The organism is Allobosea sp. TWI1241 (assembly GCF_039673065.1).
Lineage (GTDB): Bacteria > Pseudomonadota > Alphaproteobacteria > Rhizobiales > Beijerinckiaceae > Allobosea.
Window position 1 is genome coordinate 557,824 of sequence record NZ_JBDJKW010000001.1, and the last position, 47,958, is coordinate 605,781.

At 70.4% G+C, this 47,958-nt stretch carries 46 protein-coding genes and 1 tRNA gene (1 of these 47 only partly in view); 26 read left to right on the forward strand and 21 right to left on the reverse strand.

Annotated elements, in window-relative coordinates:
• From ABE438_RS02700 to ABE438_RS02725, 6 genes are all read left to right on the forward strand, one after another.
• Positions 1-561, forward strand: the 3' portion of a protein-coding gene (locus ABE438_RS02700; RefSeq protein WP_346500931.1) for a hypothetical protein. Its footprint begins 420 nt before the window's first position; 561 of the gene's 981 nt are visible here — the last part of the coding sequence; its start codon lies beyond the left edge, outside the window; the stop codon is at positions 559-561.
• Positions 562-690: 129 nt separating this feature from the next.
• Entirely contained in the window at positions 691-1,479 is a 789-nt protein-coding gene (otnI, locus tag ABE438_RS02705; protein ID WP_346500933.1) for a 2-oxo-tetronate isomerase, read from the forward strand.
• Positions 1,480-1,490: 11 nt separating this feature from the next.
• The gene (locus tag ABE438_RS02710; protein WP_346500935.1) at positions 1,491-2,498 is read left to right on the forward strand and encodes a glucokinase; all 1,008 of its coding nucleotides are present in this window, start codon (positions 1,491-1,493) and stop codon (positions 2,496-2,498) included.
• 58 nt (positions 2,499-2,556) lie between these two features.
• Entirely contained in the window at positions 2,557-3,603 is a 1,047-nt protein-coding gene (locus tag ABE438_RS02715) for an acyltransferase family protein (protein WP_346500937.1), read from the forward strand.
• A 49-nt stretch (positions 3,604-3,652) separates the two neighbouring features.
• The gene (locus ABE438_RS02720) at positions 3,653-5,461 is read left to right on the forward strand and encodes an ABC-F family ATP-binding cassette domain-containing protein (RefSeq protein WP_346500939.1); all 1,809 of its coding nucleotides are present in this window, start codon (positions 3,653-3,655) and stop codon (positions 5,459-5,461) included.
• Positions 5,462-5,590: 129 nt separating this feature from the next.
• Positions 5,591-6,337 carry a glucose 1-dehydrogenase gene (locus tag ABE438_RS02725; protein WP_346500941.1) on the forward strand — a complete coding sequence of 249 codons (747 nt, stop codon included), beginning with the start codon at positions 5,591-5,593 and terminating at the stop codon, positions 6,335-6,337.
• A 50-nt stretch (positions 6,338-6,387) separates the two neighbouring features.
• Here the strand turns inward: ABE438_RS02725 and ABE438_RS02730 are convergent, their stop codons facing one another.
• Complete coding sequence (locus ABE438_RS02730; protein WP_346500943.1) at positions 6,388-7,287, reverse strand: metallophosphoesterase family protein; 900 nt, start codon at positions 7,285-7,287, stop codon at positions 6,388-6,390.
• 437 nt (positions 7,288-7,724) lie between these two features.
• On the opposite strand from ABE438_RS02730, the gene ABE438_RS02735 reads away from it, so the two are divergent.
• From ABE438_RS02735 to ABE438_RS02745, 3 genes are all read left to right on the forward strand, one after another.
• Positions 7,725-8,243, forward strand: coding sequence for an NUDIX domain-containing protein (locus tag ABE438_RS02735; RefSeq protein WP_465248536.1), 519 nt, complete (start codon positions 7,725-7,727; stop codon positions 8,241-8,243).
• Positions 8,244-8,538: 295 nt separating this feature from the next.
• The gene (gene ribA / locus ABE438_RS02740; protein WP_346501038.1) at positions 8,539-9,651 is read left to right on the forward strand and encodes a GTP cyclohydrolase II RibA; all 1,113 of its coding nucleotides are present in this window, start codon (positions 8,539-8,541) and stop codon (positions 9,649-9,651) included.
• A gap of 45 nt (positions 9,652-9,696) precedes the next feature.
• Entirely contained in the window at positions 9,697-12,060 is a 2,364-nt protein-coding gene (locus ABE438_RS02745) for a glycosyltransferase family 39 protein (protein WP_346500945.1), read from the forward strand.
• A 6-nt stretch (positions 12,061-12,066) separates the two neighbouring features.
• Here the strand turns inward: ABE438_RS02745 and ABE438_RS02750 are convergent, their stop codons facing one another.
• From ABE438_RS02750 to ABE438_RS02765, 4 genes are all read right to left on the reverse strand, one after another.
• On the reverse strand, positions 12,067-12,927 hold the full coding sequence (locus ABE438_RS02750; protein ID WP_346500946.1) for a TIGR01459 family HAD-type hydrolase: 861 nt from the start codon (positions 12,925-12,927) through the stop codon (positions 12,067-12,069).
• Positions 12,924-13,856, reverse strand: a complete 933-nt coding sequence (locus ABE438_RS02755) for a sugar kinase (protein ID WP_346500948.1) — start codon at positions 13,854-13,856, stop codon at positions 12,924-12,926. The genes ABE438_RS02750 and ABE438_RS02755 overlap by 4 nt, the downstream gene beginning before the upstream one ends.
• A gap of 127 nt (positions 13,857-13,983) precedes the next feature.
• The gene (locus ABE438_RS02760; RefSeq protein WP_346500951.1) at positions 13,984-15,108 is read right to left on the reverse strand and encodes a coiled-coil domain-containing protein; all 1,125 of its coding nucleotides are present in this window, start codon (positions 15,106-15,108) and stop codon (positions 13,984-13,986) included.
• A gap of 85 nt (positions 15,109-15,193) precedes the next feature.
• The gene (locus tag ABE438_RS02765) at positions 15,194-15,775 is read right to left on the reverse strand and encodes a DUF1134 domain-containing protein (RefSeq protein WP_346500953.1); all 582 of its coding nucleotides are present in this window, start codon (positions 15,773-15,775) and stop codon (positions 15,194-15,196) included.
• Between the two features lie 183 nt (positions 15,776-15,958).
• Here ABE438_RS02765 and ABE438_RS02770 point away from each other — a divergent pair, with 183 nt between their 5' ends.
• Positions 15,959-16,480, forward strand: a complete 522-nt coding sequence (locus tag ABE438_RS02770; protein WP_346500954.1) for a YHS domain-containing (seleno)protein — start codon at positions 15,959-15,961, stop codon at positions 16,478-16,480.
• 3 nt (positions 16,481-16,483) lie between these two features.
• On the opposite strand, the gene ABE438_RS02775 is transcribed toward ABE438_RS02770, so the two are convergent.
• On the reverse strand, positions 16,484-17,326 hold the full coding sequence (locus tag ABE438_RS02775) for a 3'(2'),5'-bisphosphate nucleotidase CysQ family protein (RefSeq protein ID WP_346500956.1): 843 nt from the start codon (positions 17,324-17,326) through the stop codon (positions 16,484-16,486).
• A 218-nt stretch (positions 17,327-17,544) separates the two neighbouring features.
• On the opposite strand from ABE438_RS02775, the gene chpT reads away from it, so the two are divergent.
• From chpT to ABE438_RS02805, 6 genes are all read left to right on the forward strand, one after another.
• Positions 17,545-18,183, forward strand: coding sequence for a histidine phosphotransferase ChpT (chpT, locus tag ABE438_RS02780; RefSeq protein WP_346500958.1), 639 nt, complete (start codon positions 17,545-17,547; stop codon positions 18,181-18,183).
• A gap of 81 nt (positions 18,184-18,264) precedes the next feature.
• On the forward strand, positions 18,265-20,850 hold the full coding sequence (locus ABE438_RS02785) for a hybrid sensor histidine kinase/response regulator (protein WP_346500960.1): 2,586 nt from the start codon (positions 18,265-18,267) through the stop codon (positions 20,848-20,850).
• Positions 20,847-21,359 (forward strand): chemotaxis protein CheW, encoded by a 513-nt coding sequence (locus ABE438_RS02790; protein ID WP_346500962.1) that lies wholly within the window; start codon positions 20,847-20,849, stop codon positions 21,357-21,359. Before ABE438_RS02785 ends, ABE438_RS02790 begins: the two co-directional genes overlap by 4 nt.
• Before the next feature lie 17 nt (positions 21,360-21,376).
• Entirely contained in the window at positions 21,377-21,742 is a 366-nt protein-coding gene (locus tag ABE438_RS02795) for a response regulator (protein WP_346500964.1), read from the forward strand.
• Between the two features lie 41 nt (positions 21,743-21,783).
• Positions 21,784-22,893, forward strand: coding sequence for a chemotaxis-specific protein-glutamate methyltransferase CheB (gene cheB, locus ABE438_RS02800; protein ID WP_346500966.1), 1,110 nt, complete (start codon positions 21,784-21,786; stop codon positions 22,891-22,893).
• Positions 22,893-23,774, forward strand: coding sequence for a CheR family methyltransferase (locus ABE438_RS02805; protein WP_346500968.1), 882 nt, complete (start codon positions 22,893-22,895; stop codon positions 23,772-23,774). The genes cheB and ABE438_RS02805 overlap by 1 nt, the downstream gene beginning before the upstream one ends.
• A 173-nt stretch (positions 23,775-23,947) precedes the next feature.
• On the opposite strand, the gene ctrA is transcribed toward ABE438_RS02805, so the two are convergent.
• On the reverse strand, positions 23,948-24,649 hold the full coding sequence (gene ctrA, locus ABE438_RS02810) for a response regulator transcription factor CtrA (RefSeq protein ID WP_346500970.1): 702 nt from the start codon (positions 24,647-24,649) through the stop codon (positions 23,948-23,950).
• A 525-nt stretch (positions 24,650-25,174) separates the two neighbouring features.
• Here ctrA and fliI point away from each other — a divergent pair.
• The gene (fliI, locus tag ABE438_RS02815) at positions 25,175-26,467 is read left to right on the forward strand and encodes a flagellar protein export ATPase FliI (RefSeq protein ID WP_346501039.1); all 1,293 of its coding nucleotides are present in this window, start codon (positions 25,175-25,177) and stop codon (positions 26,465-26,467) included.
• Between the two features lie 12 nt (positions 26,468-26,479).
• On the opposite strand, the gene ABE438_RS02820 is transcribed toward fliI, so the two are convergent.
• Positions 26,480-27,682, reverse strand: coding sequence for an MFS transporter (locus ABE438_RS02820; RefSeq protein WP_346500972.1), 1,203 nt, complete (start codon positions 27,680-27,682; stop codon positions 26,480-26,482).
• A gap of 342 nt (positions 27,683-28,024) precedes the next feature.
• Here ABE438_RS02820 and fliJ point away from each other — a divergent pair, with 342 nt between their 5' ends.
• A complete protein-coding gene (gene fliJ / locus ABE438_RS02825) occupies positions 28,025-28,438 on the forward strand; it encodes a flagellar export protein FliJ (protein ID WP_346500974.1) in 414 nt (137 codons plus the stop codon).
• A 6-nt stretch (positions 28,439-28,444) separates the two neighbouring features.
• Here fliJ and ABE438_RS02830 read toward each other — a convergent pair whose 3' ends face one another.
• Positions 28,445-29,068, reverse strand: a complete 624-nt coding sequence (locus tag ABE438_RS02830; RefSeq protein ID WP_346500976.1) for a GNAT family N-acetyltransferase — start codon at positions 29,066-29,068, stop codon at positions 28,445-28,447.
• 61 nt (positions 29,069-29,129) lie between these two features.
• Between ABE438_RS02830 and ABE438_RS02835 the strand changes: the two genes are divergently transcribed.
• The 3 genes from ABE438_RS02835 to ABE438_RS02845 all read left to right on the forward strand — a co-directional run bounded on the left by ABE438_RS02835 (position 29,130) and on the right by ABE438_RS02845 (position 31,233).
• Positions 29,130-29,507, forward strand: coding sequence for a hypothetical protein (locus tag ABE438_RS02835; protein WP_346500977.1), 378 nt, complete (start codon positions 29,130-29,132; stop codon positions 29,505-29,507).
• Positions 29,508-29,575: 68 nt separating this feature from the next.
• Complete coding sequence (gene copM, locus ABE438_RS02840) at positions 29,576-29,959, forward strand: CopM family metallochaperone (RefSeq protein ID WP_346500979.1); 384 nt, start codon at positions 29,576-29,578, stop codon at positions 29,957-29,959.
• A 179-nt stretch (positions 29,960-30,138) separates the two neighbouring features.
• The gene (locus tag ABE438_RS02845; RefSeq protein ID WP_346500981.1) at positions 30,139-31,233 is read left to right on the forward strand and encodes a lysylphosphatidylglycerol synthase transmembrane domain-containing protein; all 1,095 of its coding nucleotides are present in this window, start codon (positions 30,139-30,141) and stop codon (positions 31,231-31,233) included.
• A 20-nt stretch (positions 31,234-31,253) separates the two neighbouring features.
• Here the strand turns inward: ABE438_RS02845 and ABE438_RS02850 are convergent, their stop codons facing one another.
• A complete protein-coding gene (locus ABE438_RS02850; protein ID WP_346500983.1) occupies positions 31,254-32,138 on the reverse strand; it encodes a DMT family transporter in 885 nt (294 codons plus the stop codon).
• A 141-nt stretch (positions 32,139-32,279) separates the two neighbouring features.
• Between ABE438_RS02850 and ABE438_RS02855 the strand changes: the two genes are divergently transcribed.
• Positions 32,280-32,840, forward strand: a complete 561-nt coding sequence (locus ABE438_RS02855) for a helix-turn-helix domain-containing protein (RefSeq protein ID WP_465248537.1) — start codon at positions 32,280-32,282, stop codon at positions 32,838-32,840.
• Between the two features lie 33 nt (positions 32,841-32,873).
• Here the strand turns inward: ABE438_RS02855 and flhA are convergent, their stop codons facing one another.
• Positions 32,874-35,000, reverse strand: a complete 2,127-nt coding sequence (flhA, locus tag ABE438_RS02860) for a flagellar biosynthesis protein FlhA (protein WP_346500986.1) — start codon at positions 34,998-35,000, stop codon at positions 32,874-32,876.
• A 462-nt stretch (positions 35,001-35,462) separates the two neighbouring features.
• Here flhA and ABE438_RS02865 point away from each other — a divergent pair, with 462 nt between their 5' ends.
• Positions 35,463-35,774 (forward strand): hypothetical protein, encoded by a 312-nt coding sequence (locus tag ABE438_RS02865; RefSeq protein ID WP_346500988.1) that lies wholly within the window; start codon positions 35,463-35,465, stop codon positions 35,772-35,774.
• A gap of 67 nt (positions 35,775-35,841) precedes the next feature.
• Here the strand turns inward: ABE438_RS02865 and flbD are convergent, their stop codons facing one another.
• From flbD to ABE438_RS02905, 8 genes are all read right to left on the reverse strand, one after another.
• Positions 35,842-37,206, reverse strand: a complete 1,365-nt coding sequence (gene flbD, locus ABE438_RS02870) for a sigma-54-dependent transcriptional regulator FlbD (protein WP_346500990.1) — start codon at positions 37,204-37,206, stop codon at positions 35,842-35,844.
• Positions 37,207-37,247: 41 nt separating this feature from the next.
• On the reverse strand, positions 37,248-37,598 hold the full coding sequence (gene fliN, locus ABE438_RS02875) for a flagellar motor switch protein FliN (protein WP_346500992.1): 351 nt from the start codon (positions 37,596-37,598) through the stop codon (positions 37,248-37,250).
• Positions 37,599-37,602: 4 nt separating this feature from the next.
• A complete protein-coding gene (locus ABE438_RS02880; RefSeq protein WP_346500993.1) occupies positions 37,603-38,205 on the reverse strand; it encodes a FliH/SctL family protein in 603 nt (200 codons plus the stop codon).
• Positions 38,206-38,208: 3 nt separating this feature from the next.
• Positions 38,209-39,213, reverse strand: coding sequence for a flagellar motor switch protein FliG (gene fliG / locus ABE438_RS02885; protein ID WP_346501040.1), 1,005 nt, complete (start codon positions 39,211-39,213; stop codon positions 38,209-38,211).
• Positions 39,214-39,289: 76 nt separating this feature from the next.
• Complete coding sequence (fliF, locus tag ABE438_RS02890) at positions 39,290-40,969, reverse strand: flagellar basal-body MS-ring/collar protein FliF (protein WP_346500995.1); 1,680 nt, start codon at positions 40,967-40,969, stop codon at positions 39,290-39,292.
• A gap of 211 nt (positions 40,970-41,180) precedes the next feature.
• Entirely contained in the window at positions 41,181-41,456 is a 276-nt protein-coding gene (gene sciP, locus ABE438_RS02895; protein ID WP_038359348.1) for a CtrA inhibitor SciP, read from the reverse strand.
• A 118-nt stretch (positions 41,457-41,574) separates the two neighbouring features.
• Positions 41,575-42,255 (reverse strand): flagellar hook assembly protein FlgD, encoded by a 681-nt coding sequence (locus ABE438_RS02900; RefSeq protein WP_346500998.1) that lies wholly within the window; start codon positions 42,253-42,255, stop codon positions 41,575-41,577.
• 14 nt (positions 42,256-42,269) lie between these two features.
• The gene (locus ABE438_RS02905; protein WP_346501000.1) at positions 42,270-43,763 is read right to left on the reverse strand and encodes a flagellar hook-length control protein FliK; all 1,494 of its coding nucleotides are present in this window, start codon (positions 43,761-43,763) and stop codon (positions 42,270-42,272) included.
• Between the two features lie 261 nt (positions 43,764-44,024).
• Here ABE438_RS02905 and mnmA point away from each other — a divergent pair, with 261 nt between their 5' ends.
• The 3 genes from mnmA (at position 44,025) to ABE438_RS02920 (ending at position 46,043) form a co-directional block, all read left to right on the forward strand.
• The gene (gene mnmA, locus ABE438_RS02910; RefSeq protein WP_346501041.1) at positions 44,025-45,191 is read left to right on the forward strand and encodes a tRNA 2-thiouridine(34) synthase MnmA; all 1,167 of its coding nucleotides are present in this window, start codon (positions 44,025-44,027) and stop codon (positions 45,189-45,191) included.
• Positions 45,188-45,817, forward strand: coding sequence for a class I SAM-dependent methyltransferase (locus ABE438_RS02915; RefSeq protein WP_346501002.1), 630 nt, complete (start codon positions 45,188-45,190; stop codon positions 45,815-45,817). The genes mnmA and ABE438_RS02915 overlap by 4 nt, the downstream gene beginning before the upstream one ends.
• 149 nt (positions 45,818-45,966) lie before the next feature.
• Positions 45,967-46,043 (forward strand) — tRNA-Met (locus ABE438_RS02920).
• 100 nt (positions 46,044-46,143) lie between these two features.
• On the opposite strand, the gene ABE438_RS02925 is transcribed toward ABE438_RS02920, so the two are convergent.
• Positions 46,144-46,785 (reverse strand): hypothetical protein, encoded by a 642-nt coding sequence (locus ABE438_RS02925; RefSeq protein WP_346501004.1) that lies wholly within the window; start codon positions 46,783-46,785, stop codon positions 46,144-46,146.
• 21 nt (positions 46,786-46,806) lie between these two features.
• Complete coding sequence (locus ABE438_RS02930; RefSeq protein WP_346501006.1) at positions 46,807-47,844, reverse strand: zinc-dependent alcohol dehydrogenase family protein; 1,038 nt, start codon at positions 47,842-47,844, stop codon at positions 46,807-46,809.
• Positions 47,845-47,958 lie beyond the last annotated feature (114 nt).

Sequence of the window (47,958 nt, forward strand, 5' to 3'; positions counted from 1 at the left end):
CTCTGGAAGCTCGGCCCCAAGGGCTCCTACGAGGTGCTGGTGGTCTATCCGCAGGACGGCTACTGGCGCGCCCGGCCGCTGCCCCCCCCGCAGCTCTCGGCCGCCGCCTACGGCTCCTCCTTCCTGTTCGGGCCGATCGAGCAGGACGGCGCGCGGCCGGTGGTCAACATCCGCGAGATCAGCTTCGATCCCAAGACGGTAAGCTTCACCCTCGCCTTCAAGGACGGCTCCTCCGGCACGCTGAAGCTCGACGCGCTCGACGAGAACCGCATGGTGCTCGACGCGGTGCTCGACCGGCCGGTGTCCGGCGGCAAGGCCTTCGCGGCGCTGCGCTCGATGTACGTCACCGAGTTCAACAACGACGTCGCCCGCATCGCGCTGCGCGAGCCGGGCGCCAAGGGCTGGCGCGAGGAAGCGCTGATGCCGTTCTCCGGCGGCAAGGCGACCGATATCTGGATGGGCCGCACCACCCATTCCCGCCACAACACCTCCTCGCCCGACATGGTGTTCCGCGGCTTCTCGGCAGATCCGAACCCGCCCGCCAAGCCAGCCAAGCCCTGACGCGCCGCCGCGCCTCCGGCCCGCGGAAGCCGGAACGCAGCCCCCTCCCCCCGCGTTAGACGATGACGGGTCCGGGGCGCCGGGGTAACCTCGCGCCGCAAGTCTCCCTCGCCACCGACAGGTTCACCGATGCCTCGCTTCGCCGCCAATCTCTCGATGATGTTCAACGAGTGGGAGTTCCTCGACCGGTTCAAGGCGGCGCACGATGCCGGCTTCGACGCGGTCGAGTTCCTCTTCCCCTACGAGCATGCGGCCGAGAAGGTCGGGCTGGCGCTGGCCGGCGGGCCGCTGGAGCAGGCGCTGTTCAACCTGCCGCCCGGCGACTGGGCGGCGGGCGAGCGCGGCATGGCCGCGATCCCCGGCCGCGAGGCCGAATTCCGCGCCGGCATCGACACCGCCCTGGCCTATGTCCGCGAGACTGGCGTCAAGCGCCTGCACATGATGGCCGGCATGGCCGACCCCGAGGACCCGGCGGCGCAGAAGGCCTATCGCGAATCGATCGCCTATGCCGCCGACACGCTCGGCGAGCACGGGCTCGACCTGATGCTCGAGCCGATCAACGGCAAGGACATGCCGGGCTACTTCCTCAACGATTTCGACCGTGCCGCCGCCTATGTCCGCGAGTCGAACCGGCCGAACGTCAAGCTGCAGTTCGACATGTACCATTGCGAGCTGATTCATGGCGGGGTCGGCAGCAAGCTCGAGGCGCTCTACCCGATCGTCGGCCATGTGCAGATCGCCAATGCCGAAGGCCGGCACGAGCCGGACGGCAGCAAGCCCGACTATGCGAGCCTGTTCGCCCAGCTTGATTCGCTCGGCTACGAGGGCTTCGTCGGCTGCGAATACCGGCCGCGCGCCGGCACGCTGGAAGGGTTGGGCTGGTTCTCGCCCTGGAAGCGCCACGACAGGCAGGACTGAGCGAGGCCGGCGTGAGCAGCACCGCCTTTTTTCCCGGCCCGGTCCTCGTCGCCGATGTCGGCGGCACGAATTGCCGGCTTTCGCTGGTGCCCCGCCACGGCGCGGCGCCTGAGCCGCTGGCCCGGATCGCCACCGGGGCCCATCCGACGGCGGAAGCCGCCTTCACCTCCGTGCTCGCCGGGATGGAGGAGAAGCCGCGCTCTGCCGTGCTCGCCGTCGCCGGTCCGCTCGACGGGCGCGGCGCGCAGCTGACCAATGCCGGCTGGGCCTTCGACGGGCCGGTGCTCGGCCATGTGCTCGGGCTGGAGCAGGGGCTGCTCGTCAACGATTTCGAGGCGCTGGCCGCCTCGCTCGCCGTGCTCGGACCTACCGATGTCGACAGGCTGGTCGAGGGCCGGCCCGAGGCGAACGGCACGAAGCTGGTGCTCGGCCCCGGAACCGGTTTCGGCGCCGCCGCCCTGGTCATACGCGGCGATCGCTCGGTCATCGTCCCGACGGAAGCCGGCCATATCGGCATCGGCCCGCAGGGCACCGCCGAGGAGAAGCTCTGGCCGCTGCTGGCCGAGGGCACGGCGCGCGTGACGATCGAGGACCTGCTCAGCGGCTCGGGGCTGGTGCGCCTGCACCGCGCCATCCGCAGGCAGGGCGGCATCGACGAGCCGGATGTCGGCGCGGCCGATATCAGCCTGATGGCGCGCGACGGCAATCCCGCGGCGGTGATGGCCTCAGTGTGCTTCTGGCGCCTGCTCGCCCGCATCGCCGGCGACCTCACCCTCGCCTTCAAGGCGACTGGCGGCGTCGCCATCGCCGGCGGCATCGCCCCGCATCTGCTGCCGCTCGCCGACCGCGCCGCCATCGCGAGCGTCTTCGCCGACAAGGCGCCGGTTCAGGATCTCGCCGCCCGGTTCTCGCTCTCGGTCGTCACGATCGACGATGCGGCCCAACGGGGTCTGGCGGCGATCGCGGCCGATCCGGCGCGTTTCGGGCTCGACGATCCGGCGCGGTTGTGGTTTGCGTGACGCTGCGGCGCCGGCCCGCAGAACATTAGAACCCGCCCGACGCCCGAGACACCGTTCCTTGACACCGCTCTACGGCATCCAGGTCCTGCGCGCGCTCGCCGCGCTGATGGTGGTGTTCCATCACATCCAGGCCGATGCGGCGATCATCGCCGCGCGCGCCGGCGAGAGCTTCACCGCCTCGCGCCTGCTGCCCTGGCCGGCGGGCGTCGACCTGTTCTTCGTGATCTCGGGCTTCATCATCGTCCACAGCAGCACCGGGCTGTTCGGCCAGCCGGATTCGGCGCGCCTCTTCCTGGCCAGGCGCGTGGCGCGCGTCTTCCCGCTCTACTGGGTCGCGACCACGCTCTTCCTGATCGCGCTGCTGGCGACGCCGGGCCTGCTGAACTCGGCCGCCCCCGGCGCCGCGCAGATCGCCGCCTCCTATCTGTTCTGGCCGATGGCCAATGCCGCCGGCGACATCCAGCCGATCTTCTCGCTCGGCTGGACGCTGAACTACGAGATGCTGTTCTACAGCCTGTTCGCCGTCGCGCTGCTGCTGCCGGCGCGGGCGGTGATCCCGGCGGTGACGCTGCTGCTCGCCGGTTTCGTGGCGATCCGCGAGCTGGCCGGCCCGTTTCCGCTGCCCTTCGACTTCTGGGCCCAGCCGATCGTGCTGGAATTCGTCGCCGGCATGGGCATCGCCCTGCTGCGCGGCCGGGGCCTGCGCCTGCCCGGCCCGCTGCGCTGGCTGATGGTCGCCCTGGCGCTCGGCGTGCTGCTGGCGATCGCCGGCGAGACCCGGCCCCAGACCGGCTGGAGCGCGCTGTTCTTGCAAGGCGTACCGGCGATCCTGCTCGTCACCGCCGCCGCCTGCGGCCGCAACCAGACCGCGCCCTCGGCGCTGGTGCGCGGCTTCGCCTGGCTGGGCGACGCCTCCTACGCGCTCTATCTCGTCCATCCCTTCGTGATGCGGGGCTTGCGCGAGGTCTTCCTGCGGCTGGCGCCGGGCGCCACCCTCACCTTCACGCTGATCGCCCTGGCGATCGCGGTCTCCTCGGCCTTCCTGATCTACGAGCGCTTCGAGCGGCCGGCGACCCGGCTGCTGCGCAAGGCGCTGCGGGCGTGACAGCCGCGCCCGCCCGGTCTATCCCGGCGGCTTCGCAACCGGATACGCCATGGCTCCCCTCCTGCATCTTCGCGACGTCTCGCTCACCTTCGGCGGCCAGCCCCTGCTGGAAACCGCCGAGATCGCCGTCTCGGCCGGCGAGCGCGTCTGCCTGGTCGGGCGCAACGGCTCCGGCAAGTCGACGCTGCTGAAGATCGCCGCCGGCCTGGTCGAGCCCGACGGGGCCGAGCGCTTCGTCCAGCCGGGCGCCACCATCCGCTACCTGCCGCAGGAGCCGGACTTCTCCGGCTTCCCGACCGCGCTGGCCTACGTCGAGGCCGGGCTCGGGCCGGGCGACGACAGCTACCGCGCCCGCTATCTGCTCGAGGAACTCGGCCTGACCGGCGACGAGGACCCGGCCAGCATGTCGGGCGGCGAGGCGCGCCGGGCGGCGCTGGCGCACGTGCTCGCGCCCGAGCCCGACATCCTGCTGCTCGACGAGCCGACCAACCATCTCGACCTGCCGGTGATCGAATGGCTCGAATCGGAGCTGGCCTCGCTGCGCTCCGCCATGGTGCTGATCAGCCATGACCGCCGCTTCCTGACGGCGCTCTCGCGCGCCACGATCTGGCTCGACCGCGGCCACACCCGCCGCAGCGAGCGTGGCTTCGGCAATTTCGAGGCCTGGCGCGACGAGGTGCTGGCGCAGGAGGAGCTCGACCGCCACAAGCTCGACCGCAAGATCGCCCGCGAGGAGGACTGGCTGCGCTACGGCGTCAGCGCCCGGCGCACCCGCAACCAGCGCCGCCTCGGCGAGCTGCACTCGTTGCGCGAGCAGCGCCGCACCGCCCGCCACGCCGTCGGCTCGGTCAGGCTGGAGGCGGCGGAGGCCCAGGGCTCGGGCAAGCTGGTGATCGAGGCCGTCGACGCCAGCAAGGCCTATGGCGAGCGCAGCATCGTCAAGTCGTTGTCGCTGCGCGTCGCCCGCGGCGACCGGATCGGCATCGTCGGCCCCAACGGCGCCGGCAAGACCACGCTGATCAACCTGCTGACCGGCGCGCTCGCCCCCGATTCCGGCACGGTGAAGCTCGGCACAGCGCTGGAGATGGTGACGCTCGACCAACGCCGCGAAAGCCTCGACCCCGCGACGCCGCTCGGCGACGCGCTGACCGGCGGCGGCTCGGACCAGGTCATGGTCGGCGGCCAGCCGCGCCATGTGATCAGCTACATGAAGGACTTCCTGTTCCAGCCGATCCAGCGCGGCACGCCGGTCGGCGCGCTTTCGGGCGGCGAGCGCGGCCGACTGATGCTGGCGCGCGCGCTGGCCCGGCCATCGAACCTGCTCGTGCTCGACGAGCCGACCAACGACCTCGACATCGAGACCCTCGACCTGCTGCAGGAACTGGTCGCCGATTATCCCGGCACGGTGCTGCTGGTCAGCCATGACCGCGACTTCCTCGACCGCACCGTCTCCTCCACTTTGATCTCGGACGGCGACGGCGTCTGGACCGAGTTCGCCGGCGGCTATTCCGACATGCTGGCCCAGCGCGGCCGCGGCGTCGGGGCCCGCAGCCGCAACGCCGCGCCCCAGCAGCGGCAGGCGGCGGAAGCACCGAAGGCCCAGCCGGCGGCAGCCCAGCAGAAGCGCAAGCTCTCCTTCAAGGAGAAGCACGCGCTGGAGACCCTGCCGAAGGCGCTGGAGACGCTGCAGGCCGAGGCGGCCAAGCTGAACGCGGCGCTGGCCGGTGATCTCTACACCCGCGATCCGAAGCTCTTCGCCAAGGTGACGGCGCGCCTCGACGAGGTCTCGCGCGAGATCGCCACTACCGAGGAGCGCTGGCTCGAACTCGAAATGCTGCGCGAGGAGCTGGAGGGCTGAGGCAGGCGCGCCGGCCCGGCCGCCTGCCCATACAATTCCGCTATCCGACCAATCGCGAAACCCTATTTATCCCCGCGCCCGAAACAGCCCACAGTCGCCGGACAAGAACCGAGCGTCTGAGGAAACGTCATGAGACTGAAGGGCAAGACCGCGCTGATCACCGGCGCCGCGCAGGGCTTCGGCCTGGGCATCGCCGAGACCTTCGTGCGGGAGGGCGCGCGCGTCGCGGTGCTCGACATCAACGCCGACAAGGCGAAGGAAGCCGCCAAGGCGATCGGCCGCAAAGCCTTCGCGGTGGGCTGCGACGTCGGCAAGGCGCGCAGCGTCGACTCCGCCGTGGCGCGCATCATCAAACGCTTCGGCCGCCTCGACATCGTCGTGAACAATGCCGGCATCAGCCATCGCAACCAGCCGATGCTCGACATCACCGAAGCGGAGTTCGATCGCGTCTTCGACGTCAACGTGAAGTCGATCTTCCTGATGGCCAAGGCGGTGGTGCCGCATTTCCGCGAGCATGGCGGCGGCGTCATCCTCAATATCGGCTCGACCGCCGGCATCCGCCCGCGCCCCGGCCTGACCTGGTACAACGGCTCCAAGGGCGCCGCGAACCTGCTGTCGAAGTCGATGGCGGTGGAGCTCGCGCCGGACCGCATCCGCGTCAACGCCATCGCGCCCGTCGCCGGCGAGACGCCGCTGCTGGCGACCTTCATGGGCGAGGACACGCCGGAGAAGCGCAAGGCCTTCACCGCGACGATTCCCTGGGGCCGCTTCTCGACGCCGCAGGACATCGCCAATGCGGCGCTGTTCCTCTGCTCCGACGAATCCGAGATGGTCACCGGCTCGGTGCTGGCCGTCGACGGCGGCCGCTGCGTCTGATCGCAAAGGCTCTCCCGGCCGCGGCAGGCCCGCGGCCGGTGCGGCGGCGCTCAGACCAGGCCGCCGCCCCCGCCGAGCGAGACCATCTGCTGGAGCCGCACCGTGCCGTCGAGGTCGAAAGCCCGGCGCTCCAGCGCAACCTCCGGCGCCTGCGCGCTGCCGCCGATATGCAGCAGATGCCATGCGCCGAGCTCGCCATGGCCGCGCGGGCCGATCGAGGCCGAGGGCACGCCGACGATCGGCACGTCGCGCTCGCGCCCCGGCCGCCAGGCCAGCGAGAAGCGGTGATTGTGCCCGTGCAGCACGAGATCGGCGCCGGCCGTTCGCAGCATCGCCTCGAAGGCCTCGGCATCGAGCAGTTCGCGGGTGCGGCGCGCGCCGCCGACATAGGGCGGATGATGGATCAGCACGACGCGGATCAGCCCCTCCGCGCGCGCCTGGGCGAGCAGTTCGGCCGCGCGCGACAGCTGTGCCGGCCCGACGCGGCCGGTCGCCATCAGCGGCATGGTCGGGATGCCGGAATTGATCCCGATGAGCGCGACGGGCCCGCGCCGGCGGATCCAGGGGAAGCCGGCGGCATGGTCGTCCCCGCAGCTCCACGGTCCGAGCCGGCGCGCCAGCGCCGCGAGCGAAGAGCGGGTGTAGCAGTCGTGATTGCCCGGGACGAAGCTGACCGCGTCCTGCGGCCCCAGCGTCTCCAGGAAGGAGCGCGCCGTCTCGAATTCCGAGGGCAGGCCGATATGGGAGACATCGCCGGTGCAGGCGACATGGTCAGGGCGCTGGGCGAGGAGATCGGCGACGACGAGCGCCAGAACGTCCATGTCGTGCGCATGGCGCCGCTTGCGGCGCCAGTTCACATAGCCGGTCGCACGCTTGCCGATCAGCTCGCGCAGAGAGAACCGCGCCAGCGGGCCGAGATGCGGGTCGGACAGATGCGCGAGCCTGAACACGCCCTGCGCTTGCCCTCAGCCGCGCCGCGCCGTCAAGCGCGACGCCGCCGGCGCGCGCAGATGACGCAGCCGCAAAGGCTGGCGATCAGTACGAGGAACCGGCCAGCTCCGAGACGATGCGCGGGTCGGTCAGCGTGACGGAGGGCTTCCAGAAGAAGCGGGGCTTGGCGCGCAGGCGGGCGGCGATGAAAGCGAGAAGCATGATTGTGATCCAGCGATGTGCGCTAGCCTCCTGCTCCTTATTTAAGGCGCGTTTGTGTTGGGTCGAGCGGCGAAACGACGTTCGGTCATGCGCCGTACGCATGAGCAATTGACCAATTGTTAAGCAAAACCGGCAGGTTGGCGGCGACCGTCTCGGATCCCCTTGTGCTTGCAGCTCTTTCCGCATCGCGGCGGCTGCGCTCCCCGACAGGTCTGCGCTAGGATGCGCCTCCGCGATGAGCACGAACCCTCCTGCGACCGCCCCGCCGCTCTCCCTCGCCGACCGCGTGCCGCGCGGGCTGCGGCGCGGGCTCGGCCGCCTGCTGCATCTCTGGTTCCGCTTCAGGCGCGGCATGACCATGGGCGTTCGGGCCGCCGTTCTGGGCGCGGACGGGACCGTCCTGCTCGTGCGGCACACCTACACACCGGGCTGGCACCTGCCCGGCGGCGGGGTGGAGCCCGGCGAGACCATCCACGACGCGCTCGCCAAGGAGCTGCGCGAGGAGGCCAATATCGCGATCACCGGCGAGGCGTCGCTGCACGGCGTCTTCCTCAACCGCCATGTCTCCCGCCGCGACCATGTCGCGGTCTTCGTGGTGCGCGCCTTCGTTCAGATCGCTCCCCATGTCCCCGACCGCGAGATCGCCGAGGCGCGCTTCTTCCCGCTCGCGGCCCTGCCGGACGCCACCACACCCGGCACGCGCCGGCGGTTGGCGGAAATCTGCGACGGCGCCGCCCGGCACACCGAATGGTGAGCACCCAGCCAGCCCCCGCGACCCCGGCGGCGATTGCCTTTCCGCCACGATGCGCCCACATGGACAGGGAACGGAGCGAGGCCATCATTCACCGGCTGTTCAATGTGACACCGATATCGGAGACGCTGCCGACAGGGCTGCTGCGCTTTCCGCCCGCCCGCGCGCGGGAACAAGGACCCGGTTCCGGCGTTGTCGGTTACCTGCTCTCGTTACGCCCCATGCCGGGGCATTCGCCCGCCCCGTCAACAGCCGTGAACGGCCCAATATGATGGACCTTCGCATGCCACAGTCGCGTATGCTTTTCGGGCGGTCCGGCGAAGCCGAGATGATCGCCGTCGATCGCGCCCTCGCAGAATTCCGTGCGGCGCGCCCGGTCCTGTTGCAGGGCGACGGCCTGTCCGCTCTCGTGCTCTCCGCCGAGCTGATCGACGCCGATCTCGCCCAGCGTGTCGAGACGCTTGCCGAGGGCCATGCCCGCCTCGTCCTCACCGCCGCGCGCCTGCGCCGGCTCGGCGCCAAGGGGCGCAGCGAGCCGGGCATCCTCGCCATGCCGAAGCTCGACGCGACACGCATTGAGACGCTGGCGCTGCGCCAGGACGCGCGCGTCGACGCCCCCGTCAGCCCGGCCTCGGCGCTCGACGGCGTCGCGCTCGAACTCGCCCGCCTCGCACTGGTCCTGCCCGCCGTGATCGTCGTGCCGGTGTCCGCCGAAGCGGTAGCCGGCGAGCCGCTGCTCGCCGTCTCGATGGCGGCGGTCTCCGGCTACCGGGCGCAGCAGGTCGCCTCGCTCGCCATCGTCGGCCGTGCCCCGGTGCCGCTCGAGGGTGCGCCCGAGACCGAGTTCGTCGTCTTCCGTGGCGGCGAAGGCCTGCGTGACCAGGTCGCTATCATCGTCGGCAAGCCCGATCTCTCCACCGCCGTGCCGGTGCGCCTGCATTCCGCCTGCCTCACCGGCGACCTGTTCGGCTCGCTGAAATGCGATTGCGGCGACCAGCTGCGCGAGACGGTCGGCTGGATGGCGCAGAACGAGGGCGGCATCCTGCTCTATCTCGACCAGGAAGGCCGGGGGAACGGCATCTCCAACAAGATGCGGGCCTACCGCCTGCAGAGCCAGGGCTGGGATACCTACGACGCCGACGAGGTGCTCGGCTTCGACCTCGACCAGCGGCATTTCGACTTCGCCGCCGAGATGCTGCGCCAGCTCGGCGTCAGCCGGGTCATGGCGCTGACCAACAACCCGGTGAAGATCGGCGCGCTGGAGGATGCCGGGCTCGAGGTCGCCGCGACGCGGCGGGTGCTTGGACGGCCCAACGCCCATAACGTTCGCTACCTCGCCTCCAAGCGCGACCGCGCCGGGCACATGATCGACATGGACGCGCTGATGCAGCGGGCCGCGCCGCAGGACTGACCGGCACGGCTTGAACCCGGCGCCGCGCTGCGGCAGGACGCGACGATGTCCGAACCCATGCCGATGCCCGATGCCGTGCCTCCGCAGCCCTGGCCGCTGGCGCGGACCTGCGTCATCGTCGGCGCCTGCTGGCTGGCGCTGGCCTGGCCCTGGCTGTCGGGCGTCGTCACCGTGCCCTGGGACGCCAAGGCGCATTTCCAGCCGCAGCTGCAATTCCTCGCCGCGAGCCTCGCCAGGGGTGAATCGCCGTTCTGGACGCCCTTCGTCTTCGCCGGCTCGCCGCAGATCGCCGATCCGCAATCGCTGATCTTCTCACCCATCCATGCGCTGATCGCCGTCCTCAACCCGGCGCCGGATTTCCGCTGGGGCGACGGGGCGCTGTTCGGCTCGCTGCTGCTGGGCGCGCTCTGCTTCGTCCTGCTCTTCCGCGACCGCGGCTGGCACCCGGCCGGAGCGGTGGTCTGCGCGCTGGCCTTCGCCTTCGGCGCCGCCGCGTCGTGGCGCATCCAGCATGTCGGGCAGGTGCTGAGCCTGTCCTGGTTCGCCGTCACCCTGCTGCTGCTGTCGCGCGCGCTGGAGCGGGGCTCCTGGCGCTATGGCGCGGCGGCCGGCGCCAGCGCCGGGCTGATGGTGCTCGGCCGCGACCAGGTCGCGCTGATCGCTGTCTATGTCTTGGCCGGCCTCGTGCTGGCGGCGATCCTGGCGACGCCGCAGCGGCTGCGTGCGGCGCGCGCCAGCCTCGGCCCGCTGCTCGCCGGCTGCTTCGGCGGGCTGGCGGTCGCCACCGTACCGATCCTGCTGACGCTGTTTCTCGCCCAGGATTCGAACCGCCCTGTCATCGCACTGGTCGAAGCTGGCAAGGGCTCGCTCCACCCGGCCTCGCTGTTCACCGGCCTCGTCGCCAATCTCTATGGCGCCGACGGGCCGCTCGCCGATTTCTGGGGCCCGCCGAGCCCGGGCTGGGAGGCGCGCTTCGGCCCGCTCGGCCTCTATCTCGCGCGCAATATGGGCCAGCTCTATCTCGGCCTGCTGCCGGTGCTGATGCTGCTCTCGGTCGGGGTGCTGCGCGGCGGATTGCTGCGCCGCGAGATCGCCGCGACGGCGGTCGCGACGCTGCTCGTGCTGCTGTACGCGCTCGGCCGCTACACCCCGGCCTTCGAGCTGCTGTTCCGGCTGCCCGGCGTCGACCTCTTCCGCCGCCCTGCCGACGCGCTCTTTCCGCTCGGCGCCCTGCTCGCCATCCTCGGCGGCTATTGCACCCATCTGCTGATGAGCGAGCCGGAGATACGGCCAACGCGGGGGCGCATCCTGATCGTCGGCCTGCTGCTGGCGCTCGCTGCCGCCGCGATGCTCTGGCTGGCCTCGACCTCGGGCAAGCTCGCTTTGGCGTTGCGGCCGCTCGCCATCGCCGGGCTCTGCCTCGTGCTGGTCACCGGCGCGGTCGTCGCCGCGCGCGGCTTCGCGCTGCGCGGCCATGCCACCACCGCCGCGATCATCCTCGCCGTCGCGATGACGGTCGATCTCGGGGTCAACAACGGCCCCAACGAATCGACTGCGCTGCCGCCGGCCACCTACGAGGTTCTCCGCGCCGACAGCCCCAACGAGACGATCGCGCTCCTGAAACGCGAGACCGCCCGCACCGCCGGGCCCGACCGCCGCGACCGCGTCGAGCTGGCGGGCCTCGGCTTCCACTGGCCCAATGCCAGCCTCGTGCACGGGCTCGACAACACGCTGGGCTACAACCCGCTGCGCCTCGGCCTCTACAGCGCTGCGACCGGCGCCGGCGACCATGTCGCCCTGCCCGACCAGCGCGGCTTCTCGGCCCTGATGCCGTCCTATCGCTCGCTGCTCGCCGACATGCTGGGCTTGCGCTTCATCGCCACCGGCGTTCCGGTGACGGAGATCGACAAGCGGCTGGCGCCGGGCGATCTCGTCCAGATCGCCCGCACACCCGACGCCTATGTCTACGAGAACCCGCGCGCCCTGCCGCGCGTGCTGCTGGTGACCGAGGCGCAGGAGGCGGACTTCGCCGGCATCCTCGCCTCGGGGCGCTGGCCCGCCGGCTTCGACCCGCGCCGCACCGTGCTGCTCGAAGGCCCGCCGCCGCCGCTGCCGACCGGCCCGGCGACGCAAGGGACGGTCGCGATCACAGGCTATCGCAACACCGAGGTCACGCTCGCGGTCGACGCGCCACGCGGCGGTTTCGTGGTGCTCAACGACGTCTGGCAGCCCTGGTGGCAGGTCGAGGTCGACGGCAGGCCGGCGCCGCTGCTGCGCGCCAACCTGCTCTTCCGGGCGGTGCAGGTGCCGCCCGGCCGCGCGACCGTTCGCCTCGTCTTCCGGCCGTTCCGCGGGCTCTTCGCGGCGATCGGCCAGCATCTGCGCCGTGGCGGGCCACCGCCGGTCTGAGCGGCGTCAGCCCAGCGCCGCCATCGCCGCCAACGGCAGCGGGCGGTGATCGGCCAGCACGCGCGCCAGCCCGGCCGGATCGACCACGCCGTCGCGGATCGTCTCGTCGCGATGGATGCCGCCGGCGATGAAGAGGCTGTCGAAGCCCATCAGCCGGGCGCCGGCGAGGTCGGTGCGCACCGCATCGCCGATCACCAGCACCTTGGCCGGATCGACATCGCGGCCGCCGCGCACCTCGCACGCCGCGGCGAGCGCCATCTCATAGGCCGGGCGATAGGGCTTGCCGGCCCAGGCGACCTGCCCGCCGAGCTCTTCGTAGATCAGCGCCAGCGCGCCGGCGCAGGGCAGCAGATCGTGGCCGACATGCACGACGAGATCGGGGTTGCCGCAGATGAAGGGCAAGCCGCGCGCCGCGAAGCGCTCCAGCAGCGGCCGGTACTGCTCCGGCTGCTCGGTGCGGTAGTCGTTGAGCTCGGTGGCGACCACAAACTCCGCCTCCTCCTCGCCGACGACCTCGACGTCAAAGCCGGCGAAGATCGAGCGGTCGCTGGCCCAGCCGATATGATAGGCCTTGCGCAGATGCGTCTCGGCGATCAGCGAGCGGGTGACGTCGCCCGAGGTGACCAGCCGGTCCCAGGCGCTGCGCGGCACGCGCTTGCCGTCGATGGCGCGCCCGACCTGCTCAGACGGGCCGGGAGCGTTGGAGAGCAGCACCACGGCGCCGCCCTGCGCGCGATAGGCCGTCAGCGCGGCGCAGGCCGGATCGAGCGCCAGCAGCCCGTCATGCACGACGCCCCAGACATCGCTGATCAGCACTTCGTAGCGGGCGAGAAGCTCGCCCGCCTGGGTCAGGACGGGAATGCTCATGACCGGTTCACGGCCTCCAGGGCAATGCGGGCCTCGACATCAGCGCGGCGCGGCAGGGGCGCCACGGCGCTGTAGCCCTGCGTCGAGAGGGCTGCGGCGACGTTGGCGTAGGCGGCGGCCGCGAAGGCGTCGCCGGTGCGGATGTATTCGGCGAGGAAGGCGCCGTCATAGCAGTCGCCGGCGCCGGTGGCGTCGATCGCCGCGACCTTGATCGGCACATAGCGCTGGCGCCGCTCGGGCGTCGCGACCAGCGAGCCGGCATCGCCCAGCGTCAGCGCGACCACGCGCGCGCCGAAGCCGAGATAGAAGTCGGCGATCGCCTCGGGCTCGGTCAGCCCGGTGAGCAGGCGGGCGTCGTCGAGGCCCGGGAGGATGATGTCGGCCATCTCGCAGGCGGCGTGGATGACGGCGCGTGCCCGCGTCAGCGGCCAGAGCTTCAGGCGCAGATTGGTGTCGTAGGCGGTCACGACGCCGGCCTGGCGCGCGATGTCGAAGGCCTCGAACACCGCGTCCGCCGCGCTGGCCGAGATTGCCTGGCTGATGCCGGAGGCCTGGATCACCTTGGCGGAGCGGATCAGCTCCTTCGGCAGATCGGCCGGCCCGTACAGGCTCGCGGCCGACCCGGCGCGCAGATAGGAGAACACGTGCCCCTGCGGGCCGTGCGAGACGAAATAGAGGCCTGTCGGCGCGCTGGGATGGGTGCCGACATGGCTGTCGTCGACGCCCTCGCTGCGCCAGAGCTCGCGGAAGGAGCGGCCGGCCTCGTCGGCCCCGAGCGCGCCGATATAGGCGACCTTGGCGCCCTGGCGGGCCGCCGCGATGGCGCAGTTCGAGGTGTCGCCGCCATGGCCGAAGCGGTATTCGCCGGCCTCGCCGCGCGTCGCGTTGAACTCGCCGAGCGGCTCGCCGATGCAAACGATATCCGTCATCATCCAAACCAGAGCATCACGGCCGCCGGCAAGGCGCCGCGGCAACGGCCCTCCCTAGACCATGTTCGGTGACGCTGGGAAGCTCCGTGACGGCAATTCGGGCCGGGGGCGACGCGGCTGGCCTGCGCTATTCCGCCGCCTCGCGGCTGTCGGCGGCGGCGAGCAGCAGGTCGGCGACGCGGACGATCTCCTGGCGCAGCGCCTCGTCGCCCGCTCGCCCGGCGGAGGCGCCCTGGCGACGCAGCGCCGCGAGTTCGCGCTTGAGCCCGGACCGGTCGGCCCGCGCCTGATCGCGCGCGCCCTTCAGGGTCAGCATCTCGGCATGCAGCGTCTCGACCGCCTCGTCGCGCTCGCGCAGCGCGGCGCGATGGCGCTCCACCTCCTCGGCGAGGCCGGTGGCCAGCGTCTCGGCGCGACCGGCGGCGAGCGCCAGCTCGGCCTCCAGCCCGGCGACGCGGCGTTCCAGCTCGGCGCGGGCGGCACTGAGGTCCTTCATCTCGCTCTCCTGCGCCACGATCCGCTCGCCGAGCGCCACGGCATGGCCGTCGGAAGCGCGCAACGTCGCCTCCAGTTCGGCTGTGCGACTCGCCAGCGCGTCGGCCCGCAGGCGCTCGCTGTCGCGATCGACGGTCATCGCCGCGAGCGAGGCCCGCGCCTCGGCCAGCGCCTGCTCGCTGGTGCCGAGCCTGGCCGCGAGCTCGTCGCGCCGCGCCTCGAGCCCGAGGCGTACGGTCCCGGCCTCGACCAGCCCGACGCGCTGCGCGTCGGCCTCGGCCTGCAGGGCCTCCCGCGCGGCGCCGAGTTCGGCGAGCTCGGCCTCGAGACGGGCGATCATGCTGCGCGCGTCGGCGAGCCCGGCCTCGCGTTCGGCCAGCGTCTCGCTCAGGCGCTCCCCCTCCTGCGTGCGCTGCGCCAATGCGGCATCCAGCTCGCCGATGCGGCCGTCACGCGCCGCAAGATCGCGTTCCAGCCCGGCGATCGCCATGTCGCGCCGGCCGATCTCGGTCATCGCGTCGGCACGGGCGGCGAAGCCGCGCTCCGCCTTTTGCTCGGCGGCACGCTCCTTCAGCGCCAGTTCGGCCCGCAAATGGTCGCGATCGGCCGCGATCTCGGCCAGCGAGAAGGGAAAGGCCACCTCGGCCCGGCGCCGGGCCAGCCTGTCGGCCCGCCGCGTCAACGCCGGCAGCGCCGCCAGCGCCAGCAGCGTCGCCGTCAGGAAGCCGAGCGTGGCGAGCATGACGCCTTCGATCAAGGCCTTCGGCTCCGTGTTCGACGGCGGTCGGGACGATCATCCTGCCATGGCGCAGGCGAGAATTCCAGCAAGCGGGCCTGCCCCCTCAGAAGGGGTTCCAGGTCGCCTGCGGGGTGAACTTCAGGTAGCCGAGATTGACGCCGAGGCGCCAGCCGACGCCGGTGCGGATCGGCACGACGACGATGCCCTGCGCCGTCATCGCGGTGAAGCCGAAGCCGCCGACGAAATAGACCGAGCCGTCGACGCCGCCGAAGCGCTGGTAGAGCGCGTTCACGCTCGGCAGGTTGTAGACGAGCATCATAGTGCGCGCGCCGTCGCCGCCGAAGTCGAAGCCGACGGACGGCCCCTGCCAGAACACCTTGCGGTCGCCGGCATTGCGAGTGAACAGCGTGCCTTCGCCATAGCGCAGCCCGCCGACGAAGGCGCCCGACGCCTCTTGGCCGAGGACATAGCCGTTCGGCTCGCCCCAGCGGCGCACCGCCTCCTCGATGGTGAGCGCGAGACCGCGCGAGACATTGCCGAAGAACTGATGGCCTGACTGCATCAGCTCGTTCTGCGAAAAGGATTCGGGGCGCTCGCCACGCTGCTGCGCGATTGCCGCGCCGCTCGCGGTGCTCAGCGCGAGTGCGAGCGTGGCGGCGAGGATGTCGCGTCGGGTCTGGTTCATCGGAGCCTCTCCAGCACGAGCCGGGCGTCGGGCGTCCTGCCGCTTGCCGGTACGTCGATAAAGCGCAAGACCGCTTTAATTCTCGCGGTTGCAGTCATAACCTGGATACCGTCGATATGTATCCAAGCGGTGAAGACGCGCCGACCGGCTCGTACCCCCCCGTTCGATCGAGGATTTGCCGCGATGAAGGCCGCAGCATGGCGGAAACGCGCCCCGCTCGGGAGCCTCGCTCTGCTGCTGGCAGGCCTGGCGTCCCCCTCGGCCGCGGGCGCCAGCTCGCCCCTGCCGCAGGGGCTGCCCGAGCTGCCGAGCCTCGGCGAGACCATGATGCGCCGGATCGCCGCGCCGATCGCGCTGCGCGGCTTCGACCCGGTGGCCTATCACCTCGGTGACGGCGCCGTTCCCGGCCGCGCCGAATTCGAATTGCAGCTAGACGGCACGGTCTGGCGTTTCGCCAGCGCCGCCAACCGCGCCGCCTTCCGCACCGCCGCGGCGATCTACACGCCGCGCTTCGCCGGGCTCGACGCGGGCGCCGTCGCGCAGGGCATCGCCGTCGACGCCGACCCGCGCATCTTCGCGGTCATCGGCGGCGAGCTGTTCTTCTTCCGCTCGGACGAAAGCCGCGCCGCCTTCCTGGCCGATGCCGATCTCAGGCTGCGCGCCCGAGGCGCCTGGCCCGCCGTCGCGCGCCTGATCGCGAACTGACGCTCAGCCCTGGATGCTGCGTGCCGCGGCGACCGCGCGCAGCGCCAGCGCCTCGCTGCCGGCCGCGACGAAGGCCAGGTTGCGATAGCCCCTGCCTTCGCAGCCATAGAGCGGCCGCTCGCCGGCGAGCGTCAGCACCGCCCCGCCCGCTGCGCCGAGAATGGCGTCGCCGGCGGCGATGTCCCATTCCATCGTGGTGCCGCCGCGCAGATGGAGGTCCGCCTCGCCGGCCGCGAGCAGGCCGAACTTCACCGCCGAGGAGACCGGCACACCCTTCCCCGGCCCGAGGCTGGCGGCGATGCGCTCGCTGGTCGCGTCGCCATGGAAGCGGCTGACCAGCAGGCGCAGCCCCGTCTGCGGCACCGGCGAGACCACGATCCGCTCCGCATCACCGCGCGCTTCGGCGGCGGGGCCGAGCGCCTGGTGGAAGGCGTGCACCCCGCCCGACCAGAGCCGGCCGAGCGCCGGCGCGGCAATCGCCCCGGCCACGGGGCGCCCGTCGCGCACCACCGCGATGCAGACGCAGTAGCTGTCGCCGTCGGCGAGGAATTCGCGGGTTCCGTCGAGCGGGTCGAGCAGCACGAAGACCCGGCCGGCGGCGACCTCGCCGACGCTCTCCTCGCTAATCACCGGAATGCCGGGCAAAAGCTCGGCGAGCGCCCGCTTCGCGGCCGCGTCCGCCGCCATGTCGGCCGAGCAGACCGGCGAGCCGTCCGCCTTGATCCTGACGTCGCGGGCGGCACGCATGGCGAGCAAAGTCGCCGCGGCACGGCGCGCAGCCTCGGCCAGCAGAGCGGCGAGCGCATCGCGGTCGTCGAGGCGCGGATCCTCGGCGGGAATGGTCATGGCGTCCTCGACCGCCTCCGTTGCGGTCCGGCGTCCCGCCGGTCCCGTCCGTCTACAACCGCTAGAACATCCGCTGCCGAAGGGGAAGACGCCGGCGCAGCACTCGCTTCGCGCCGGCATCGCGCCCCGGCTTAACCACCTGCAAACCACCCTCGCGCATGCTGCGGCATCGACGGGCGGCGGAAACGCCGCCCCAGCACGCATTCCAGGACCGGATCATGACCGCCATCTCGCTCGAGCCGCTCGATCTGGCCGCCCTTCTGTGCAGCCGGGTCTGCCATGACGTGATCAGCCCGGTCGGCGCCATCGTCAACGCGCTCGAGGTGCTGGAGGAGGACGATCCCTCCATGCGCGACTTCGCGCTGGAGCTGATCAAGAAGAGCGCCCGCAACGCCTCGGCACGGCTGCAATTCGCCCGCCTCGCCTTCGGCGCCGCCGGCTCGGCCGGCGCGATGATCGACCTCGGCGACGCCGGCACAGTCGCCAACGGCTTCCTCAACGACGAGAAGCTCTCGCTCGACTGGGAGGCGCCGCGCGCGCTGCTGCCGAAGAACCAGGTCAAGCTGCTGCTCAACCTGCTGACGCTGGCCACCCACGCCATCCCGCGGGGAGGCAAGATTACCTGCCGCGTCACCGTCGAGGGCGAGCAGGGCAGCTTCCGCATCACCGCCACCGGCTCGCATGCGCGCATCCCGGCGCATGTCGAGGACCTGCTGGCCGGCCAGTCGGAGGGCGGCACCATCGACGCCCACGCCGTGCAGCCGGTCTATACCGGCATGGTGGCGCGCGCGACGGGCATGGCGATCAGCTTCGCCATCGAGGGCGACACTGTCAGCATCGCGGCCGACGCCGCCTGACGGCGTCCCGCAACCGATCTTAAACCCTTCTGCGGCATTGTCCGGGGCGATGTCCCGTAGCGTAAGCGAGCGGTCCTCGGCATGGACGAGATGCTGCAAGAGTTCCTGAGCGAGACCGGCGAGCATCTCGATACCGTTGATCGAGAACTCGTGCGCTTCGAGCGGGAACCCAACAACACAGACATCCTGCGCAACATCTTCCGGCTGGTGCACACGGTGAAGGGCACCTGCGGCTTCATCGGCCTGCCCCGGCTCGAAGCCCTGACACATGCCGCGGAATCGGTGATGGGGCAGCTGCGCGACGGCGCCTCCGTCTCCTCGACCGCCGTCACCGCGATCCTCGAGACGATCGACCGTATCAAGGACATCCTCTCCGAGCTGAGCGAGAAGGGGCAGGAGCCGCACGGCAACGACAATGCGCTGATCGACGAATTGCGCGCCATCGCCGCCCGCGCGCGCGACGAGCTCACGGCCAAGGCGATGTCGGCGCCGGAGCCCGACCCCGTCGCCGCCTATCTGGCGCGCGTTGCCGGCGATGCCGCCGCCGAGGAGCTCGACATCGAGTTCCGCGCCGCCCCCGCACCGATCGAGGCCGGCCGCCCGGCCGAGGAGGCCGGATCGCGCGCCTGCACCGTGCCGACGCTGCGGGTCAACGTCGACACGATCGAGCATCTCCTGACCATGGTCTCGGAGCTGGTGCTGACCCGCAACCAGCTGCTCGAGGTCGCGCGCCGGCAGGAGGACGCAGCGCTGAAGGCGCCGCTGCAGCGCCTGTCGCTGATCACCGCCGAGCTGCAGGACGGCGTGATGAAGACGCGCATGCAGCCGATCGGCAACGCCTGGTCGAAGCTGCCGCGGATCGTGCGCGACCTCTCCACCGATCTGCAGAAGCGCATCGAGCTGGTGACCGAAGGCGCGGATACCGAGCTCGATCGCCAGATCCTCGAGCAGATCCGCGACCCGCTGATCCACATGGTGCGCAACTGCGCCGACCACGCCATCGAGCCGCCGGAGGAGCGGCGCGCCGCCGGCAAGCCGGAATGCGGCCGCATCCGCCTGACTGCCTGCCACGAGGGCGGGTCCGTCACCATCGCGATCGCCGATGACGGGCGCGGCATGGACATCGCCCGCATCCGCCGCACGGCGCTGGAGCGCGGCCTGACCAGCGAGGCCGAGCTGCGGCAGATGAGCGAGGCGCAGATCCTGCGCTTCGTCTTCCACCCCGGCTTCTCGACCGCCCAGAGCGTCTCCGCCATCTCCGGCCGCGGCGTCGGCATGGACGTCGTGAAGGCCAATGTCGACGCGATCCGCGGCACGATCGACATTTCCAGCATTCCCGGCACCGGCACGACGATCACCATCAAGATCCCGCTGACGCTGGCGATCGTGGCGGCGCTGATCGTCGAGAGCGGCGGGCAGCGCTTCGCCATCCCGCAGATCATGGTGCGCGAGCTGGTGCGGGTGAAGGGCGATTCCGAGCACAGGATCGAGCGCATCAACGGCTCCCCGGTGCTGCGGCTGCGCGACAGCCTGCTGCCCGTGGTCGCGCTCGCCAATGTGCTCGGCCAGAATCGGAACCCGGTCGAGGACGGCTTCATCGTCGTCAGCCAGATCGGCGAGCGCCAGTTCGGCATCATGGTCGACACGGTCTTTCACACCGAGGAGATCGTGGTGAAGCCGGTCTCGTCGAAGCTGCGCCATATCGCGCTGTTCTCGGGCAACACCATCCTCGGCGATGGCGCCGTCGTGCTGATCGTCGACCCCAATGGCATCGTCCAGGGCCTCGGCGCCGCCCCCGAGCATCGCGAGGCCGGGCGCCTCCAGGCCCTTGCCGAGGCGGAGGCCGAGGCGGCGGCGGAGCGCACCACCATGCTGGTGTTCCGCGTCGGCGAGGGCGCGCTGAAGGCGGTGCCACTCTCGCTGGTAACGCGCCTCGAGGAGGTCGACGCCGCGCTGTTCGAGAACGGCGGCAACCGCACCTTGCTGAACTATCGCGGCCGGCTGATGCCGGTGGTGCCGGTCGAGGGCGTCGCGCTGCGCCAGGCCGGCATCCAGCCGCTGGTCATCGTCTCCGACGGCGCCTTCACCATGGCGCTGGCGGTCGACACCATCGTCGACATCGTCGAGGAGACGCTGGAGCGCGACATGCTCGCCACGGTCGAGGACGGCGTGCTCGGCTCCGCTCTGATCCGCGGCCGCGCCACCGAGATCCTCGACCTCGCCCATTACCTGCCCAAGGCCGATCCCGGCTGGCTGCATGCCCGCCGCGAGGAGAGCGGGCAGGACGGCGCCCATCTCCTGCTGGTCGAACCCTCCGACTTCATGCGCGACATGCTGGTACCCGTGCTGAAGGCCTCGGGCCTGCGTGTCCACCATGCCGCGGAGATCGCCGGCGCGGCTGCGCTCGTCGCCCGCCTCGGCGGCCTGGCTGCGACCGTCATCGACCTCGACCGCGATCCCCTCGCCGCCTTCGCCCTTGCCGACGAGTTGCGGGCGCTGCCGGGCCAGGCCGGCTTGCGCGTCATCGGCCTGTCCAGCCTGCCGACGCCGGAGCTGCGCGAGGCCGCGACCGCCGGCGGCTTCGACGCGGTGGTGACGAAATTCGACCGGCGCGCGCTGATCGCCGAGCTCGCCGAGATCAGGGCCGGGCTGAGGCAGGCGGCATGATGGCGGACGGCAACGGCACCGGTCACGACGACAGCGCTTCGGCCCCCGTCTTCGAGGACTCGCTCGACTACGTCACCGTCATGGTCGGCGAGCAGCGCCTCGGCCTGCCGATCGGCCGCGTCCAGGACGTCTTCATGGCCTCGCGCATCACGCCGGTGCCGTTGGCGCCGCCGCAGATCGTCGGCCTGCTCAACCTGCGCGGCCGCATCGTCACCGCGATCGGCATGCGCGAGCGCCTCGGCCGGGCCGCCGCGATGGCGGATGGCGCCGAGGCGGGTGGCGAGCGCGTCGCGGTCGGCATCGAGCATGGCGGCGAATCCTTCGCGCTGATCGTCGATTCCGTCGGCGAGGTGGCGCGCCTCGACCGCAAGAGCTTCGAACCCGTCCCGATCCATCTCGACCGCGACTGGGCCCGGCTGGCTCTGGGAATCCATCGTCTCGACGGGTCGCTTCTCGTCGTGCTCGACATCGACGCCGTCCTCGACATCGACCTGCCGACGGCCGCCTGACGCCTGGAGACACGCATATGAAGTACTGCCTCGTGGTCGATGACTCCGCCGTCATCCGCAAGGTCGCCCGCCGCATCCTCGAGGGCCTGCAGTTCCGCATCGCCGAGGCCGAGGACGGCTCGCGCGCCGTCGACGCCTGCAAGGCCGAGATGCCCGACGCCATCCTGCTCGACTGGAACATGCCGGTGATGGACGGCTACGACTTCCTGCGCGCACTCCGGCAGATGCCCGGCGGCAAGCGTCCCAAGGTGGTGTTCTGCACCACCGAGAACGACATCGCCCATATCGCACGCGCCATGCACGCCGGCGCCGACGAGTACATCATGAAGCCGTTCGACAAGGACATCGTCGCCTCCAAGTTCCACCAGATCGGCCTGCTCTGAGGCGAGCGCCCGATCGAACCAGCGAAACGACAAGCCCTTTCATGCCGAGCCCCTGGCCTCTTCCGAAGACCGAGCGGCCGAGCACCGTGCTGATCGCCGACGATTCGGTGGTGGTGCGCGGGCTGATCGCGCGCTGGCTCGGCGACAGCGACGGCTTCCACGTGGTGGCCGTGGCCGGTGACGGCGAGGCCGCGATCGAGCAGGCGGCCCGCCACCGCCCCGACATCGTCATCCTCGACATCGATATGCCGGTGCTCGACGGCGTCGCCGCCCTGCCCCGCCTGCTCGGCGTCAGCCCCGCGACGGCGGTGGTGATGACCACGACGCTGAGCGAGCGCAATGCGCGGCTCGCCCTGCAATGCATGACGCTGGGGGCCGTCGACGTGCTGCCGAAGCCGGAAAGCCGCATCGGCCTGACCGGCTCGCTCGACTTCCAGCGCGACCTCTTCGCCAAGCTCTCGGGCATCCGCCAGGCGCGCCGTCAGCTCGCGCCGCCGCCGGTTCTCGCCATGGCCGCCGAGCCGGCGCCGCGGCCCGAACCGCCGCCGGCTCCCCTCTCGCTGGTGCCGCCGCGCTATCTGCTGATCGGCGCCTCGACCGGCGGGCCGCGCGCCGTCACCCGCGTGCTGTCCGATCTCGGCCCCGCCCTCAGCCAACTGACCACGCTGATCGTCCAGCACATGCCGCCGCTGTTCACGACCTCCTTCGCCGAGCAGATCGCCGTGCAGACCGGGCTGCCGGCGCATGAGCCCGTCGACGGCGAGCCGCTGGTCTGCGGCGCGATCTATGTCGCGCCCGGCGGGCGCCATCTCGGCATCGACCGGCGCCACGGCCAGGTAGTGGCGCGCATCGACGACGGCCCGCCGGTGCGCTTCTGCCGGCCGGCGGTCGACGTGCTCTTCGGCGAGGCCGCGCAGCAGCTCGGCGCCTCGGTGCTGGCGCTGATCCTCACCGGCATGGGCAGCGACGGCACGGACGGCGCGGGCGCGCTGCGCCGCGCCGGCGCCACCGTCATCGCCCAGGACGAGCCGACCAGCACGGTCTGGGGCATGCCGGGCTCCGTCGTGCGCGCGCACCACGCCAGCGCGGTGCTGCCGCTCGGCGCCATCGGCCAGGCGATCCGGACCCTGGTCACGGAGGGCCGGGCCTGATGACCGAGCGCGATTTCGCCTTCCTGCGCGACCTGCTGCACCGGCGCTCCGGGCTGAGCCTCGGCACCGACAAGCACTATCTCGTCGACAGCCGGCTCGGCATGCTCTGCCGGCGGCTCGGCATCGAGGACATCCCGGCCCTGGTCGAGCGGCTGCGCGGCGAGCCGCATGGTGAGCTCGAAAGCGCCGTGGTCGACGCGATGACCACGAACGAGACCCTGTTCTTCCGCGACCGCACGCCGTTCGACCTGTTCCGCAACGTCATCCTCCCGGAAAAGCTCGCGGCCAATGCCGCCAGCCGCAGCCTGCGCATCTGGTGCGCGGCGGTGTCGTCCGGCCAGGAGGCCTATTCGCTGGCGATGATCCTGCACGAGCACGCGCAGAGCCTCGCGGGCTGGCGCGTCGATCTGCTCGGCACCGACATCTCCGCCGAGGTGCTGGAGAAGGCGCGGCAGGGCCTCTACACCCAGTTCGAGGTGCAGCGCGGCCTGCCGATCCAGATGCTGCTGCGTCATTTCCGGCAGGAAGGCGACAAATGGCGGGTGGACGAGCACATCCGCGGCATGGTCGAGCTGCGGCGGCACAACCTGCTCGATCCGAACGCGCATTTCGGCCAGTTCGACGTGATCTTCTGCCGCAACGTGCTGATCTATTTCGACGTGCCGACCAAGGCCCGCGTCATGGACGCGCTGGCCCAGCGCCTCGCCCCCAACGGAGTCTTCGTGCTCGGCGCGGCCGAGACCGTGATCGGGATCAGCACCAGCCTGGTGCCTGACGAGACGCATCGCGGGCTCTATCGCGACGCCGGCGCGCGCGCGGTCTCCTCCGCGCCGGCCGGAGGCGGCTTCGTCGGCCTGCCCCTGCCTCCGCGCGGCGCGTAAGCCCTCAGGGCGGCGCGGGCCGCAGGCACGCGGATTCACTGCCCTGCCCAGACAGAGCCCCACACAAACAAAAACCCCGCCTCTCGGCGGGGTCCCCGTTCGCCTGCCGTGTACATCCGACGTTCAGGCGAGAAAACGGATAGGCGGCGATGATGACGCCGCGATGACGGCCGTCAGGCCGGAATGCGTTCCTCGACCTCGTTCGGCTCGCGCAGCACATAGCCGCGGCCCCACACCGTCTCGATGTAGTTCTTGCCGTCCGAGGCGTTCGCCAGCTTCTTGCGCAGCTTGCAGATGAACACGTCGATGATCTTCAGCTCCGGCTCGTCCATGCCGCCATAGAGATGGTTCAGGAACATCTCCTTGGTCAGGGTCGTGCCCTTGCGGAGCGAGAGCAGCTCCAGCATCTGGTATTCCTTGCCGGTGAGGTGCACGCGCTGGGCGTCGACCTCGACGGTCTTGGTGTCCAGATTGACGACCAGGTCGCCCGTGGTGATGACCGACTGGGCGTGGCCCTTCGAGCGGCGGACGATCGCGTGGATGCGCGCCACCAGCTCGTCCTTGTGGAACGGCTTGGTCAGGTAGTCGTCCGCGCCGAAGCCCAGGCCCTTCACCTTGTCCTCGATGCCGGCCAGGCCGGAGAGGATCAGGATCGGCGTCTTGACCTTGGCGACCCGCAGCGCCCGCAGCACCTCGTAGCCGGACATGTCGGGCAGATTGAGGTCGAGCAGGATGATGTCGTAGTCGTAGAGCTTGCCGAGATCGACCCCCTCTTCGCCGAGATCCGTCGTGTAGACGTTGAAGCTCTCGGACTTGAGCATGAGCTCGATGCTCTGGGCGGTCGCGCTATCGTCCTCGATCAGCAGAACCCGCATGTCACGTCCCCAATTTCGCCCCGAGGCGAACGTCCATTTCTCGATCCGACCAGCGCCCGAGTGGCCCTGACCGACGAACGCTTGCCCGATGAAACGCCACGCGACACGCTACGGAGAAATGGTTAACAAACCCTGATTCCCGCGCGCAAGCGCTTCTTGGGCGAAGCCTGAAGATCCTTGTCGAAGTGAGTCGAATTTGACACGGATCGGACTGGTCCCGGCCGCCGAAGCGCCATTCGCGGAAGCCGGGCCCGGAAAAACGATGCGAAATCGCCCGCTGAACCGTCTCGGCTTCGAAAGGCAGTGTTAATCACACGGCTTAATGAATGGTAAATGCAGTCAACTCGTTAGGATTGATCGTCAGGACGGGCCGGCTTGTCCACAGAGCCGCCGGCGCGGCGCCTCGCCAGGCGCAGACGGCCCCGGCGGCCCCCGGCGCGCTTAACCCGCCGCGGCAGGAATGGTAAACGTCGTCCCATGAGTGCAGCCCAGCCCGGGCACGACCGGTTATCCACACTCGCCGCCATGATCGGCGAGCTCGACGCGACGACGGTCTACGGCCGCGTCACCGCCGTGCGCGGCCTTCTGGTCGAGGTCTCGGGGCCGATCGGCGCGATGAGCCTGGGCGGACGCGTCAACATCGAGATCGCCGCCGGCAGCCGAGTCCCCTGCGAGGTGATCGGCTTCTCCGGCGACAAGGCGCTGATCATGCCCTATGGCGGTCTCGACGGCGTACGGCGCGGCTGCCCGGCCTATGTCGAGCGCAGCCTCGCCGGCCTGCGCCCCACCCGCGCCTGGCTCGGCCGCGTCGTCGACGCGCTGGGCCGCCCCGTCGACGGCGGCCCGCCGCTGCCGCAGGGCGAGCAGACCGTGCCATTCCGCAACGATCCGCCCTCCGCCCATGCGCGGCGCCGCGTTGGCGCACCGCTCGACCTCGGCGTGCGCGCGCTCAACACGTTCCTGACCTGCTGCCTCGGCCAGCGCATGGGCATCTTCGCCGGCTCCGGCGTCGGCAAGTCGGTGCTGCTCTCGATGCTGGCGCGCTATGCCCGCGCCGACGTCAACATTATCGGCCTGATCGGCGAGCGCGGCCGCGAGGTCCAGGAATTCCTCCAGGACGATCTCGGCCCGGAGGGTCTGGCACGCTCGATCGTCGTGGTCGCGACCTCCGACGAGCCGGCGCTGATGCGCAAGCAGGCCGCGCTGACCACGCTCAGCCTCGCCGAGTTCTTCCGCGACCAGGGCCTGCAGGTGATGTGCCTGATGGATTCCGTGACGCGCTTCGCCATGGCGATGCGCGAGATCGGGCTGGCCGCCGGCGAGCCGCCGACCACCAAGGGCTATACGCCGACCGTCTTCGCCGAGCTGCCGCGCCTGCTCGAGCGCGCCGGCCCGGGCACCGGCGATGGCGCCATCACCGGCCTGTTCACCGTGCTCGTCGACGGCGGCGACCATGACGAGCCGGTCGCCGACGCGGTGCGCGGCATCCTCGACGGCCATATCGTCATGGAGCGCTCCATCGCCGAGCGCGGCCGCTATCCGGCGGTGAACATCCTGAAATCGGTGTCACGAACCATGCCGCGCTCCTGCGACCCGACCTATTACCCGGTCGTGCAGAAGGCGCGCGCCACGCTGGCGACCTATGCCGACATGGAGGAGCTGATCCGGCTCGGCGCCTATCGGCAAGGCTCCTCGGCCGAGGTCGACGAGGCAATCCGCCTCAACCCGGAGCTCGAGGAGTTCCTCAAGCAGTCCAAGGACGAGGCGACCGGGCTGGGCGATGGCTATGCCCGCCTCGCCCGCATCATGGGCATGTGAGGGACCGCCGGCTCAGGCCGGCAGCCGGCGCACCATCAGCGCCATCGCCACCAGCGCGCAGCCCTGCAGCACGGCGCAGAGCAACAGGGTGACCATCAGGCCGACGCGCTCGATCAGCACAGCGAACAACAGCGGCGCCGCGGCGAAGGCGAGGTTCTGGGGCACGGTCAGCCGGCCGAGCATAGCGCCGAAGCCGAGGCGCCCGAACAGCGCGAGCGGCAGCGTGACGCGGGCCACCGCGATCACCCCCATCGCTGCGCTGTAGAGGATCATGAACGCGCCCGCGATCATGGCATTGCCCGGCGCCGTCGCCATCAGCAGGCAGGCGAGCGGCCCGAGCACCAGCCCGACCAGCGCGACCTTCTCGACCGGCAGGCGCTGGCCGGCCACCGCGTCGATCGCGCGCGCGGCCAGCGTCGCCGGCCCGCCCAGCGCCGCGATCGTCACAGCGGTGGCATGACCGATGCCCGCGCTCTCCATCAGCCCGATGACATGGAGCGGCAGGCCCCAGGAGACCACCCCGCTGGCGGAGAAGGCGAAGGCGAGCAGGATGAACACCGGCCGGCGGTCGGCCGGCGGCACGCGGCCGCGATCGATCGCGCTCAGGACCTCGTCCGGCGCCGCCTCGGGCGGCCTGGCCCGATAGCGCGGGATGGCGGCATGAATCGGCAGGACGATCAGCAGTTGCATCGCGGCGAACACCAACAGGCAGTTGCGCCAACCGATCGCGTCGGTGATCCATGCCGTGAGCGGCCAGAAGACGCTGGAGGACAGGCCGGTCACAAGCATCATCAGGCCGAGGATGCGCCGCGCCCGCTCGCCCGTCAGCTGGGCGACGGTGACGTTGCCGGCATTGCTGAGCTGCATCGCATGGCCGACGCCGATCACCAGCCAGATCGCCAGATAGCTCACCGGCCCCTGCACCAGCGAGAACAGGCCGAGGCCGGTGGCGCAGACCAGCGCGCCGAGCACCATCACCGCACGCGTGCCGCGCTGGTCGAGATGGCGCCCGAGCGGCGGGGCGATCATCGCGCCGATGACGAGCAGGATGGTGATGCCGCCGAAGACGGTGGCGGGGCCGAGGCCGAGATCGCGCGCGAGCGGCGCGGCCAGAACCGAGGGCGCGTAGTAGATCGAGCCCCAGCCGATCAGGCGCGTCAGCGAGAGGCCCGCGATCAGGGCGCCGTGGGGGGGCAGGTGCAGTGAGAAGGGCACGGGTCGGGAACAGTCCGTCGGGCGCGGGGCGCGGTGATCGTCACGGATCGGAGGCGGTATCGCCGCGCATCCCGCCTGAGGGGCGTCGCGGCGCGCTATCGGCTTGGTCGTCGCACCGTTCGTCTCCCGGGACAGGGCTCCGCTGCTTCGGCACGAGCTATAGCGCCTGGACCGGCTCCGGAGCAGCCGCATGGGCGCCAGCGGGCCATGCATCAAAAGCGCAGGCTTCCGGTAAGGAACGGTCAACCTCCTTGCCCCATTGTCCTTTTCGTCTCGCGGAGTGTTGGGTGCCGTGCCGAGGGGTCGGCGTGGCGCCATGCGTAATCAGGAGTTCGATACGAGATGAAGTCGCGAGAGACCCTTCTGCGGCTGAAGCGCTTTCAGGTCGATGAAAAGCGCCGCCGCGTGAGCCAGATCGAGATGATGATCGCGGAGTTCCACCGCATGGCCGGGGACCTCGACCGCGAGATCCAGAACGAGGAAACGCGCGCGGGCATTTCCGACCCGGCGCATTTCGCCTATCCGACCTATGCCAAGGCGGCGATGGGGCGCCGCGACAACCTCATCCAGTCGGCCGACAATCTGCAGGGCCAGCTCGACGAGGCCAAGGCCGAGCTTCAGGAAGCCTTCGAGGACATGAAGAAGGTCGAGATTCTCGAGGATCGCGAGCGCGCCTCCGAGCGTGCCACCGAAGCGGCCCGCGACCAGGCGATGATGGATTCCATCGGTCTGCGCTCCGGCCGCGCCGGAGCCTGACGCGCCCTACCCGATCACGGGGTGGTGGGGCGCGGCCTCGCGGGGGAACCCTGCGACGCGCCGCGGATCGTCCACCACCTCGATCCCCCGCCGGAACGGCACGAAGCCGGAGCGGCGGTAGAAGACGACCGCATCCGGATGATCGAGGGTGCAGGTATGCACCCAGAGGCGCCGGATCGGACGGGCCCAGGCCAGCGCCAGCGCGCGGTTCATCAGCCAGCGCCCGGCGCCGCGGCCCAGCGCCGCAGAATCGAGGCCGAAAAAGGCCAGCTCCGCCTCCCCCTCGTCCCGGAAATCCAGCTCCAGCAGCCCTGCATCGCGCCCGTCCTTGCGCAGGGCGAAGCAGGATACCGCCGGATCGGCGAGGATCGCGGTGACCTCCTCGCGCGGCTTGAGCAGGCGGCTGAACCAGAGCCAGGGCTCGCCGACCTGCCGGTACAGCGCGAGATAGCGTGCGATCTCGTCGCCTGCGATCGGCGCCAGCGCCAGGCCGTCCGTGTCGGGCGGATCGTCGCGCCGCTCAGGCCGCGCCGTCATCTCCAGCGAGGTCACGATGCTGGCGATCTTGCCGGCGGGCAGATCGGTCGTGCCGTTCAGGCTGATGAGGAGCGTTTCGGGCGGCTGCGACACGGCAGGGTTTCCTTGCGGACCGCCGCGATGCTGACATGATCCCGGCGACAACTGCACAGCGATGCCAGCCCCGTCCACGACACGCAAGATCGCCGATACGCGCCGCCTCGACAGGCGGCTCGCCGCGCTGCTCGCCTGCCTGGTGATGCTGGCCGCCGTCATGCCGCATGTCGCGGCGCTCGCCCTGCCGCAGCCGCGCCCTCAAGCCGTGGCCATGATCGCGATCGAGCACGCCACCGCGCCCTGCCACGACGCAGGCGACGAGGCGGACAGGCCCGCGCCGGATTGCTGTACCATGCGCGGTTGCACCCTGCTGCTGCCCGTCCCGCACCTTTCGGCCGACGCGCCGGTGCGCTTCTGGCACCCCGTGGCGATGCCGGCTGCGCCATCGCCGGCCGGCATCGTGGTCGAGCCCGGCGACCGCCCTCCCCGCGCCTGAACCGCTCCCGCACGGCCGGCTCCGCCCCGGTGCCGGCCGACAAAGGTTCACGCGACAAGGATAACGACATGATCACGACACGCAGTCTCGCCGCGGCCACGCTCGCCATCGGCCTCGCGCTCTCCGGCACCGCCATCGCCCAGGACGATAAGGGCCATGGCGGCCATGGCGCGCCGAGCGCTCCCGCCACCGCGGACACCGCCTCCACCGCCGCCTACCGCGCCGCGAACGACAAGATGCACAAGGACATGGGCATCGCCTTCAGCGGCAATGCCGATGTCGATTTCATGCGCGGCATGATCCCGCATCACCAGGGCGCGATCGACATGGCGCGCGTCGCGCTGGAGCACGGCAAGGACCCGCAGGTCCGCAAGCTGGCGCAGGAGGTCATCGCCGCGCAGGAGAAGGAGATCGCCTTCATGCGCGACTGGCTGGCGAAGCACGGCAAGTAGCAGTTCGCTCCCGGATCTCCCGGCCCCGCCGCCGGGAGATCCTTACGCCGCCCGCGCTTGCCCTGCCGCCGCCGCGCTGGCAGAGAGGAAATCGGGCTGGCGGCCCCGCACAGGTTTCGGCACAGGCATGCTGCGATCCGCCATGGCAGCAGGCCCGGCGCTCAGTCCCCGCAGGTCGCATGAAGAAGTATCTGGACTATCTCTGGCCGATCATCGGCCTCGTGGCCGTCGTCTGGTCCGTCGACCTGCTCTGGGACAAGCTGAAGACCGAGGCGCTGACCAATGCGGCCGTGGCCGCGCGGCTCGAACAGGCCGGGCTGTGGGAGGCGATCACCATCGTCGCCAGCGGCATCGGCCAGAAAATTGCGCTGATCCCCCCCGCCGCCTTCTTCCATGCCGGGCTCGCGACGCTTGTCGCCTATGCCGCGCTCGCCTGGTACGACCGGATCGCGCTGATCCATCTCGGCCGCGAGAAGGGCATCTCCTGGCCCTATATCGCCGCCTGCTCCTTCGTGACCTACGCGCTCTCGCACAATATCGGCGCCTCGGTGTTCTCCGGCGGCATGGTGCGCTACCGCGCCTATACGGCGAAGGGGCTTTCGGCCGCCGAGATCGCGGTGCTGGTGGCGCTTTGCTCCTTCACTTTCGCCTTCGGCACGATCATGCTGATGGGGCTCGTGCTGGTGGGCGAGCCGGAGATCCTTCGCCCGCTCAACCGGCTCTCGGAATGGTTCAGCATCGGCGACCGCCAAGCCCGGATGATCGGCTTCGCGATGCTGGCCTTCTGCGTGCTCTACACGCTCGGCGCCTGGCTGCGCTTCAAGCCGCTGCGCATCGGCAAGTTCGAGCTGGTCTATCCGCGCCTGCCGGTGGTTGCGCGCCAGTATTTCGCCGCGCCGCTGGAGCTGATGGGCGCTGCCGGCATCATCTATTTCGCGCTGCCCGAACAGGGTAATCCGGGCTTCTTCATCGTGCTCGGCGCCTTCCTGCTGTCCTTCTCGGCCGGGTTGCTCAGCCAGGTGCCGGGCGGCGTGGGCGTGATGGAGGCGGTGTTCCTGGCGGTGATGCCGGGCATGCCGGCGCCGGCCGTCTTCGCCGCGCTGCTGATCTGGCGGCTGTTCTACCTGATCATCCCGCTTGTGCTGTCGCTGCCGGTGGTGCTTGCGTTCGAGCGCTCGCAATTGCGCAGGACACTGGCGCACGACACCCAGCTCAAGGCGCAGGAGGAGGCGGCGAAGAAGGCCGCCGCCCTCAAGCTCGACCCCAAGGGCTGAGCCACAAGGGCTGAACCCGCTCAGCGCCGCAGCGCCACGGCTGCGGCGGCGAACATCAGCGCTGCGCCGAGCGCCTCGCTCGGCCCGAAGGGCTCGCCGAGAGCGACGACCCCGGCGCCGACCGCGATCGCCGGGCTGACGAAGGCATAGAGCCCGGCGCGGAAAGCGCCCCAGGCCCCGACCAGCCGCATATAGACCGTGAAACCGATCAGCGAGCCGCCGACCACAAGGAAGGCAAGCGCGGGCAGCACCGGCCAGCTCGCCAGCGCGCGGACATGCGCCATCGTCACTGGTTCCAGCGCCAACGAGACCAGCGCCAGCCCGACGCCGCCGATCAGCGTCTGCCAGCCTGCCAGCGTCAGCGTCGGCACGTCGTTCATCATCGGGCGCGAGAGCACCGCACCAACGCAGTAGAGCGCCGTGCCGGCCGCGATCGCTGCAAGCCCCCAGATCTCCAGCGGATCGGCCGCGCCGGCCGCAGCGCCGAAGGCCCGCGTCGCGAACAGGAAGCCGAGCCCCACCGTGCCGAGCCCGATCGCCGCGAGCTTGCGCGGCCCGATCGCCTCGCCCGCGACGAGACGCGCGGCGATGATCGTGAACAGCGGGATGGTGGCGAAGTTGACGATGGCGGCCAGCCCGGTCGGCGCCTTGGCCGTGCCCCAGAACAGCAGCGCATAATTGCCGGTGTTGAGCATCAGCGCCGTGAGCAGCACGCGCCCATGCAGGCCGGACGGAACGGCGAAACGGCGCGGCCCGGCGATCAGCAGCATCAGCACTCCGGCGATCAGGAAGCGCGCCGCGGCCAGGAAGACCGGCGGCACATGCTGCACGCCGACCTTCACCGGCAGCCAGGTCAGCCCCCAGACCAGGCACATCAGCGCGAACAGGGCAGCATTGCGGGACATGGGCTGAGGCTCGGCGCGGATGGAAGGGGCCGGTCGATGCCGGGCAGGCGGGCTTCCGGTCTCGCGGCCGGCGCGCCGGCCGAAGCCGGCATGCCGATCGCGGTTGCACGCCGTTCGTTCTACTATAAGAGAATGGATGCGATGATGATAGATGATCTCGGCGCCCGGCTGGCGCAGCGACTGCGCAACGAACGCGAGACGCGCGGATGGAGCCTGAACGAGCTCGCCGAGCGCTCCGGGGTCTCGCGCGCCATGATCAGCCGCATCGAGCGCGGCGAGGCGAGCCCGACCGCGGTGCTGCTCGGGCGGCTCTCTGGTGCCTTCGGGCTGACGCTCTCGAACCTGCTGGCGCGGATCGAGACCGCCGGGGAGCGGCTGCGCCGTGCCGCCGACCAGCCGGTCTGGCGCGATCCCGAGACAGGCTTCGTGCGCCGCGCCATCTCGCCGGCCGGCAATGGCGACCTCGAACTCGTCGCCGGCGAACTGCCGCCCGGCGCCTCGATCGCCTACCCGGCCAGCTCCTACGCCTTCATCCGCCAGCAGATCTGGCTGCAATCCGGCCTGCTCGACTTCGACGAGGGCGGGCTGGTGACACGGCTCGAACCGGGCGACTGCCTGGAGCTCGGCCCCCCGACCGATTGCCGCTTCGTCAATCCCGGCACCGAGCCCGCACGCTATCTGGTCGTGGTGGCGCGGCGCTGAGGCGCTTTTGCAGCCAAGGCGCGGCCCGCCCCGTCAGACGCTGCCGACCGTCCTGAGCCTGGCGCGCGGATGGATCTCGGCCTGCGACAGAACCGGGGTCTCGCGGCGGAAGCGCTCGACGATCTGGCGAACGAAGGGTCGCGCCATGCCGGAGGTGACCAGCGCCGGCATCTCGCCCATGCGGGCGGCCTCCTCGAACTTGTCGCGCACGACATGGACGAAGTCCTGCAGGCGCGAGGGCTGCATGGCGAGATGGCGCTCCTCGCCCTGGCCGACGATCGATTCGGCGAAGACGCTCTCCCAGGCCGGCGACAGGGTGATGATCGGCAGCTGGCCCTGCATGTTGGAGAACTGCGCGCAGATCTGGCGGGCGAGGCGGGCGCGGACATGCTCGGCGATGTCGCGCGGGCTGCGGCCCGGCCCGGCCACCTCGGCGATGCCCTCGACGATGGTGCCGAGATCGCGGATCGAGATGCGCTCGGCCAGCAGCAATTGCAGGATGCGCTGGATGCCGGTGGTCGAGATCAGCGAGGGCACGATCTCCTTGACCAGATCGGCATGGTCCTTGGGCAGCTCGCGCAGCAGCTTCTGCACCTCGGCATGCGAGAGCAGCTCCGGCATGTTCGACTTCAGCACCTCGGTGAGATGCGTCGAGATCACGGTCGCGGCGTCGACCACGGTGTAGCCGCGCAGCTGCGCCTCGTCCTGCAGCGCCGCGTCGATCCAGGTCGCCGGCAGGCCGAAGGTCGGCTCCAGCACGCTGTGGCCCGGCAGGGTGACGGAGGCGCCCATCGGGTCCATCGCCATGAACTGGCCGGCATAGACGATGCCGTGGCCGGCCTCGATCTCCTTGATCTTGATGTAGTAGTGGTTCGCCTCGAGCTGGACGTTGTCGACAATGCGCACCGCCGGCATCACGAAGCCGAGCTCGGCGGCGAGCTGGCGCCGCAGCGCCCGCACCTGGTCGGTCAGGCGGTCGGCCCCGCCCGGCGCGTTGACCAGCGGCAGCAGCCCGTAGCCGATCTCGATCTTGAGCTCGTCCATGCGCAGCAGGTCGTTCAGCGTCTCCTCGCGCGGCTGGCCGTCGGCCGCGACCTGCCCGTCGGCCGGCTGGAGCGCCGTCTCGCCCTGCGCCTCGCGCGCCTTGGCGATCTGCCCGAAATGCCGCGCCAGCCAGGCCGAACCGGCCGCCAGCGCCAGGAAGGGCAGCATCGGGATGCCGGGCAGGATGGCGATCAGGCCCATCACCGCCGCCGACATGCCGAGCGCCTTGGGATAGCCGGAAAGCTGCTTGCCGAGTGCCTTGTCGGCGGCGCCGCGCACGCCCGATTTCGAGACGAGCAGGCCAGCCGCGGTCGAGACGATCAGAGCCGGGATCTGGCTGACGAGGCCGTCGCCGACGGTGAGCTGCGTGTAGTTGGACGCCGCGGCGCTGAAGGTCATGCTCTGCTGCGCCACGCCGATGATGATGCCGCCGATGACGTTGATCACGGTGATCAGCAGGCCGGCGATCGCGTCGCCGCGCACGAATTTCGAGGCGCCGTCCATCGAGCCGAAGAAGGAAGCCTCGTCCTCGAGCGCCTTGCGGCGCTGCTTGGCCTGGTCCTGGTCGATCAGCCCGGCCGAGAGGTCGGCGTCGATCGCCATCTGCTTGCCCGGCAGCGCGTCGAGGGCGAAACGGGCCGCGACCTCGGCGATGCGGCCCGAACCCTTGGTGATCACGACGAAGTTCACGATGATCAGGATGGTGAAGACGATCACCCCAATCACGAAATTGCCGCTCATCACGAAATTGGCGAAGGCCTCGATGACGTGGCCGGCGGCCGCGGTGCCCTCGTGCCCGTGCGAGAGGATCAGGCGCGTCGAGGCGAGGTTGAGCGCCAGCCTGAACATGGTGACGATCAGCAGCACCGTCGGGAAGGCGGAGAACTCCAGCGGCTCCTCGATGAAGAGCGCCGTCATCAGCACCAGCACTGAGAGGATGATCGACAGCGCCAGCAGCAGGTCGAGCATCACCGCCGGCAGCGGGAAGATGAGCACCACGAGGATGCCCATCACGCCGATGGCGAGGAACAGGTCCGGGCGATTGAGCAGGGTGCTCATCTCGCCGCGCGTCGGCATGCTCATGCCGGAGCCGCCACCTGCCGTCACATCGCTCATCGACCAGTCGCTCCCCCGCGCCGCACGAAGCGCGCGACCTTCAGCCCGGCAATTCTTGCCGGGCACATGGTGAACGAGTGGTTAAGATCGGGCACGAAGGCCGTGCGCGCGTGGCGTTCCTGAACTCCTGTTCAGCGGATCGCCCTGCTGCGGCCCCAATCCGGCGACCAACTGGAGGCCAGCCGGCATCAGTTCAGCCGCCCGGCGAAATCGTACACTCGTCCCCCGGACGGGGGAACATTCGGCGGCGCCGGACGATGTAGGAGACGAAAGGAGGGTCGCGCGACCGCCGAAGCCCGTGGAGCCGGCGATTCTGCCTCTAACCGTTCCAAGCACAGGGCGGCCGGACCTGACCCGCCGCCGCTTTATCCGCCCCGCCGTCCCGCTTCGACGGCGGTCGCCGAGGTCAGCCCCGGAGGCGTGGCGACACGCAGCCGGCATCGAAGTCGATGGAGGAATGCAATGGATCGACGTTCATTCGTGATGGCGCTGTTCGGGGGCCTCGCCGCCGCCAGCGTCGGCGGCATCGCCGCCTCGGAAGCCGCCCAGCCCAAGGCCGTGCCCACCCCGCCCCCGACCCCGAAGGATCCGGAGGCGCTCGACGCCGACACCAGCGCCGCGCTGGACAAGGCCGACACCGAGTTCAGCCAGTACTATTATTACCGCCGGCCGCGCCGCTATTATCGCCGCCCCATTTACCGGCCGCGCTACTACTACCGCCCGCGCTACTATTATCGCCCGCGGCGCTACTACTACCGTCGCCGCTACTACTGATCGCCTTTTCGACGGGCCGGGGTTTCCCCGGCCCGTTTTCTGTCGCGCCGGACGCGGTCGTGCCGCTTCAGAGGCCTTGCGTGCGGGCCTGGCCAGGCTCTGCGACGGGAATGCCGGCGGCGACGTATTCGCCAAGCTTGTTGCGCAGCGTCCGGATCGAGATGCCGAGGATCTTGGCCGCATGCGTGCGGTTGCCGAGGCAGTGGTCCAGCGTGTCGAGGATCAGGTCGCGCTCGACCTCGGCGACGGTGCGCCCGACCAGCCCGCGCGTCACCGCCTCGGCCGCCTGCGCGGCGCGCGAGGCCATGTCACCGCCCGGCGCCGGGCGCAGCGCCTCGCCTTCCGGCGTCAGCATCGCCTCGGTGCCGATCTCCTCGCCCTGCGCCAGCAGCACGGCGCGATGCACCGTGTTCTCCAGCTCGCGGACGTTGCCGCGCCAGGGATTGGTCAGGAGCAGCTTGCGCGCCTCGGCCGCGACCGGCCGGTGCGGCAGCCCGTTCAGCTCGGCGTATTTGCGGGCGAAGTGATCGGCCAGCGCCAGGATGTCGCCGGGGCGCTCGCGCAGCGCCGGCAGGCGCAGATGCACCACGTTCAGCCGGTAGAACAGATCCTCGCGGAAGGAGCCGTCCTTCACCGCCTCGGCGAGATTGCGGTTGGAGGTCGCGATCACCCGGATGTCGACGCGCACCGGCTGGGTGCCGCCGACGCGGTCGATGACGCGCTCCTGCAGGGCGCGCAGCAGCTTGGCCTGCAGGCGCACATCCATCTCGGAGATCTCGTCGAGCAGGAGCGTGCCGCCATTGGCCTCCTCGAACTTGCCGACGCGCCGTGCCACGGCGCCGGTGAAGGCGCCCTTCTCATGGCCGAACAGCTCGGATTCCAGCAGGTTGTCGGGGATCGCCGCGCAGTTCACCGCGACGAAGGGCCGGTCCTTGCGCCCCGATGCCCGGTGCAGGTGCTGCGCGATCATCTCCTTGCCGGTGCCGCTCTCGCCTGTGACGAGCACGGGCGCTTCCGAGCGGGCGATCTGGTTGGCGAACTGCACGACCCGGTCCATCGCCGGATCGCGCCAGACCAGGCTCGCCTTGTCGCTGACCACGGCGGCGAGCACGGCGGCGATCAGCTCCGGATCGGGCGGCAGCGGCACGTATTCGCGGGCGCCGGCCCGGATCGCGGCGACGGCGGCGCGCGCATCGGTCGAGGTGCCGCAGGCGACCAGCGGCGTCCTGATCCGCTCGGCCTCCAGCGCCGCGACGAGGCGCGCGATCGGCTGTTCGACATCGACCATCAGCAGGTCGCCGCCCTTGGCTCGCAGCACCGCCAGCGCCTGATCGACGCTGTCGGCATGGGTGACGGAGGCTCCCTGGGAGACCGCGATCCGGGCCGCCGCGGTGAGCTGGCCCTTCAGGCTGCCGACGATGATGAGGCGCATGGCTCAGGCTTCCTTGCCTTAGTCGTGTCGGTCCGGCCGCGTCAGCGGTCGGTCTTGATGATTTCGGTCATGGTCACGCCGAGGCGATCCTCGACGACCACGACCTCGCCGCGCGCCACCAGGCGCTCGTTGACGAAGATGTCGATCGCCTCGCCGACGCGGCGGTCGAGCTCGAGCACGGCGCCCGGCGCGATGCGCAGCAGGTCGCCGACCGCCAGGCGCGAGGAGCCGAGCACCGCCGAGACCGTCACCGGCACGTCGAAGACCTGCTCGAGATCCTCCGCCGTCTTGACCGGCACAGGGCCCGAGCGCGCGACGCTGCCGTCGTCGCCCTGGTCGAAGGCCAGGTCGGCCGGGCTGAGCGGCGGCAGGTTGAGATCGGTATCGCCCATGGTCTTACCCCGTTGTCCGGCCGGCCTGGACGGCCGTGCCGAAGACGTTCCTGATCGCGACGTCGATCGCGCCGTCGAGGCGGGCGCTCTCGATCGCCAGCCCGCCATCCGCCCATTCGATCCGCCCGTCGCCGGGCGCGATCTCAGGCTCGCCCAGCACGACGATGCGGCCGGCGAAGCCGGTCTGGCGGGCGAGCTCGCCGAAGCGCGCCTCGACCGTCTCGACCAGCCCCTCATTGACCCGCACCACCAGATGCGAGGCCTGGCGGGCATGGACGAAGCAGTCGCGCGCGGCTTCCATCAATTGCGCCAGCGGCTTGTCGGCGAGCGCGGCCCCGGCCAGGGCACGGGCGGCGGCGACCGCCAGCTCCGCAGCCTGCGCCTCGATCGCGGCCAGGCGCGCATCCTCCTGCGCCAGCAGCTGACGGCAGCTCTGGGCGAGCCGGTTCATCAGCGCCCCGGTCTGCTGGTCGGTCTCGCGCCGGCCGAGATCGAGCCCTTCGCGGAAACCGTCCTCGCGCGCCGCTGCGACCGTCGCCTCGTCGGCGCCGCGGCGGGTCCCGCTGCGGAAATCGGTCTCGAAGACGAATTTCGTCGCTCCTGCCATCGCTCAGTACACCAGCTCGTCTTCGGCATTGCCCTTGGAGATCACGATCTCGCCTTTCTCGGCGAGCTCCTTGGTCAGGGTCACCAGCTTCATCTGGGCCTCGTCGACCTCCTTCAGGCGCAAGGGGCCGAGGCTTTCCATGTCGTCGACCAGGTTCTTGGCGGCGCGCTGCGACATGGCGCTCATGAAGAAGTTGCGCATGCTCTCGCCAGCTCCCTTGAGGGCGCGCGCCAGCGTGTCCTTGTCGACCTGCTGCATCAGGGTCTGCAGCCCGGCGGAATCGAGCTTGCCGAGGTCTTCGAAGGTGAACATCAGCGCCCGGATGCGTTCCGCAGCCTCCTGGTTGGAGGCGTCGAGCGCGGCGAGGAAGCGCGTCTCGGTCTGGCGGTCGAAACCGTTGAAGATTTCCGCCATCAGCTCGTGCGGATCGCGCCGGCGCGTCTGGGTCAGCGTCGAGACGAACTCGGTGCGCAGCGTGTTCTCGATGTGGTCGAGCGCTTCCTTCTGCACCAGCTCGAGGCGCAGCATGCGGCCGACGACCTCGATGGAGAGCTCGTTCGGCAGGTTGCGCAGCACATTGGCGGAGTGGTCGGGGCGGATCTTGGAGAGGATCACCGCGATGGTCTGCGGGTACTCGTTCTTGAGGAAGTTGGCGAGCACCACGGCGTCGATATTGCCGAGCTTCTGCCACATGTTGCGGCCGGCCGGCCCGCGGATCTCCTCCATGATCAGGGCGACCTGATCGCTGGGCAGGATCTTCTCGAGCAGCGAGATCGTCCGGTCGAAGGAGCCGGTGATCGCACCCGCGCTGGAAAGCCGGCTGACGAAGTCGAGCATCAGCCGCTCGACCTGGTCGGCGTCGACCGTGCCGAGCTCCGCCATGGCGCGGGTGATGATGCGGATTTCCTCGTCGTCGAACTCCTCCCAGATCGGGCGTCCGAACTCCTCGCCGAGGATGAGCAGGATGACGGCCGCCCGCTGCGGGCCGGTCATGCGCTCCAGCGACATCGGCGCGCCGAATTCGGGGCCTTCCTCGTCATCGGGGCTGCGGGTGGCTACCGAGCGCGTGGCCATGCCTCACCCCTCACGCCGGCTGCTTCTCGTGGATCCAGCCGCGCAGGACGGCGACGGAATCCGCGGGATTCTGCGAGACCATGGCGCCGATCTTCTCGACCGACTGCGCCTTGAGCTGACCCTTGACCTGCGCGATCGCCAGCATGCGCTCCGACGGCGCCGCCACCTCGACCTCGCCGGAACGGTCGCCCGGCCCGGCGCCGGCAACGGCCGGCAGGGTGCCGGGATCGCCCGTGCCCGGCTCGCCGGAGATCAGCATGCCGTTGCGCATGAAGGTCGGGATCGCGCGGCTCTCGACGTCGGGCGCCAGCACCTGCTTCAGCAGCGGGCGCACCACCGTCATCATCACGATCAGCACCAGCAGGGCGATCACGCCGATCTCGGCGAAGCGGACCATGTCCTCGCGGGTGAAGGAGAGCAGCTGCTGCATCAGCGTCTGCTCGACCAGGTCCGGGGTCTCCTGCGGCCCCTCGGCGAAGCGCAGGTTGATGACCTCGACCTGGTCGCCACGCTGCTGGTCGAAGCCGATCGCGGTGCGCACCAGCTGGGCGATGCGGTCGAGCTCCTCCTGCGGACGCGGCTGGTAGCTCGTCTCGTTGCCCTGGCGCTGATAGGAGCCGTCGACCAGCACGGCGACCGAGAGGCGTCGGACGCGGCCGCCCTCCTGCACCTCGGTGCGGGTGGTGCGGGAGATCTCGTAGTTCACGACCTCTTCGTTCTTGGAGTTCGTGTCGCGCTGGGCGCCCTGCTGGTTCTGGTTCTGCTGCGCGCCTGGCAGCTCGTTGCCGACGGTGACGCCCTCGCGCTGCTCGTTGCTGGCGGAGGCCTCGGCGCGGTTCTGCGTCGAGCGGACCACGCGCCCTTCCGGGTCGTAGGTCTCCGAGCGGCTCTCGACGCGGTTGGGATCGAGCGTGGCCGAGACCTGCACGCGCGCCCGGCCGGGCCCGACGATGCTGGCGACGATGTCCTCGACCTGCCCCTTGAGCCGGCGCTGGATGGCGCCCTGCCGTTCGTCGAGGCCGACGCCGGCCATGCCCTGCTCGCCCTGCGCGCCGTCGGCGAGCAGCCGGCCGCGCTCGTCGACGATCGAGACGCGCTCCGGCTTCAGCCCGTCCACCGCCGAGGACACGAGATGGCGCACGGCCCGGACCTGGGCGGCGTCGAGATCGCCCGCCAGCTTGAGCGCGATCGAGGCGCGCGGCTGCTCGCGGTCGCGCTCGAACAGGCGCCGCTCGGGGATGACGAGATGGACTCGTGCCGCCTGGACGCGGCTGATCGAGCGGATGGTGCGGGAAAGCTCGCCTTCGAGCGCGCGCAGATGGTTGATGTTCTGGACGAAGCTGGTCGACGAGAAGGCATCGCCCTTGTCGAAGATCTCGTAGCCGACGCCGCCGCCCGACGGGATGCCCTTGCCTGCGAGGTCGAGCCGCAGGCGCGGCACGTCGGCGCGCGGCGCCAGGATGGTCTGGCCGTCGCCGCGCAGCTCGTATTTCACGCCGCGCGCATCGAGGTCCTTGAGGATCGCCCCGACATCCTGGCTGGAGAGATCGGCGTAGAGCACGCCCATCGGCGGCTGCGACATGCGCAGCATCACGAAGCCGAAGAAGCCGACGAGCGCGAGCGTCACGGCCAGCATCGCCGCCAGCCTCGCCGCACCGAACCTCCGGAACTGATCGACCAACCCGCCCACGCCGCGCTTCCGTTGCCCCGGGCCCCCATGAAAGGTCATGGAGGCAGCCACTAGGCAAGTTTTTCCCGGTGCATGGTTAGCAGGTGGTTAACGCGGCTTAAGAGAGGCGTGGAAACCGCGATAATTCGCTGATCCGTCCCGTTCTGGAACGCGAAAGGGCGCCGGCCTCGACGGCCGGCGCCCTGTCCGATCTCCGCGAGCGGAGGAAATCTTACTGGCGGTAGTGCTGGATCCGCGTCGTGCGCAGCCCGGCGAGGCCGTGCTGGTCGATCGACATCTGCCAGCTCAGGAACTCGTCGACGGTGAGGGTGTAGCGCTGGCAGGCCTCCTCGAGGCTCAGCAGCCCGCCGCGAACGGCGGCGACGACCTCGGCCTTGCGACGGATCACCCAGCGGCGGGTGTTCATCGGTGGCAGGTCCGCGATGGTCAGCGGGCTCCCGTCGGGTCCGATCACGTACTTCACACGCGGTCGCAGTGGCTCGGTCATCGTACTCTCACACAACTTAAACAGACCTACTCGTCGGCGACCTTAGCTCTCCGGACTTAAATTTTGCCTAAAGGAACCGCGCAGGCTTTCCCTAAGCGCGCGGCCCCCGCGCCCCGGCTCAGGAGCCCGACTTCACCGAGCGGACGCGGTCGAGCGGCACCTTGATCGCGCCGATCATCAGCGTCGGCACCGCGGTCGAGAAGTCGACGCCGTCGACCACGCCGCTGATCTCGCTCTTCACCGTGATCGCCGAGCCGTAGACGTCCTTGGCGTCGACGGTGAGCGTGTATTCGCCATCCGGCGCCGGCGAGCCCACCGAGGTCTTGCCGTCCCAGTCATAGCTCTGTTCGCCGGCCTTGAGCGTGATCGTGCCGGACTGCACCACCTTGCCGCTGGCATCCTTGATGGTGATCGTGCCGGTCCCGCCCTTGGAGGCGTCGAGCTTCCAGCTCGCCTGCCCGTCCTTGAGCTGGGTGGCCGCGCCGTCGGCCCTGACCGTCTGGCCGACGAAGCCGATCGCACTGGCGCCCGTCGTCGCCTTGCTGACGCCGAGCAGCGCCGTCAGCGTCTCGTTCTGCTTGAGCTGCTGCTCGACGCCGGCGAACTGCACCAGTTGCTGGGTGAACTGATTGGTGTCGAGCGGGTCCAGCGGGTTCTGGTTGCGCAGCTGCGTGGTCAAAAGCGTCAGGAACTGGTCGAAATTATTGGCGATAGAGGTGCCGCTACCGGTGACGTTCGTGCCGTTCTGCGCCGCGGCGGCCGTCGCGGGGCTCATCGCCTGGGTGTTGGAGACGGTCATGCGTCTGCTCCCGCTCAGATGCTGAGATCGACGCCGCCGAGGCGCGTCATGGCGTGTGGGCGGATCGCCTGCGTCACCGCGGCGACGTCGTCGCTTGTCTCGACCCAGGCGCGCTGCGGGCGCGGCTGCTCGTCGGGCCTGCCCTGCTGGCGCGAGCCCGTCTGGTCGGAGGGATCGCGCAGGCCCATCTGCACGCCGCCTTCGGAGGGCTTGAGCCCGGCCTGCTCGAAGGCGCGCTCCAGTGTCCGCGCATCGCGCTGCAGCAGGTGCAATGTCTCGACCCGGTCAACGGTCAGCTTGGCACTGACGCCGCCATCCTCGGAAATCTCGAGCCGGACATCGACGCGGCCGAGCTCGGCGGGGTCGAGCCTGATGTCGAAGCGGCGGTTGCCGGCGAGCGCCCGCGCGCCGATCTCGATCGGCACCAGATGCGCCGGCGTCGGCCGGCCGGCATCGGCAGCGGCGGTCGCCCGGCGCAGCGCCTCGCTCGTCTCGGCAGCGGCCTTCGCGTCGCCCTCGGGCAGATGCTTCTCGGGGCGATGCCCCTCCGGCGCCGCCAGCCCGGCCGGCAGCACCGGCGGCTGGGCCTGGACCGGCGGCGGCACGACCGGCGCGGCCGACGGCTGCGACGGGCCTGCCTGTGTTGCCTCGGTCGCCTGCCCCGCGGTTGCGGCCTTGGTGTCCTGCCCGGCTTCGGGCGCGCGCACCTTGCCCGCCGGCGCAGCCTCGGCCTGCGCCTCGCCGGCATCCGGCGTCGCGACCGCCGCCTCGCCCGCCGCCTTCGGAAGGCCGGCTGCGTGCAGGATGGATGGTCCGGCCGGCTGTGCCGGGCCGGGCTGGACGCCGGAGCCGCCGGCCGTCGGGGCAGGCTGTGTCGCCTCGCCCGCAACCGGCGCGGTGGTCTGGACCGGCGCGACGAGCGCCAGCGTGGCATCGGCGACACCGGCGAGCTGGGCCGGCGCCGCCGCCTGCGCCTCGGGAGCTTCCTCGCCGGACACAGCCGTCTTCTCGCCCGGCTTGTCGGACTTGGCCTCAGCCGCACCGGGCGAAGCCGGCAGCACGGTGCCCTGAACCGGCACGGGCAGCACGATCGCAGCCGGCAACGCCGCCGCTTGTGTCTCTTGCGCAGGCGTCCCGCTTGCCGGCGTGACCTTGGTCTCGGCCGCCATCTCGGCCGTCGGCGCGGCCACGATCTCTCCGGGCGCCTTGGCCGGTGTCGCGGCCGCGGCGGGCTGCGCGGCGACGGCCGGCGTCGCGGCCTCCTGGCCCTCGGGCCCGGCAGCCTGTTCGTTGGCGGCCGGCGCCTCGCCGGTCCGGCCGGTGCGCTCGGGCGGCCTGGCGCGCGCCGGCTCTGGACGGACTGAAGGCGCGGTCGGCGCCGTGCGGCGCGCGGGTTCCTCCGCCGGCAGGACGAAGTCTCGGCCATCCTCGCCCCGGGCAGCGGCACGCCGCCCGGCAGGCGCCGTATCGAACGGCGCGGCAGAACGCGAGACTGAGGCGGTGGACATGATCTTCTCCGGCGGGCGCCATACGCGGACGGCATCCGGCGAGAGCAAGAGCCGCGCCACAGGCAAAGAAAAGCGATTTCAATATCTTAGATATTATCCCGCCCTCGCCGCCCCGGCAGGAAGCGCCCTCGCCGCCCCTTCGCCCGGCAGGATTTGCCGCGCTTCGCTGGCATGAGGCGGCCAAAGGCGGTATAGACCGGCTCGAACGGGCCCTCCGGCGCCCGCGATCAGCGTAGCGCCGCCATCGTCATGACCCTCCCCCTGAATTCGCTCGACATCGCCAAGCCGCCTGCGGCGACGCGCGTCGTCGCGGCCATGTCGGGCGGTGTCGATTCCTCGGTCGTCGCGGCGATGCTGAAGCGCCAGGGCTACGACGTCGTCGGCGTCACGCTGCAGCTCTACGACCACGGCGCAGCGGTGCATCGCGCCGGCGCCTGCTGCGCCGGGCAGGACATCCACGACGCCCGCCGCGTCGCCGAGGCGATCGGCATCCCGCATTACGTGCTCGACTATGAGAGCCGCTTCCGCGACGCGGTGATCGAACGCTTCGCCGAGAGCTATCTCGCCGGCGAGACGCCGATCCCCTGCGTCGAATGCAACCGCACGGTGAAGTTCCGCGACCTGCTCGGTCTGGCGCGCGAACTCGGTGCCGACGCCCTGGCCACCGGCCATTACGTCGCCAGCCGCCCGCTCGGTAACGGTCATCGCGGCCTGTTCCGCGCCGCCGACCCCAATCGCGACCAGAGCTACTTCCTCTACGCCACGACGCAGGAACAGCTCGACCTGCTGCGCTTCCCGCTCGGCGAGATGGACAAGGCGAGCACGCGCGCGCTCGCCGCCGAATTCGGCCTCGCCATCGCCGACAAGCCTGACAGCCAGGACATCTGCTTCGTGCCGAACGGGCGCTATGCCGAGGTGATCGAGCGGCTCAAGCCCGGCGCCTCGCGCCCCGGCGAGGTGGTGCATCTCGACGGCCGCGTGCTCGGCCGCCATGACGGCGTGCTGCACTATACGGTCGGCCAGCGTCGCGGCCTCGGCATCAGCGGCGGCGAGCCGCTCTATGTCGTTCGCCTCGACGCCGAGCAGGCCCGCGTGATCGTCGGCCCGCGCGAGGCGCTCAGCGTCGACCGCGTCGACCTGCGCGACCTCAACTGGATCGGCGACGTGCCGCTGGCGGAGCTTCCCGCCGACGGTCTCGCGGTCGCGGTGCGCGTGCGCTCGACCCGCGCGCCCCGCGAAGCCAGGCTGCTGCGCGACGGCGACGGCGTCCACATCCTGCTGGCGCAGGGCGAGGAAGGCGTCTCCCCCGGCCAGGCCTGCGTGATCTACGATGGCGACGGCCCGGGCGCCCGCGTCCTCGGCGGCGGCGTCATCATGCCCGCCCTCGCCCGCCCCGCAACCGCAACGCCAGCCTACGCCACGCTATGACGACAACGAGCGGCCTCGACGCGCAGAAGCGCATCTACGCGACCTGGGCAAAGTTCTACGACCGCATCTATACGCGCCTGCTCGCCCGGGCCCAGCGCGAGGCGGTCGCCGCCGCCTGCACCGGCGGGCCGGAGATCCTCGAGATCGGCGTCGGCACCGGCCTGACCCTGCCCTATTTCCCCGCCGACCGCAGCGTCACCGGCGCCGATCTCTCGCTCGACATGCTGCGCGTCGCCCGCGCCCGCGTCGCCCGCGACCGGCTCGCCCATGTCCGCGGCCTCTTTGTGATGGACGCCTGCCGCCTCGCCTTCGCCGATGCCAGCTTCGACATGGTCACGGCCCAGTTCATGATCACGCTGGTGCCCGATCCCGAGCAGGCACTCGACGAGATGGACCGCGTGCTGCGCCCGGGCGGCGAGATCATCGTCTCGAGCCGCCTGGTCGCCGATGGCGGCCTCGCCGCACCGTTCTGGAAGCTGGTCTCGCCGCTGGCGCGCGCCGTGGGCTGGAGCAGCGACTTCAAGGTCTCGCGCCTGACCGACTGGGCCGCCGCCACCGGCCGCTACGAGACCGTCCATGTCGGGCAGGGCTATTTCAAGGTGGTCAGGCTGCGCAAGCTGCGCTGACAGGGCGGGCAGCCCCACGCGGCCTGCCAGTCCACAAGGCAGATCGTCACGGCATCGCCGCGGTGCAAAGCCCCCTTGACGCGACGCCGAAGCCCCTCCTATATGCGCCCGACCGCGATCGGTCGCCGGCTTCCGGCGCCACGCATCGGGGCGGGGTAGCTCAGCTGGTTAGAGCAGCGGAATCATAATCCGCGTGTCGGGGGTTCAAGTCCCTCTCCCGCTACCATTCTTCTCCTTACCGACATGAGAAGATGTCCGAGACCGGCCCTACACAGGCCGGTTTTTGCGCCTCGTCGATGCCGGTGCCCGACGGGGGACGCCGGGCTTCAGCCGCCGTCGGCGCGGCGCATCTGCGCTGGATACCATTTGGTGAACTTGAAGGCGCCGACGAGCGCGGCGATGGTCGCCCAGACACCGACATGCTGCGGGATGTCGGGGCGATAGATCAGGATCAGGTCGGCGAGCACGAGGACCGCGAACGCCAGAGCCCAGACGCCGGTGATCACGACATTGGTTTTGTGGAAGCGCGGCGAGGTCCACAGGGCTGGATCGACGGAGTCGCGTGCGTACTGCCCGGTAAACGGCCTGCCGATCAGCAGCGAGACGAGCACGATCAGCAGCAACCCGGCGTCGACGCGCAAGCGGACGTCCATGATCGACCATGCGGGGCGCGCGAGCAGGGCGTAAAGCGCTAGCCCGCCGAACAGGATCGCCGTGCCGATTTCCAGAATCTTGAGGCTGCGCCCGGCGAGCACCTCCCGCGCGACCAGCGCGACCGCGACCACCGCCCCGGCGACCAGCCCCTCGAGATGCCCGACCGCCCGATCGACCAGCGCGAAGGCGATAAAGGGCGCAAAACCCAACAGCAGGTTCATCGGCGGTCTCCAGCACCGCTCGAACCATACAACCGGCGTGGTACGACGCAATCCGGGATTTCTGCCGAAACGCACCGCCGCGCCTTCGACCAAAGGCGCGGCGGTTCGGCCTGGTCAGGCCGCGAGGATGACCTTCATCGCCTTCTCGCGGGCGGCATTGCCGAAGACCTCGTAGGCATCGAGGATCTCGTCGAGCTTGAAGCGATGGGTGATCAGCTTCGACGGATCGACCTTGCCGGCGGCGAGGGTCTTGAGCAGCATCGGCGTGGTGTTGGTGCAGACCAGCCCCATGGCGATGTTGATGTTCTTGATCCAGAGCTCCTCGATATGGAGCTGGACCGGCTTGCCGTGCACGCCGACATTGGCGATGTTGCCGCCGGCCGAGACGATCTTCTGGCAGATGTCGAAGGTCGCCGGCACGCCGACCGCCTCGATCGCCACGTCGACGCCCTGGCCTTCGGTCAGCTCCATCACCTTGGCGACGGCATCCTCTTCGCCGACCTGGATCGTGTCGGTCGCGCCGAACTGCCGCGCCAGCGCCAGCCGGGCCGGGTCCATGTCGATCATCACGATGCGGCCGGGCGAATAGAACTGCGCGGTCAGCAGCACCGACATGCCGACAGGCCCGGCGCCGACGATCGCGATGGTGTCGCCGGGCTTCACGCGACCCGACTGCACGCCGATCTCAAGCCCGGTCGGCATGATGTCGGAGAGCATCACCAGCGCTTCCTCGTCCGCTCCGGCGGGGATCGGATAGAGCGAGTTGTCGCCGTGGGGAATGCGGACGTATTCGGCCTGGGTGCCGTCGATCTTGTGGCCCAGGATCCAGCCGCCATCCGAGCAGTGGGCATAGAGCTGGCGCTTGCAGTTCGGGCAGGCGCCGCAGGAGGTGACGCAGGAGATCAGGACGGGATCGCCCTTCTTGAAGTTGCGCACCGCCGCGCCGACCTCCTCGATGACACCGACGCCCTCATGGCCCAGCGTCGTGCCGGGAACCACGGCCGGCACGTCGCCTTTCAGGATATGCAGGTCGGTGCCGCAGATCGTGGTCTTGGTGACGCGCACGATCACATCGGTCGGCTTCTGGATGGCGGGCTTCGCCTTGTCGGCCCAGTCCTTCTGGCCGGGGCCATTGTAAACCAACGCTTTCATGGTCGTTTCCTCCGTTCCAGAGCGTGTGCCTCTGTTTACGTGGACGAAAGGCGGGCGTGTGGTGGGTATTGGGACACCAACCCCCGCAAACCCCCCCCCCCAGGCGCGCCCTCG

Coding starts and splice junctions, on each gene's coding strand:
- copM (WP_346500979.1), top strand. CDS start 29,576: ATGATCACGACACGCAGTCTCGCCGCGGCCACGCTCGCCATCGGCCTC.
- ABE438_RS02790 (WP_346500962.1), top strand. CDS start 20,847: ATGATGGCGGACGGCAACGGCACCGGTCACGACGACAGCGCTTCGGCC.
- ABE438_RS02775 (WP_346500956.1), bottom strand. CDS start 17,326: ATGACCATTCCCGCCGAGGATCCGCGCCTCGACGACCGCGATGCGCTC.
- ABE438_RS02750 (WP_346500946.1), bottom strand. CDS start 12,927: ATGAGCATTCCCGTCCTGACCCAGGCGGGCGAGCTTCTCGCCCGCTAC.
- ABE438_RS02915 (WP_346501002.1), top strand. CDS start 45,188: ATGACGACAACGAGCGGCCTCGACGCGCAGAAGCGCATCTACGCGACC.
- ABE438_RS02850 (WP_346500983.1), bottom strand. CDS start 32,138: ATGTCCCGCAATGCTGCCCTGTTCGCGCTGATGTGCCTGGTCTGGGGG.
- fliJ (WP_346500974.1), top strand. CDS start 28,025: ATGAAGTCGCGAGAGACCCTTCTGCGGCTGAAGCGCTTTCAGGTCGAT.
- ABE438_RS02845 (WP_346500981.1), top strand. CDS start 30,139: ATGAAGAAGTATCTGGACTATCTCTGGCCGATCATCGGCCTCGTGGCC.
- ABE438_RS02755 (WP_346500948.1), bottom strand. CDS start 13,856: ATGACGGATATCGTTTGCATCGGCGAGCCGCTCGGCGAGTTCAACGCG.
- sciP (WP_038359348.1), bottom strand. CDS start 41,456: ATGACCGAGCCACTGCGACCGCGTGTGAAGTACGTGATCGGACCCGAC.
- fliI (WP_346501039.1), top strand. CDS start 25,175: ATGATCGGCGAGCTCGACGCGACGACGGTCTACGGCCGCGTCACCGCC.
- ABE438_RS02865 (WP_346500988.1), top strand. CDS start 35,463: ATGGATCGACGTTCATTCGTGATGGCGCTGTTCGGGGGCCTCGCCGCC.
- ribA (WP_346501038.1), top strand. CDS start 8,539: ATGCTTTTCGGGCGGTCCGGCGAAGCCGAGATGATCGCCGTCGATCGC.
- ABE438_RS02835 (WP_346500977.1), top strand. CDS start 29,130: ATGCCAGCCCCGTCCACGACACGCAAGATCGCCGATACGCGCCGCCTC.
- flhA (WP_346500986.1), bottom strand. CDS start 35,000: ATGAGCGATGTGACGGCAGGTGGCGGCTCCGGCATGAGCATGCCGACG.
- ABE438_RS02745 (WP_346500945.1), top strand. CDS start 9,697: ATGTCCGAACCCATGCCGATGCCCGATGCCGTGCCTCCGCAGCCCTGG.
- ABE438_RS02720 (WP_346500939.1), top strand. CDS start 3,653: ATGGCTCCCCTCCTGCATCTTCGCGACGTCTCGCTCACCTTCGGCGGC.
- ABE438_RS02770 (WP_346500954.1), top strand. CDS start 15,959: ATGAAGGCCGCAGCATGGCGGAAACGCGCCCCGCTCGGGAGCCTCGCT.
- ABE438_RS02855 (WP_465248537.1), top strand. CDS start 32,280: ATGATGATAGATGATCTCGGCGCCCGGCTGGCGCAGCGACTGCGCAAC.
- ABE438_RS02880 (WP_346500993.1), bottom strand. CDS start 38,205: ATGGCAGGAGCGACGAAATTCGTCTTCGAGACCGATTTCCGCAGCGGG.
- ctrA (WP_346500970.1), bottom strand. CDS start 24,649: ATGCGGGTTCTGCTGATCGAGGACGATAGCGCGACCGCCCAGAGCATC.
- ABE438_RS02930 (WP_346501006.1), bottom strand. CDS start 47,844: ATGAAAGCGTTGGTTTACAATGGCCCCGGCCAGAAGGACTGGGCCGAC.
- chpT (WP_346500958.1), top strand. CDS start 17,545: ATGACCGCCATCTCGCTCGAGCCGCTCGATCTGGCCGCCCTTCTGTGC.
- ABE438_RS02765 (WP_346500953.1), bottom strand. CDS start 15,775: ATGAACCAGACCCGACGCGACATCCTCGCCGCCACGCTCGCACTCGCG.
- ABE438_RS02905 (WP_346501000.1), bottom strand. CDS start 43,763: ATGTCCACCGCCTCAGTCTCGCGTTCTGCCGCGCCGTTCGATACGGCG.
- cheB (WP_346500966.1), top strand. CDS start 21,784: ATGCCGAGCCCCTGGCCTCTTCCGAAGACCGAGCGGCCGAGCACCGTG.
- ABE438_RS02735 (WP_465248536.1), top strand. CDS start 7,725: ATGAGCACGAACCCTCCTGCGACCGCCCCGCCGCTCTCCCTCGCCGAC.
- ABE438_RS02725 (WP_346500941.1), top strand. CDS start 5,591: ATGAGACTGAAGGGCAAGACCGCGCTGATCACCGGCGCCGCGCAGGGC.
- fliN (WP_346500992.1), bottom strand. CDS start 37,598: ATGGGCGATACCGATCTCAACCTGCCGCCGCTCAGCCCGGCCGACCTG.
- ABE438_RS02900 (WP_346500998.1), bottom strand. CDS start 42,255: ATGACCGTCTCCAACACCCAGGCGATGAGCCCCGCGACGGCCGCCGCG.
- ABE438_RS02795 (WP_346500964.1), top strand. CDS start 21,377: ATGAAGTACTGCCTCGTGGTCGATGACTCCGCCGTCATCCGCAAGGTC.
- ABE438_RS02785 (WP_346500960.1), top strand. CDS start 18,265: ATGGACGAGATGCTGCAAGAGTTCCTGAGCGAGACCGGCGAGCATCTC.
- fliG (WP_346501040.1), bottom strand. CDS start 39,213: ATGTCGCTGGAGCGCATGACCGGCCCGCAGCGGGCGGCCGTCATCCTG.
- ABE438_RS02805 (WP_346500968.1), top strand. CDS start 22,893: ATGACCGAGCGCGATTTCGCCTTCCTGCGCGACCTGCTGCACCGGCGC.
- otnI (WP_346500933.1), top strand. CDS start 691: ATGCCTCGCTTCGCCGCCAATCTCTCGATGATGTTCAACGAGTGGGAG.
- flbD (WP_346500990.1), bottom strand. CDS start 37,206: ATGCGCCTCATCATCGTCGGCAGCCTGAAGGGCCAGCTCACCGCGGCG.